The sequence below is a fragment of the Bordetella trematum genome, from assembly GCF_900078335.1.
Classification (GTDB): Bacteria; Pseudomonadota; Gammaproteobacteria; order Burkholderiales; family Burkholderiaceae_B; genus Bordetella; species Bordetella trematum.
The window spans coordinates 110,878-165,973 of the sequence record NZ_FKBR01000046.1 but is presented as its reverse complement, the minus strand read 5'-3'; the positions used below and the strand labels follow the sequence as shown (position 1 = coordinate 165,973).

Genomic DNA, 55,096 nt, shown 5'->3' with positions numbered 1-55,096 from the left:
CTCCTTGCTGGCGCGTCCCTTCCAGGTCAATGCGCTCAACAGCAGCGCCTGGACCCCTGCCACCCCGTGGCGCGAGTTCTCCTTCACCCTGACCGAACCCGCCAGGGATCCTTCATGAAATATCTGCTGCGCCTGGCCCTCGTGAGCGGCGCAGTCAGCGGCCTGGCGTTGCTGGGTCTGCTGGTCTGGTCCACGGGCAACGCCTCGCGGCTGGCCCAGTATTACGACGGCTTGCTGCTGCTCAACGGCGTGTTCGCCCTGGCAATGTTCGTCTGGGTGGTGGCGCTGACGGTCCGGCTGGCGCGCCAGTTGCGCCGGCGTCAGTTCGGCGCCCGCCTGACGGCCCGTTTCGCCTTGGCTTTTGCCCTGGTGGGGGTGGTGCCGGGCGCCCTGATCTACACCTTGTCGGTGCAATTCCTGTCGCGCTCGATCGAGTCCTGGTTCAACGTGCGGGTCGACAACGCCCTGGAGGCGGGCCTGAACCTGGGGCGGGCCGCGCTTGATTCGCAACTGGCCGACCTGGATGTGCGCGCCCGCGCCATGGCCTCCGAACTGAACAATCTGCCGGATGCCGACCTGGCCCAGGCGCTCTCGCGGCTGCGCCAGAGCAATGGCGTGCAGGAGGCGCTGGTGTTCAGCGCCAGCGGCCGGCCGCTGGCGTTCTCCACCAGCAAGTATGGCCAGTTGCTGCCGCCCACCCCGCCCATGACGGTGCTCAATCAACTGCGCCTGTCGCGCGGCTATTCCGCTGCCGAAGCCGATGAGTCCAGCGTGCCGGGCAGCGATGGCGGCCTGCGGCTGCGGGTCGTGATCGCGCTGGACACGCCGGTGCGCTTCGATCATGCGCTGGTCGGCACGGGCGAGCCGCGCTGGCTGCAGCTGGTGCAGAACGTGCCCGAGCAGATTGCCCACAATGCCAACCGGGTGCAGCAGGGCTTTCGCGACTATCAGGAGCTGGCGCTGTCGCGCCTGGGTCTGCGCAAGCTCTATGGCATCACCCTGACGCTGGCGCTGTTGCTGACGGTGCTGGCGGCCATCGCCGTGGCGCTGGCGCTATCCAAGCGTCTGGTGCGGCCCTTGCTCAGCCTGGCCTCCGGCACCCAGGCCGTGAGCGTGGGGGACTTCCGGCCGCTGCCCGAGCCGCCCGAGCGCGATGAGGTCGGCCAGCTGACCCGCTCCTTCAATGCCATGACGCGCCAGCTCGACGAGGCGCGTCAGATGGTCGAAAGCAACCGCCGCCAGCTCGAGCGCAGCAACGTCTACCTGGAAAGCGTGCTGGCCAACCTGTCTTCCGGCGTGCTGGCCTTTGACGAGAGCTTCCGTGTCACCATGTTCAATCAGGGGGCGCAATCCATCCTGCAGGTGGATCTGCGCTCGGCCATCGGCCGGCCGCTGGAAACCGTCGAAGGCATGCTGGATTTCGCCCGCATCGCGCGCGATGCCTTCTCGGCCCATGCTGCCGTAGGGTCCGAACGCCAGCACTGGCAGCAGCAATTCGAAATCACGCCGGCGCAGCCTGGCGCGCAGCCCATCACGCTGCTGGCGCGCGGCACCCATCTGCGGGTCGATGGGCGCGCCAACGGCTATCTGGTCGTCTTCGACGACATCACCGAGGTGATCTCGGCCAGCCGCACCATGGCCTGGGGCGAGGTGGCGCGCCGCCTCGCGCACGAGATCAAGAACCCGCTGACCCCCATCCAGCTGTCGGCCGAGCGCCTGGCCATGAAACTGGCCGGCCACCTGGCGCCGCCCGAGGCCCAGATGCTCGAGCGCGCCACCAACACCATCGTCAACCAGGTGGGCTCGCTCAAGCAGATGGTCGACGATTTCCGGGAATACGCGCGCACCCCGCCGGCGGTCATGCAGCCGATCGACTTCAATGCCCTGGTGGCCGATGTGCTGGCGCTCTATGGCTGGGACGCCGCCGAGGGCCAATCGCGCGGCGGCGGCATGCAGCTGGAGGTATCGCTGGGCGAGGGGTTGCCCATCATCGAGGGCGACACGACCCAGCTGCGCCAGGTCATCCACAATCTGATGTCGAACGCGCGCGACGCGGTGGCCAATCAGGGCGAGGCCGGCAGTATCCGGGTAGTGACCCAGTTGACCCACATTCCCAAGTCGGATGGGTCGGAAACCGCCGCCTTGCGTTTTACGGTGGCAGACAATGGCGCCGGATTCCCGCCGCAGGTGATGCAGCGTGCCTTTGAACCCTATGTCACCACGAAAGCACATGGCACTGGGTTAGGATTGGCGATTGTGCGCAAGATCGTGGAAGAACATGGGGGGCGCATTGATCTCGCCAACCGCAAGGAGGGCGGCGCCCGAGTGTCCATTTTGTTGACCCGCTTGGCGAGTGCGTCCGATACTATGGACGCGACCTTGCAACAAAAGCATAATGCGGCAACGCAATAGGTGAAAGGTTTATGGCCAGAATTCTGGTGGTCGACGACGAAGTTGGCATCCGCGAACTGTTGTCCGAGATTCTTTACGATGAGGGGCATACAGTCGAGTTGGCGGAGGATGCAGCCCAGGCAAGGGCGGCCCGTCTGCGCTCGCGTCCGGATCTGGTCCTGCTCGATATCTGGATGCCGGACACCGATGGCGTGAGCTTACTCAAAGAGTGGGCATCGCAAGGTCTGCTCGACATGCCGGTCATCATGATGAGTGGTCACGCCACCATCGATACCGCGGTCGAGGCCACGCGCATCGGTGCGATGGACTTCCTCGAAAAACCCATCACGCTCCAGCGTCTGCTCAAGACCATCGCCGCCGGCCTGGCGCGCGGACAGGCCCCGGCGGCTGCGCCGGCTGCCGTGGCCGCACCCATGGCGTCCACCGCCTTCGACGACGAGCGCGATGCACCGGCGACGTCCTCGCCCGTCCTGGGCAGCCCCGAGGCGCCGGCCAGCGGCAACAACCTGCTGGGCACCATCTCGCTCGATCTGCCGCTGCGCGAGGCGCGCGACGAATTCGAGCGCATCTATTTCGAATACCATCTGGTGCGCGAGAACCACAGCATGACGCGCGTCTCCGAGCGCACCGGCCTGGAACGCACCCATCTTTACCGCAAGCTCAAACAACTCGGCATTGAATCCGCGCGTAAGCGAGGCTCATGAAAATCCTGATCGTCGGCGCCGGCCGCGTTGGCACCAGCGTGGCCGAGAACCTGGTGTCCGAAGAGAACGACATCACGGTGCTGGACATCCAGACCGACCAGCTGGCCTATCTCCAGGAGCGCTTTGATCTGCGCGTCATGCAGGGCGACGCTACCCAGGTGTCGGTGCTGGAGGCCGCGGGCGCCGCCGATACCGATCTGCTGATTGCCTGTGCGGCCTCCGACTCGGTCAACATGGTGACCTGCAAGATTGCCCGGCAGGTCTTCAATGTGCCGCGCCGCATCGCCCGTATCCGCATGCCGGAGTTTGCCGACCATCCCGAGCTCATGGGAGAGGAGGGCTTCTGCATCGACGCCCTGATCAGCCCCGAGCGCAGCGTCACGACCTATCTGCACAGCCTGATTGAATTCCCCGAAGCCTTGCAGGTGGTCGAGTTTGCCGAAGGCCGCCTGAGCGTGGTCACGGTGCGGGTCGGCCATGGCAGCCCGATGGCCAATACCTCGGTGGAACAGCTGCGCGAGGCCTGGCCTGATGTGAAGGCGCGCGTGGTCGACGTGCTGCGCGGGGGGCGTCCGCTGCGCGTGGGCCAGGAAACGGTGGTGGCGCCCGGCGACGAAGTCGTGCTGGTGGTCGATACCCGTCACGCGCGGCGCGCCGTGCGTCAGCTGCGGGAGGCCGAGAAGACCGTGCATCGGGTCATGATCGCCGGTGGCGGAAACATCGGCTTGCGCCTGGCGCGCCAGCTGGCCGAGGAAAGCTACAGCGTGCGCATCATCGAGCGCAATGAAAAACGCTGCGAAGCGCTGGCTGCCGAGCTGCCCTCCAATGTCCTGGTGCTGCATGGCAGCGGCACCGACGAGTCGCTGCTGGAGCGCGAAAACATCCAGGACATGGATACCTGGCTGGCCCTGACCAGCGATGATGAAGACAACATCATGTCTTCGTTGCTGGCCAAGCGGATGGGCGCGCGCAAGGTGATCGCGCTCATCAATCGCCATGCCTACGGTGAACTGATGCAGGGCAGCCATATCGATATCGCGGTCTCGCCTGCCCAGGCCACCATGAGCGAACTGCTGCGCCATGTGCGTCGTGGCGACGTGGTGGCGGTGCATCGCCTGCGTCAGGGCGTGGCCGAGGCGGTCGAGGCGGTCGCCCATGGCGACCGCGCCACCTCGCGCGTGGTCGGCCGGCGCGTCGGCGAGATCCGCCTGCCCAAGGGCGCCAGTATCGGCGCCCTGGTGCGCGCGGATGAAATTCTGCTGCCTGACGACGATACCGTCATCGAGACCGACGATCATGTCATCGTGTTCGTGCCCACGCGCCAGCAGATGCCGCGCGTGGAAAAGCTCTTTCAGGTTTCGGCGTCTTTCTTCTAACCTCCTGCCGGCCGCGGCGTGGCGGCGGCCTCGATCATGAAGCGCTTGCTGGCAACCCTCTATGTGCTTGGCCTGACCATGGTGGTGTTCGCACTGACCATGCTGATCCCCTTGGGGGTGGCCTGGTTCGGTGAAGACAAAGGCCTGAAAGCCTTCATCGAGGGCTTCGGGATCGCCATGGGCATCGGAGCGGGGGTGTGGCTGCTGACGCACCGCTGGCGCAGCGAACTGCACGCCCGCGACGGCTTTTTGCTGGTGTCGATCGTCTGGGCGGGGCTGCCGTTGCTGGCCTCCATTCCTTTTCTGCTCTATTACCACGACATCGGCCAGCCGCTGTCGTTCACACACGCCTACTTCGAGGCCATGTCGGGCCTGACCACCACGGGTGCGACGGTGCTCACGGGGCTGGACGACCTGCCGCGCTCGATCAATCTGTGGCGGGTGACGCTCATCTGGATGGGCGGCATGGGCATCCTGGTGCTGGCTGTCGCCATTCTTCCCCTGCTGGGGGTCGGCGGCCACCAGGTGGTGCGTGCCGAGACTCCGGGCCCCATGAAAGACGAGCGCCTCACGCCGCGCATCGCCAGCACCGCCAAAGCGTTGTATGCGGTGTACTTCGGTTTTTCTATCGTCTGTTTCCTGGCCTATCGCGCGGTGGGCTTGTCCTGGTTCGACGCCTGGGCGCACATGGCGACCACCATGGGATTGGGCGGATTTTCCACTTACGACTCGGGTTTCCTGCAATTCAACTCGGTTGCGGTCGAGCTGGTCGCGATTTTCTTCATGCTGATCTCCGGGATCAGCTTCGCCACCCACTTCAATGCTCTGCGCCAGCGCAGCTTCAAACCCTACCTGACCTGTCCACAGACGATTCCCTATCTGACGGTGGTGCTGGGCGCCGGGCTGGTGATTTCGGTCTTCCTGCTGCTCAAGCACGTCTACACGGATCCGCTGCAGGCCTTGCGCTACGGGATGTTCAACACCGTGTCGGTGGCGACCACCACGGGTTTCGCCAACGCGGACTACGGCAGCTGGCCCTTGTTTGCGCCCCTGACCATGCTGCTGCTGTCGGCCTTTGCGACGTCGGCCGGATCGACCGGCGGGGGCATCAAGATGATCCGGGTCATCCTGCTCATCAAACAGGCGCGCAATGAGCTGATCACCATGCTGCACCCGCACGCGGTCAGCCCGGTGCGCATCGGCACCCGGATCGTCGATCAGCGGGTGATTTTTTCGGTGCTGGCTTTCATGCTGGTCTATGGCTTGTCGGTCGGGGTGCTCAGCAGCCTGTTGTTGCTCTCCGGCCTGGATCTGACCACCGCCTTCGGGGCGGTCATGGCCATGATCAACAATACCGGCCCGGGCCTGGGCGCGCTTGGGCCCACCGGCAACTACGGGGTGCTGAGCGACTTCCAGGTGTGGGTCTGCACCTTCGCCATGCTCATCGGACGGCTGGAGTTGTTGACCGTCCTGGTGCTGTTCACCCCCTGGTTCTGGCGCAAGTAAACCCCGAAAGTGTCCTGGGCAGACCCAGTTTCAGGGTTTTCCCATCCGGCCCGAAAACCCGCAACTGGCGCGGTTCTACGTCAATCATGACGCGCCATGCCGCATGAATCCTCGAGTGTAAGTACCCACTATCAGGCGTGTCTCTGGGGATTTTGCGGGTTGCGCGCATCGGCCTTATAAAAGTCGCCAAATTCCATTAATTTGCAATAAAACCGCGGCTATCATGCGGAAAACGGCAGCCGCATCAGGGTCTGTGCCCTGGCTTTGCGCAAGGCAGGCGGCGCCACCTTCAAGCGCCACGACAAGGAGCGGATCATGGAACAGATTGCGTTTGCGTCCTCATCCCCCAACACCTTGGGCATCGAACTGGAGCTGCAACTGATCGACCCGGCAGGCTTCGACCTGGCCGCCGCGGCCGATGAGTTGCTGGCTCAACTGGTCAACCACCCGGCAGCCGAATTCATCAAACCCGAGATCACCCGCTCGATGATCGAGCTGAATTCATCGGTACACACCCGGCCGGCCGATCTGCTGGCCGAAATGCGCGGCATGCGCGACGCCCTGTGCGAAGCGGCCGACGCCGTCGGCGTGGTGGTCGCCGGCGGCGGCACCCACCCCTTCATGCGCTGGCAGGAGCGCGACATCTTCGATGCGCCGCGTTTCCAGTATCTGGCCGAGATGTACGGCTACCTGGCGCGCCAGTTCACGGTGTTCGGCCAGCACATTCATCTGGGCGTGCCTTCGGGCGACGCGGCGATCCGGATGGTCCATGGTCTGTCTCCCTATGTGCCGCATTTCATCGCCCTGTCGGCGTCATCGCCCTATCGCGAAGGGGTCGATACCCTGTTTTCCTGCGCCCGTCTGAACGCGGTCAACAGTTTCCCGCTGGCCGGCCATCTGCCACCCGAGGTACACGACTGGTACGGCTTCGAGGCCCATCTGGGCCAGCTGTGCGAGAGCGGCCTGGCCGAGAGCATCAAGGACCTTTACTGGGATATCCGCCCCAAGCCGGAGTTCGGCACGGTCGAGATCCGGGTCTGCGACACGCCGCTGAGCGTGGAGCGGGCCTGCCAGCTGGCCGCGTTCGCCCAGACTCTGGCGGCCTGGTTGCGGGATCAGCCCACGCCGCCGGCGCGGGCCTGGCTGGCTTATCGCAGCAATCATTTCCAGGCCTGCCGCTTCGGGCTGCACGGCCGTTATGTCAGTGCCGACGGGCAGCGTCTGCGGCTGTCCGATCATCTGAAGGCCCTGTTCGCCACGCTCATGCCCCTGGCCCAGGAAATGGGCACGGCGCCCATGCTGACCGAGCTGCATGACAGCGTACTGTGCGGCGCCGGCAACGACGCCCGCTGGCTGCGGGCCCAGTTTCATCGCCATCGTGAGCTGCCTGCCGTGGTACAGGCCATGGCGCAGACTTTCCGGGGCGAGCAGGCTGCCGCGACGCCCCTGCGCCGCCGTATCCGTGCGACCTCCGAGCCCATGGCGCCCATGGCGCCCGGCGTGGGCTGGCCGCAGCGCCTGCACTGAGGCGCGGACGCGGAGCGTGGGGCCTAGAGGCTTTCCCGGCGCCCGCCGATGGCGCTGAGCGAGAGCCGGGTTTCGCCGGCGGCGCGATGGCTGGCGGCGCGCCAGGCATGACCGTAGGCGACCTCGATGGTCAGGGGGATGCGCCCATCGGCGCCGCGTTGGGCTTCAAGGGCGGCGCACAGCCGGGCGCGCCAGGCCGGCGTGGCCAGCCCGGCGCGGCGCGCGCGCGCCGGGTTGCCACCCAGGGCACGCACATCTTCCAGCAGCTTCTGCGGCGTGGCGTAGGTCAGCGTCAGCGTTTCCTGATCCATGACCGGATCGGCAAAGCCATTCTCGACCAGCAGATCGCCGAAGTCGTGCATGTCCACGAAGCCGGGCGTGGCGGTGTCGAGTCCGGCGTCCGTCAGGGCCTGCCGCAGTTCGCGCAGCGTGCCGGGCCCCAGACAGGAGAACATCGCCAGACCGCCCACGCGCAGGATGCGGCGCCATTCGGCCAGCGCAGCGTGTGGCGCGGGGTGCCAGTGCAGGGCGAGGTTGGACCACACCATGTCCAGGGACTCCGGCGCCAGGCCGGTGGCGGCCAGGTCGGCATTGATGAAGCGCGGCGCGGCCGGACCCCGGCCGGTCAGCCGTCCGACCAGGGCGGTCAGGCGCGGAGGGGCGAAACGCTGGCGGGCCTGCGCCAGCAAGGGTTCGCAATGATCCAGCCCGATGTAGGCGGCTTGCGGATCGCGTTCGCGCAGTAGCGGCAGGTTGTCGCCCGTGCCGCAGCCGGCGTCCAGGATGGTGGCGGGCTGCAGGCGGATGTAGCCCAGCCGGCCCATCATCCGCCGGGCGATCTCGCCGTAGAGGAACTGCGCTTCGGACAGGTCGCCGCGACGCGCGAACTGGCGCGCGACATGATGCGGGTTGATGGGCAGATCGGGCAGGGTCGAAGGCTGAGACATAAACGTGCAGGCGCGCACCGGGCAGGCGCGTCGATATGGTGGGATGGCAGCCTGACTGACTGCCGTGCGTCATTATGGCCTATCCCCTTGCTTTGCCCCTGCGTCGCCCCTGCCGTCAGCCGGGGCATGGATGGCGCCGTCTGGGCGCTTGTCTGCCGGCGGCCTGCCCGCTGTGCGGCGGTGCCGCGCGGGGCGCGCGGCTGTGCCGGCCCTGCTGCCGCGATGTGCTGGCTTCCATGCGCGGTGGCGCGGCGCGTTGTCGCGAGTGCCGGGCGCGGCTGCCGTCGCAGGCCGCCGGTCTGTGCGCGGCCTGCCTGCGGCGGCGCCTGCGCCTGGGCCGTTGCGTGACGGCTTTCGATTATCTGATGCCGGGTGACTGGCTCATCCAGCGCTACAAGGGCGGCCAGCTCGCGCTGGCGCATGCCCTGGGCGCGCTGATGGCACAGGCCTGGCGGCGCGAGCGGCCCATGATGGCCGCGTGGCTGGTGCCGGTGCCAGCCTCGGCGCAGGCCTTGCGCCGGCGGGGCTTCAATCCGGCCGCCGAGCTGGCCCAGGTAGCCGGCGATTGGCTGGGCTTGCCGGTGGCGCGCTGGGGCTTGCGTCGCCGTCGTGCCAGGGCGCCCCAGACCGGGCGTAGCCGACGCGCTCGCTGGCGCGGCCTGCGGGGAGTCTTCGAGGCCGATCCGGCCCTGGCCGGGCAGGCGGTGCTGGTGGTCGATGATGTGCTGACCACCGGGGCAACCGCCCAGGCGGCAGTCTGGGCGCTCAGACGGGCGGGGGCGCGTTGCGTGGGGGTGCTGGCCGCAGCCAGGACGCCGGCGCCGGGCTGGCACAATAGCGCCTGACGCCACGCGGGTTCGCCATGGCGTCTTTTTCCGGATTCATTCTCACGCGCCGCGCCCCATGTTCCACGTCATTCTCGTCTGCCCTGAAATCCCGCCCAACACCGGCAACGCCATCCGCCTGTGCGCCAATACCGGTGCGCAGCTCCACCTGGTGCGGCCGTTGGGGTTCGAGCTGGATGATGCGCGGCTGCGCCGCGCCGGCCTGGATTATCACGAATGGCAGCCCATGCAGGTGCACGATGATCTGCCCACGGCGCTCGCGGCCACCGGCGCGCCACAGGAGCGCCGCTTCGCCTTGACCACGCAGGGCGCGCGCAGCGCCGCGGGCATGCAGTACCTGCCGGGCGATGTGTTTGTGTTCGGGCGTGAGACGGCCGGCCTGTCGGATGAGCATGTGGCGCTTTTCGCGCCCGCCCAGCGCCTGCGTCTGCCTATGCGGCCGGGCCAGCGCAGCCTCAACCTGTCCAATGCCGTGGCCGTGACGGTGTTCGAGGCCTGGCGCCAGCAGGATTACGCGGGCGGCCTCTGAGCGGCCGCCCGGCGCATCAGTCCAGCGACAGTTGCAGGCGCTCGATGACGGCGTCCCAGCGGGCCTTTTCTTCGCGCATGCGCGCGGTGAGTTCCTGGGGCGTGGAGGGCGCGGGCGTGAAGTACTGCTGCGCCATCTGCTTGCGCACCTCGTCGCTGTTGATGATGCGGGCCAGCTCCTGGTTCAGGCGCTCGATGATCGGGGCGGGTGTGCCGGCCGGCGCCAGCATGGCGTTCCAGGAAATGGATTCAAACCCCGGGTAGCCCTGGGAGGCCATGGTGGGGATGCCCGGCAGGGCGGGGCTGGGTTCCAGGCTGGTCACCGCCAGCGCCTGGGCGCGGCCGTCGCGCACCTGGGGCATGGCGATGGCCGGCACCATGAAGCCGGCCTGCACGTCACCGCCAATGATGGCCGTGATGACCTGAGGAAAGCCCGGGTAGGGAATCTGGGTCAGATCGATGCCGGCGTCTTCCTTGAACATTTCCATGGCCAGGTGGGCCGAACTGCCCGGGCCGACCGAACCGTAGTTCAGCGCACCGGCACGCTTGCGCGCCAGCTCGACGAATTCCTGCACGTTCTTCACGCCCAGGCTGGGCGTTACGGTCAGCACGTTGGGGCTGGTGGCCACCAGCGTGATCGGCGCCAGGTCGGTCAGCGGGTCGTAGCCCAGCGTACGCTTGTACAGCGTCGGCGCGGTCACCAGCGGACCGTTGATCGTATAGAGCAGCGTGTAGCCGTCGGGTTTGGCCTGGGTGACCTGGCGCGTGCCGATGTTGCCGCCGGCGCCCGGCTTGTTGTCGATCACCACTGCTTGCTTCAGGGCCTGCGATAGCGGCTCGGCAATGGTGCGCGCCAGCAGGTCGGGCGAGGAGCCGGGCGGATAGGGCACCACCAGATGGATCGGGCGCTCGGGCCAGGCGGCTTGGGCGGCCAGCGGCAGCAAGGCGCTGACCAGGCCCAGGCCCAGGCCACGCTGCAGGCGTGAGAACAGGCGTGCGACAGACATGGAGGTGCTCCTAGGGAACGGAAAGAGAGAAATGAAGGCGAAAGGGGTTGGGGGGCGGCGCGCGCCAGCCTCAGGGGCCGGGCGGGACCGGCGGCCAGGCCTCGGCGCGCGCGTCGCGCGCCAGCAGGGCCGAGACGGCGGTCATCGGGGCGACGCCCTCGAACAGGACGGCGCAGACCGCCTCGGTGATGGGCATTTCCACGCCCAGCGATTGCGCGCGGCGCAACGCAGCGCGCGCACAGCGCACGCCTTCGGCGGTCACGCCGCTGGCGAGGATGTCTTCGATCTTGCGTCCGGCGCCGATCTCCAGGCCCACGCGCCGGTTGCGGGACAGCTCTCCGGTGGCCGTCAGAACCAGGTCGCCCAGGCCGGTCAGGCCGGCGAAGGTATCGGCCTGGGCGCCCAGCGCCAGGCCGAAGCGCATCATTTCGGCCAGGCCGCGCGTGATCAGGGCTGCGCGGGCGTTGGTGCCCAGCGCCAGGCCATCCGAAATGCCGCAGGCCACGGCGATGACATTCTTGAGGGCGCCGCCCACTTCGACACCGATGACGTCCTGGCTGGCGTAGACCCGTACCGCAGCGCCATGCAGGGCGGCGGTGGCGGCCTGGCGCACGCTCAGGTCTTCGCTGGCGACGGTCAGGGCCACCGGCAGCCCCTGGGCCACTTCGCGCGCGAACGAGGGGCCGGACAACACGCCGCAGCTCAGTCCGCTGCTGGACTCGCGCACGATCTCGTGCGGCAGCCGGGCGGTGTCGGATTCGAAGCCCTTGCAGGTCCAGACGATGGGGGTGGAGGTAATGCCCAGGGCCGGCAGGCGCTGCGCCAGCTGGCGCATGATGTCGTCCATGCCGGCGACCGGCACGCCCAGGATGATGAGGGCGTGCGTGGGATCGGGGCCGAGAAAGGCCAGGGCGGCGTCCAGGTCGGCGCTGTAGCGCAGCGCGGCCGGCAGACGCACGTCGGGCAGATATCGGGTGTTTTCCTGCGAGGCGGCCAGGCTTTGGGCCTGGGCCGCATCGCGGGCCCACAACAGGGTGGGGTGGCGGCGCGCGGCCGCCGCCGCCAGGGCCGTGCCCCAGCTGCCGGCGCCGAGAACGGCCACGCGCAGGGCGGGAGCAGGAGAGGGGCTGACCATGGCGGTTGCCGTATTACTGGCGGGTGGCGTTGGGCGGCAGGATGATGCCCGAGTCGCTCTGGCCTTGCTCGGCCTGCTGCTGCTGAGCCATTTCGGCCACGCGCTGCTCGTACAGGGCCTGGAAGTTGACTTCGGTCAGGTGCAGGGCCGGCAGCGAGGTGCGGGTGATGGCGTCGGCCACGTTGGCGCGCAGGTAGGGGTAGAGCATGGTCGGGCAAACGATGCCCAGGATGGGGTCCATCTGCTCGGGCGGGATGTTCGACAGTTCGAAAATGCCGGCCTGCGTGCCTTCGACCAGGTACAGCACCTTGTCGTTGATGCGCGTGGTGACCGTGACCGTCACGGTCGATTCGAACACCGTTTCAGCCAGGCGCTGACCGCCGACATTGATGGTGACTTCGACCGTCGGGCCTTCCTGCTCCAGGAGGATCTGAGGCGCATTGGGCATTTCCAGCGACAGGTCTTTGAGGTAGACGCGCTGCAGATTGAACACGGGCGCTTCGTTGCCGGCTTGCGAGTTGTTTTGATCCTGATCGGCCATGAGAAATTCCGGTTTGGGGTTGTAAGGCGGGGAAGCCGTTGGCGGGTTGCGCCGTCAGCCGTTTAAGAGGGGCAGCAGACCGCCCGAGCGGTCCAGCGCCTGGAGATCGTCGCAGCCGCCCACGTGGGTGTCGCCGATGAATATCTGCGGCACGGTGCGCCGGCCGCTGCGTTCGATCATGATGTCGCGCTGGGCGGGGTCGTGGTCGATCTGGATTTTTTCAAGGTCGGTGACGCCGCGCTGGCGCAGCAAGGCTTCAGCCCGGGCGCAATACGGGCAGTAGTCCTTGCTATACATAACAACTTTTTGCATCGTTTCCCTCGACTGAAGGCTAAATTAAGACCATTAGACCGCATCGGGAGGCGCCATGCGCCCATGCCGTGAAATCAACCTTTCTGCGTGACGGGCAGATTGGCCGCATACCAGGCGCGCATGCCGCCATCGAGCGTGAACACCTCGGCATGGCCGAGCGCCTTCAGGCGCTGGGCCATGCGCGGGGCGGCGCGGCCCTGTTCGCAGACCACGATCAGCGGCTTGTTTTTGGGCAGGGCGGCGGCTTTCTTTTCCAGCTCGTCGGCGGGTACGCTGCGCGACTGGGCGATGTGGCCCGCCTGGAACTGCTCGGCGGCGCGCACGTCCACCCAGACGGCCTGGCGCTGGTTGACCATCTGGATGGCCGCTGTGGTGTCCAGGGCCGAGCCCCCACGCCCCTTGCGCAGGGTGGGCAAGAGCAGCATCGCGCCTGAAACGAGGGCGACGCCCACGACGAGGATATTGTTTTTGTCGATCAAGAATTGCAGAAAATCCACGGGGCATCCTGAAGTGCGGCGCGGCGGCGGCCAGCCGGAAAAGGGGTCTGGACGTCCTGGGCGCCTGATGGCGACGGCCCGGCGGCATAATGCGCCGGGAAGGCTAAGCCTGGGGCAAAATCACACAATTATAAAATGAGCCCATTGTTCAACTCCAACCTGCTGAATTCCAGCCTATAACTATGTACAAACTTGTTCTGATGCGCCACGGCGAAAGCCAATGGAATCTGGAAAACCGCTTCACCGGCTGGACCGATGTCGACCTGACCGACACCGGCCGCGAACAGGCCCGCAAGGCCGGCGAACTGCTCAAGCAGGAAGGCTATGTCTTTGACCTGGCCTACACCTCGGTGCTCAAGCGCGCCATCCGCACCCTGTGGATCGCCCTGGATGCGATGGACGCCATGTACACCCCGGTGGGCGTGAACTGGCGCCTGAACGAGCGCCATTATGGCCAGCTGCAGGGCCTGAACAAGGCCGAGACCGCCGCCAAGTACGGCGACGAACAGGTGCTGGTGTGGCGTCGCGCCTACGCCATTGCGCCGGAGCCGCTCGATATCGACGACCCCCGCCACCCCCGTTTCGACAGCCGCTACGCCAAGATTCCGGCCGACCAGCTGCCGGCCACCGAGTGCCTGCAGGACACCGTGGCGCGCGTGCTGCCGTTCTGGAATGAGTCGATCGCCCCGGCCATCCGCGCCGGCCGTCGCGTGCTCATCGCCGCTCACGGCAACAGCCTGCGTGCGCTGATCAAGCACCTGGACAACATTTCCGATGACGACATCGTCAACCTGAACATCCCCACCGGCCAGCCGCTGGTCTATGAGCTGGATGAGGCGCTGCGCCCGATCCGCCATTACTATCTGGGTGATGCCGCCGAGATCGAGGCGGCCATGGCCGCCGTGGCGGCTCAGGGTAAAGCCAAAAAGGACTGATCCCATGCGGTTTGCAGCAGGCTTGCTGGGGGTGGCCATCTTGGCCGGCACGCCGCTGGCGTCTTCGGCCGCCACGGATCTGGCCAGTCGCCAGTCCGAGGCCGAACGCCAGCAGGCCGCGCTGCGCAACCGTATCGAGTCCTTGCAGAAGACGATCGACCAGCGCGAGGCTGCCCGCAAGGAGGCGGCCGATGCGCTGCAGGCTTCCGAGTCGGCAATTTCGTCGATCAACCGGCGCCTGCGGGAGCTGGCCGACAGCCACCGAGCAGCCGAGACGGATCTTGCCGCGCTGGAAAAACAGATCGTCAGCCAGTCTGCGGTGCTGACGCAGCGCCGCGGCGAACTGGCCGGCCAGTTGCAGGCCCAGTACACCAGCGGCCTGTCTCCCTGGAGCGAGCTGCTCTCCGGTGGCGATCCCCAGGAGCTGGGGCGCAATCTGGGCTATCTGGAATACGTATCGCGCGCCCGCAGCCAGGCGGTCATCGAGGTGCGCCAGGATATCGAGCGGTTGTCGGCACTGCAAAAGCGTGCCGATTCGCGCCGTGACGACCTGCAGCGCCTGACCCGCGACACCGAGCGTGAAAAAGAAGCCCTGGTCAAACAACAGCAGACGCGCGCCACCCTGCTGGTGCAACTGGAAGGGCAGATTACCGCCCAGCGGGCCGAGGCCAGCCGGCTGGGCCGCGATGATCAGCGCCTGTCGCAGCTGATCGATGACCTGAGCGTGGCCATCACCCGGCAGGCCGAGGAAGAGGCTCGCCGCCGCGCGGCCGCCGAGGCCGCGCGCCGCGCCGAGGCTGCTCGCAAGGCGGAGGCTGCCCGCCAGGCCGAACTGGCGCGTCGCGCCGAGGCGGCCCGCCAGGCCGAAGCCGCCCGCCAGGCCCAGCGCCAGGCCGCCCAGGCGCAGCGGCAGCAACAGCAGCAGGAACAACAGCAACAACAGGAACGACAGGCGCGCGAGGAAGCCGCACGCCAGCAGGCCCAGGCCGCCCGGCCCTCGGGCCCCGTGGCCATGGCGGACCCCGATGCCGCCGGCCTGCGGCCGGTGCCGGGCAGCCAGGGGAGCCTGATCGAAACGCGTGAACCAACGCCCGCCGTCCAGGTCAAACCTGTCGAGCAAGCGCCTGCCGCGTCGCGCGCCCAGGCCGCCGCCCAGGAAGAGGCCCGGCCCCTGGTGGGTGAAGGGGCGGGTTTGCGGCGCGGGCTCACGCCGCCCGTGCGGGGCCAGGTGCAGGGCCGTTTTGGTCTCGGACGCCCGGAAGGCGGGGTCTGGCGTGGCATCGTCCTACGCGCAAACGAAGGCACGCCGGTGAAGTCGGTGGCCCCGGGCACCGTCGTCTATGCCCAATGGTTGCGTGGTTTCGGCAATCTTGTCATTGTTGATCATGGGCAGCAGTACCTGACCGTCTATGCCTACAACCAGAGCGTACTCAAACAGGTCGGAGACCGGGTTGCCACCGGCGATACCATCGCGACCGTGGGTGCGACCGGCGGCCAGGTGGAATCGGGCCTATACTTTGAAATTCGCCATCGCGGCGCTCCGGTCGATCCAGCCCAGTGGCTGGCACTTTGAGCCGGGGATAAAACACAGGATGCGTGCATGAGCTCTCGCAAATTTCGCGGTTTGGGTCTGGTCGCCACGGGTGTCGTGGCCGGCATACTGTTGAGCGTCGGTGTGACCGCCGTTGCACAGCGCGGCAGTCCGCTGCCACTGGACGAACTGCGCCAGCTCAGCAATGTCTTCGCCGTGATCAAGAACAACTATGTCGAGCAGGTCGACGACAAAACCCTGATCAGCAACGCCATCGCCGGCATGGTGTCCAATCTGGATCCCCATTCGGCCTACCTGGACGCGGACGCCTATCGCGAAATGCAGACCGCCACGCAAGGCGAGTTCGGCGGCCTGGGCATCGAGGTTGGCGCCGAGGACGGCTTCATCAAGGTGATCTCGCCCATCGAGGACACGCCGGCCGCGCGTGCCGGCATCATGGCGGGCGACCTCATCATCAAGATCGACGATACCCCCACCAAGGGCATGCTGCTCAATGATGCCGTCAAGCTCATGCGCGGCAAGCCCAAATCGCCGATCACCCTCACCATCATGCGTGCCGACCGTCCGCAGCCGGTGGTCGTCAAGCTGGTGCGCGACATCATCAAGGTGCGCAGCGTGCGCAGCAAGATGCTCGATGACGGCGTGGCCTATGTGCGCATCGCCCAATTCCAGGAAAAGACCGGTCCGGATCTGGCCCGTCAGCTGCGCGAGCTCGGCGCCAAGGGCGCACCCAAGGGCCTGGTGCTGGATCTGCGCAACGACCCGGGCGGCCTGCTGACCAGCGCCATCGGTGTGGCCGGCGCCTTCCTGCCGCCCGACACGCTGGTGGTGTCCACCGATGGCCGTACGCCGGATTCCCGTCACAAGTATCTCGCCACACCGTCCGAGTATGCGCGCGGCGAAAGCAATTACCTGAGCGGCCTGCCGGGCTGGGTCAAGACCGTGCCCATGGTGGTGCTGGTCAACGTGGGCTCGGCCTCGGCCTCCGAGATCGTGGCCGGCGCGTTGCAGGATCACAAGCGCGCCAAGGTGCTGGGCAACCGCACGTTCGGCAAGGGGTCGGTGCAGGTCATTCTGCCGCTGAGCGAAAGCTCCGCGGTCAAGCTGACCACGTCGCGCTACTTCACGCCCAGCGGTCGTTCCATCCAGGCCACCGGTATCGAACCCGACTATGTCGTGGCCGATACCGCCGAGGGCGATTTGTTCCGCCTGCCGCGCGAAGCCGACCTGCAGCGCCACCTCTCCAATCAGCAAAGCCCGGATTCCGAAGTGAAGTCCGAGGCCGATCAGTCGCTTGAGGCCCCGCTGGGCAAGGTGTTCGAGTTCGGCGGCCCCGAGGACTTCCAGCTGCAGCAGGCCCTGAATCTGCTGCAGGGCAAGGCGGTCCAGAAGGGGTCGGCGCGCGCGCAGGCCAAGGCTGACATCAAGCCCAATCTGTCGGGCACCACCGAGCGCCTGAAGATCACGCCGTCCGGAGTCGAGCCCGCCGGCAAGCAATGAACGATCAGCAACTGCTGCGCTATGCCAGGCATATCCTGCTCGACGATCTCGGTATCGAAGGGCAGGAGCGTTTCCTGGCGACCAAAGTCCTGATTCTTGGGGCCGGCGGGCTGGGCTCGCCGGCTGCGCTGTACCTGGCCACGGCCGGCATCGGGCATATCACCCTGGTCGACGACGACAGCGTCGAGCTCTCCAATCTGCAGCGCCAGATCTTGCACACCACCGCCAGCCTGGGACGCCCCAAGGCCGAGTCGGGGCGAGACATGCTGGCTGCCTTCAACCCGGAAGTCGAGGTCGTGGCGCGGGTGGAGCGCCTGGCCGGGCAGGCCATGGCCGATGCCGTGGCCGAGGCCGACATCGTGCTGGATTGTTGCGACAACTTCGCCACCCGCCACGCCATCAACCGGGCCTGCGTGCAACATCGCAAACCGCTGGTGTCGGGGGCGGCCATCCGTTATGACGGGCAGGTCAGCACCTATGACTTGCGGCGCGACGATGCGCCCTGTTATCACTGCCTCTTTCCCGAGGCAGACGATGCCGAGGAGCTGCGCTGCGCCACCACGGGCGTGCTGGCGCCGCTGGTGGGCATCATCGGCGCCACTCAGGCCGCCGAGGCGCTCAAGCTGGCCAGCGGCCTGGGCGAGCCCCTGACCGGCCGGCTGTTGCAACTGGATATCCGCAGCATGCGTTGGCATAGCGTGAACGTGCCGCGCGACCCCGATTGCCCGGTCTGCCGCGACCGCTGAGCAGTTTTCTGCGATAGCGACTTTCTTGAAAGTTATCAGATAACCTGATTAGTTCAGGCTATACTGCCGGCATGCAGACGACGACCTTGACCGATCAGGTATCACGCCAGTTGGCCGATGACATCGGCCGCGGCCACTATGCCGTGGGCGAGAAACTGCCTTCGGGCCGGGCGCTGGCCGAGCGCTACGGCGTCAGTGCGGCGGTGATCCGCGAAGCTACCGAAAGGCTGCGGGCCCAGGGGCTGGTGCGTAGCCGCCAGGGGTCGGGTTGCACGGTCATCGCGCGCAGCAGCGCGCAGGGTTTCCAGGTGGCGCTGGAGGCAGGCCGCGACCACCGCGCCCTGGGCGCGGTCTATGAGCTGCGCATGGACCTGGAGGCCGGCGCAGCCGCCCTGGCCGCCGAACGCCGCGACGCCGGCGACCTGCAGGCAATGCGGGCCGCCCTGAGCGCGCTGGCGCGCCACCAGGAGGATCCCCTGCTGGGCGCCGAGCACGATGTCGGCTTTCACCTGGCGGTGGCGGCCGCGACCCACAATCCGCACTACCAGCGCCTGCTGCAGTATCTCAACCAGCAACTGCGCCAGGCGGTCGATGCCGCGCGCGCCAACACCGCCCGTCAGCCCGGTCTGGCAGACAGCGTGCTGGCCGAGCACATCGCGATCTATGACGCCATCGAGGCGGGCCGCCCGGAGGCGGCCCGCCAGGCTGCGCGCGGGCACCTGCGCAATGCTGCCGCCCGTCTGCAACTGAATTTCCCGTTCACGGACTGACCTTTCTTCGTTGTGATTCCCTATGAGCCAAACTGATTTCGCCCAACGCTTGCGCCAGGCCCTGGGCCAGGATGTGGTCCTGACCGAACCCGAAGCCATCGAACCCTGGCTGTCCGATTGGCGTGGCCTGTACACCGGCCAGGCGCAGGCGGTGGTGCGTCCGCGCAATACCGAGGAAGTGGCGCGTTGCCTGGCCATGTGCCAGGCCGAAGGCGTGCCGGTGGTGCCGCGTGGCGGCAATACCGGTCTGTGCGGCGGGGCCACGCCTGACGACTCGCCCCGCAATGTGGTGCTCAGCATGGATCGCATGCAGGCGATCCGCAGCATCGATACCGTGGCCAACGTCATGGTGGTCGAGGCCGGTTGCATCCTGGGCAACCTGCGCCGTGCCGCGCATGAGGCCGGCCGCCTGCTGCCCTTGAGTCTGGCGGCCGAGGACTCCTGCCAGATCGGAGGCAACCTCGCCACCAACGCCGGCGGCGTGAACGTGGTGCGCTACGGCATGACGCGCGAACTGGTCCTGGGCCTGGAGGCCGTGTTGCCGACAGGCGAGGTCTTTCATGGGCTGCGCACCCTGCGCAAGGACAACACCGGCTATGACCTCAAACAACTGCTCATCGGTTCGGAGGGCACGTTGGGGGTGATCACCGCAGTGGCCCTGCGCCTGATGCCGCGCACCGATGTGCGCTCGGTGGTGCTGGCGGCCGTCTCCTCGCCCGCGCAGGCCCTGTCGCTCTACGAGCTGCTGTTCCAGGCCTGCGGCGCGCGCCTGCAGGCCTATGAGTATTTTTCGGGCGATTGCCTGGATCTGGTGCTGGAGCACGCCCAGGGCGTGCAGGAGCCGTTTGCCGAGCGCTATCCGGGTTATGTCCTGATGGAGCTGGCCGATACCGAAGACGAGGCGGCGCTCAACAGCACGCTGGAGAACGTGATCGGGCGCGCGCTGGAAGCTGAACTGTGCCTGGATGCAGTGGTGTCGGCCTCGCTGGCGCAGCTGCAGGGGCTGTGGAAACTGCGTGAAGAGATCTCCGAGGCGCAGCGCGCCGATGGTCCTCACCTCAAGCACGACGTGTCGTTGCCGATCGAGCAGATTCCGGCGTTCATGGAAAGCGCCGAAGCCCGCCTGCGCGAGGCCTGCCCGGGCGTGCGGCCATACATTTTCGGCCACTTCGGGGATGGCAATCTGCATTACAACCTGTCGCGTCCGACCGGCGCGCCGCCTGCCTGGGCGGCTGAATCCGGCGCGGCCGTGACGGATCTGGTGCTGGACGAAGTGCATCGCTATGGCGGCAGCATCAGCGCCGAGCATGGCATCGGCCAGTTGAAGCGCACCCACTTCCTGCACACCAAGGATCCGCTGGAGCTGCGGCTGATGGCAGGCATCAAGCGCCTGCTGGATCCGGCGGGCATCATGAACCCGGGCAAGCTGCTGTAAGCGGCAGCCGGCAAGAGGGCGCGCCAGCCTGGCTGGCGCGCCCTCGCGTTTGCGCGCTCGGACGGCCTCAGTTCGAGGCGACCGAGGCGCGGGTCTTCCAGAGCGAGAACAGGATGCCGGCGGCGATCAGGCCGAAGGTGACCGACAAGGACAGCGTGGCCGGCACCTTGCCGAACAGGCCATGCGCAAAGATCTTGCCGCCGATGAAAACCAGCACCAGCGCCAGGGCATACTTCAGATAGTGGAAGCGGTGGATCAGCGCCGAGAGGGCGAAATACAGCGCACGCAGGCCCAGGATGGCGAAGATGTTGCTGGTATAGACGATGAAGGGGTCGGTGGTGATGGCAAAAATGGCCGGCACCGAATCCACCGCAAACAACAGATCCACGAACTCGATCAGCACCAGCGCCAGCAGCAGGGGCGTGGCATAGCGCTGCTTGCGCTGGGTCTTCGTATCGATTTCCACTACCGTGAAGGCATTGCCGCGCAGGCCATCGGTCACGCGCAGGCGGCGCCGCAGGAACTTCAGGATGGCGTTGTTCTCGATGTCGGGAGCGTCATCGACCATGCGCCACATTTTGATGCCGGTAAAAACCAGGAAGGCGCCGAACAGATACATCACCCAGCCGAATTCGCTGACCAGCGCCGTGCCCAGGCCGATCATGAGCGCGCGCAGGATGATCACCCCGAGAATGCCCCAGAACAGCACGCGGTGCTGATAGCGGCGGGGGATGGCGAAGTAAGTGAAGATCAGCGCGATGACGAAGACATTGTCCATCGACAGCGACTTCTCGATCAGAAAACCGGTGTAGTAGGCCAGGCTGCTTTCGGCGCCCATCTGCCACCAGATCCAGCCTCCGAAGGCCAGACCGGCGAGGATGTAGCCGCCCGACAGCAGCAGGCTTTCACGCACGCCGATCTCGCGCTCCTCCCGATGCAGCACGCCCAGATCGAAGGCCAGCAAGGCTACGACGACGCCGAGAAACAGCAGCCAGCTCCACACCGGCGTGCCAAGAAAATCCTGTAGGAAAAAGGGGCTCAAGGTTTCCATGCCTTATCTCTTGTCTGACGAAGGAGGCATGATCGGGCGACTCGGATGATTGACAAATCAGTGTGAAGTTGAGTTAAGGTTCGAAAAAACCGAAGTGAACCGGCATGCTCAACTATCGTCATCTCTACTATTTCTGGGCCGTGGCCAAGGAGGGCGGCTTCGCGCGCGCCGCCGAACGCCTGGACATGGCCATCCAGACCATCAGCGCCCAGGTGCGTGAGCTGGAGCGCAGCCTGGGCCATCAGTTGCTCAAGCCTGCGGGGCGGGGCGTGGCGCTTACCGATGCCGGTCAGGCGGCCTTTGCTCGGGCCGAAGAGATCTTCCAGATCGGCGAGCAACTGGGCGAGGCCGTGCGCAGCGCCGCGACCCGGCCGGTCATGCGTCTGTCCATCGGGTTGTCGGATGGCATTTCCAAGCTGGCAGTGCATGCCTTGCTGGGCCCGGTGCTCGATACGCCGGATCTGCGCCTGACCTGCCATGATGGCGAGGTCGAGGAGCTGTTGGGCGAGCTGGCGCGGCATCACCTGGATCTGGTGCTAACCGGGCAAAGTGCGCCACCCAATCCCAATCTGCGCTTGAGCAGCGAGCGGCTGGTGTCTGCGCCCGTTGATTGGTATGGGCCTGCGCGCTGGGTCCGGCGCGCCGATGTCCAGGCCTTTCCTCAGGCGCTGGCGCGCCTGCCTGTGCTGTTGCCCACCGGCCACTCGGTATTGCGTCAGAGGCTGGATCGCTGGTTCGAGGAGCAGGGCATTACGCCGCAGATCGTGGGCGAATTCGAGGACAGTGCCTTGATGGCCGTGTTCGCCGCGCGGGGCTTGGGGGTATTTCCGCTCAGCCGCATGGGCGGCGAGGACGTGCGGCTGCTCAATGGCCTGCGGCTGCTGGGGCGGGGCAATGGCGTGCACGAGGAAATTCATGCGATTTGTAACCGCCGCGGCCAGAAGCATCCCCTGGTGCAACGCATTCTGGATCAGGCCAAAGCTTCGGTTTTTTCGTAGCTTCTATCAGGGAGATTCTGATTTTTCGGGAGACCGAGGCGCACTATCCTTCCAGTTTGACTGTCGCGGAGCGCGCATGAAGAAACTCATCTGGTTGTCGTTCGTCATTCTGGCTGGTCTGTGGACGGCCGCCATCATGCTGGTGTTGCGTCTGAGCGATTGGCTCCTGGGCGTGGTTGCGCAGACGCGCCTGCCTGCCGATCTGCCGCAGGTGCCGGCCCTGCCGCCAGGCGTGCCGGTGCCGGAGTGGGCCGCCGGCTGGGCCGATTCGGCCTGGCTGGCGCCGTTGCAACAGGCGCTGATGGAGCTGGCGCGTCAGCTGAATACCCTGCTGCCCATCGCGGGCGGACTGTCGTCGGTCATCGCTATGGCGGCCTGGGTGTTCTGGGGCCTGGTGATGGTGGCGCTGCTGGCCTTGGCCATCGGATTGCACTGGCTGGCCGGGCAGCGCCAGGCGCAGGCAAACCGCCCCTGAAACGCAAAACGGCCCGCCATGGGCGGGCCGTTTGCCAAGGGGCTGGCGCCTTAGCTGCGGTGGTAGACCTCGGCCCCCTTCTTGACGAACTCGACCGCTTTCTCGGCCATGCCCTGCTTGAGCGCCTGCTGCTCGTTCAGGCCCTGGCTGGCCGCATAGTCGCGGACGTCCTGGGTGATCTTCATGCTGCAGAAGTGCGGGCCGCACATCGAGCAGAAGTGCGCCACTTTCATCGAGTCCTTGGGCAGGGTCTCGTCGTGGAACTCGCGTGCGGTGTCCGGATCCAGGCCGAGGTTGAACTGATCATCCCAGCGGAACTCGAAGCGCGCCTTGGACAGCGCGTTGTCGCGCACGGCGGCGCCCGGGTGGCCCTTGGCCAGGTCGGCGGCGTGGGCGGCGATCTTGTAGGTGATGATGCCGTCCTTGACGTCTTTCTTGTTGGGCAGGCCCAGGTGTTCCTTGGGCGTGACGTAGCACAGCATCGCCGTGCCGTACCAGCCGATGAGCGCGGCGCCGATGCCCGAGGTGATGTGGTCGTAACCGGGAGCGATGTCGGTGGTCAGCGGCCCCAGCGTGTAGAAGGGCGCTTCGTGGCAGTGCTCCAGCTGCAGATCCATGTTTTCCTTGATCATCTGCATCGGCACGTGGCCCGGGCCTTCGATCATGACCTGCACGTCATGCTTCCAGGCCACCTGGGTCAGCTCGCCCAGCGTCTTGAGCTCGGCGAACTGGGCTTCGTCATTGGCGTCATAGGCCGAGCCCGGACGCAGGCCGTCGCCCAGCGAGAAGCTGACGTCGTAGGCCTTCATGATTTCACAGATTTCCTCGAATCGTTCGTAGAGGAAGCTCTCCTTGTGGTGCGCCAAACACCACTTGGCCATGATCGAGCCGCCGCGCGAGACGATGCCGGTCATGCGGTCGGCCGTCATGGGGATGAAGGGCAGGCGCACGCCGGCATGGATGGTGAAATAGTCCACGCCCTGTTCGGCCTGCTCGATCAGGGTGTCGCGGAAGATTTCCCAGGTCAGTTCCTCGGCCTTGCCGTCGACCTTCTCCAGCGCCTGGTAAATGGGCACCGTGCCGATGGGCACCGGCGAGTTGCGGATGATCCACTCGCGGGTTTCGTGGATGTGCTTGCCGGTGGACAGGTCCATCACGGTATCGCCGCCCCAACGGATGGCCCAGGTCATTTTCTCGACTTCTTCGCCGATGCCGGAGCTGACCGCCGAGTTGCCGATGTTGGCATTGATCTTGACCAGGAAGTTGCGGCCGATGATCATCGGCTCGATTTCCGGGTGGTTGATGTTGGCCGGGATGATGGCGCGTCCGCGCGCGATCTCGTCGCGCACGAACTCAGGCGTGATGCTCTCGGGGATGGCGGCCCCGAACGATTGGCCGGGGTGCTGACGCAGCAGGCGGCGTGCCAGCTTCTCGCCTTCCGGGCCGCTGGTGCGCAGCGACTCGATGTACTGTTCGCGGCGCAGGTTTTCGCGGATCGCCACGTATTCCATCTCGGGCGTGATGATGCCGCGGCGCGCGTAGTGCATCTGCGTGACGTTGGCGCCGGCCTTGGCGCGGCGCGGCGGACGACGCAGGTCAAAGCGCATGGCCGTCAGCTTGGGATCTTCCAGGCGGCCCCGGCCGTACTCGCTGGTGGGGCCGTCCAGCAGCTCGACATCGCCGCGCTCGTCGATCCATGCGCGACGCACTTCGGGCAGGCCGCGACGGATGTCGATATGGGCTTGCGGATCGGTGTAGGGGCCGCTGGTGTCGTAGACGGTCAGGGGTGGGTTTTTTTCGCCGCCGAACATGGTCGGGGTGTCGTGCTGCTCGATTTCACGAAACGGCACTCGGATGTCGGGGCGGGAACCAGTCTGGTAGATCTTGCGGGATTTGGGCAGCGGCGCGACGGCGGCGGCATCCACTTCGGCCGTTGCGGCCAGGAACTTCGGGTTGGCATTCATGGGAAAGCTCCAAGGAAACGATTTGGAGCCGAATCGGGATCTCCCTCCACCAGGCGCACTGGCGGAAGGACGCTCCCAGCATCGGCATTATCCGTACTGGTACGAAGGGACTCTCTCAACACGCGCACCGTTTCGGCCGCGAGTACCCCTGCGTGGGGGGCAGTATAGGCCGTATTCCGTACTTACATCTCGAATCAGTCAGGTGTTGTCAATTTGATCTGGCCCTGTAAACTTTTCCTGATCGCCGGGGCAGGCTCGCGGCGCTGATGCCAATTTCATAAGGAAACCACCATGCAAGTGACGATGCGAAAACTCATGCCGGCCGCCCTGGTCGCGGTGTTGGCGTTGGCCGGATGCGCGGCACCCAAGGGGGCGGACGGCACGGCAAAGACGTCGACCGAGCCGGCGACCGCCGGCACGCCGGCGGCCACCAAGCCTTCGGTGGAGTTCTACATTGCGACCAATGAGGAAACCCCGGGCATGACCGCCGTGCGCGTGAGCGATGGCACGCTGTACATGCAGCGCATGCCGGTGCTCACCCGTGCCGACCTGTCCGAAGCTCAGGCCATGGCCGATCCGCAGGGGCAGAACTATGTCGGTCTGCGCTTTACGGAGGCGGGCGCCCGCAAGCTGGCGGAAGCCAGCTCGGCCAATATCGGCAAGCGCCTGGCGCTGGTGGTCGATAACGAACTGGTGGTCGCTCCCCTGATCGCCGAGCCGCTCAATCGCGGCGTGCTGGCTTTTGGCGTGCCGTCGGTGCAGGCTGCCACTTCGCTGGCGGCGCAGATCCGTGGCGAGCCCGCTGCGGCGCCGGCCGGCCAGCCGGCCAACTGAGGCGGGTTTCGCCCTGCCATCCCGGCCCCGCCCTGGAGGCGGGGTTTTTCATGCCCGCTCGTCAGTTCGGCGGTGGCTCCTCGGGCGGGGGCGGCATGGCAGGCCAGTCAGCGCAGGCCTGCAGATAGGCCCGCAGCACGTGCTCCAGGATGGCCCGGTCGCGTGCCGGCAATTGGGCTGCCGACAGGGCGGGCGAGGCCGGTTCCTGCAGCATGGCGGCGGCTTGCGGTTCGCGCGGCCCCTGCCCGCTTGCCAGCCACTCGACCCGCACATGCAGCACGCGCGCCAGCCTGAGCATGGCACGGCTGCTGCCGCAGCGGCCGCTCTCGTAGCTGGCGATGGCGCTCTGTGAAATGCCGGCTGCGCGCGCCAGCACGTGCTGGGTGTAACCCCGCAAAACACGGGCCTCTCTCAAACGGTCTGAAAAGGTCTTCACCCGCTGATTGAAGCCTGGGCGGGGCTTACCTTGGTACTTAAATTAAGTACATAGGTGATCGGGCATGGGCGGCCGGGCCCGGGCCATCAGGCGTCGGCCGGTGGCGTTCAGCGGCTGCGGCGCGGACGTGGGCGCTGGGCGGCGCCGGGCTCGTTGCGGCAGGTCTCGATGAAGCTGCGCACCATGGTCTCCAGCAGCCTCATGTCGCGCGCCGACAGCGCAGCGAGGTGTTGCGGCAGAATTCCCTTGAAGGGCCAGCCGGACGGCGCCTGCACTGGGGCGGGCTCCATCAGCATGGGGCCGTACTCCATCGGGCCGCGGCCCATCTCCAGCCAGTCCAGATTGACCTCCAGCGCCAGGGCGAGGCGCCGTACCGAGCGGCTGCTGTGGCGTTGTCCGGTTTCGTAACTGCCGATGGCGCTTTGGGACAGGCCACAGGCGCGCGCCAGATCCTGCTGGGTGTAACCCCGCAATACACGAGCCTGTCTCAATCGGTCTGAAAAGGTCTTCACGGCCTGATTGGATCGTGGGATTTAATTACTTTGGTGCTTAGTTTAATCACTTCTGTGGTTGGGATATCGCCACAAGAGCAGGTTCAGCATGGTGCAATTTCTGCGAGGCTTCGATGACGACGGGCAGCCGCCCCAGGCGCCGCTCACCAGAGACCGCCGGCTAACGCCGCGGCCGCCGGTCCTGGTGCTGATGACCTGCGAGGATGCGGCATTGTCGCCGGGCGACCAGGAGCATCTTGTCATGACCTTGCGCCGCGGCGGCTGGCTCGTCTATGCGGAGCAGCCAGATGGCAGCTGGGCCGAGCGGCTGGAGGAGGTGGCGCCGGATGTGCTGCTGGTGCGAAGCGGAGCCGCCCATGCCGGATTTGTTACCCACATTATCGGACTGGTCAAAGGGCGGGGGCAGGGCGTCTGCGTGGTGGCGCAGTTCGGCGCCGTAGCGCCGGGCCTGCGCATCGCGGCGCTCAAGGCCGGTGCCGATATTTGTCTCAGCCTGCCGGATGCCGCCGGGCCGTGGCTGGCGGCCGAGCTGCTGGCCGTGGTCGAGGCTTCGCGCCGATCGCGCAGCCTGGGCCTGTCGCGCGGCTGGACGCTGAACGAGGCGCGCCGCTCTCTGCTGGGGCCGCAGGGCATCAGCCTGCCGCTCACGCCGGTCGAGGGCGAATTCCTGTCGCGGCTGTTTGCATCGCCCGGTTGCTGCCTGCGACGCAGCGAGAGCGACAACGGCGAGCAGTCGCGCCGCCTGGACGTCATGGTGTCGCGGCTGCGCAGCAAGGCGCGCGAGGCCGGCGTAGACCTGCCACTGCGCGCCGTGCGGCACTGGGGATATATCTTCCTGGCCGAACTGACCGATCCGCCTTGAACGCCTACTCGGTGATCACCAGGTTGTCGCGGTGCATCAGCTCGGGGTCGGTCATGCTGCCCAGCAGGCTGGCAATCTGCGAGGAAGGGTGGCGCATGATGCGCCGCGTGTCGGAAGACGAATAGTTGATCAGGCCGCGCGCGCATTCACGGCCAGCGGCATCCAGACACGCCACCACGTCGCCGCGCTCGAAATCGCCCTGTACAGCCGTCACGCCCACCGGCAGCAGGCTCTTGCCCTCGTGCAGCAGGGCCTGGATCGCGCCGTCATCGAGCACCACGCTGCCGCGCAGGCGCAGATGATCGGCCATCCATTGCTTGCGCGCCGACCAGACAGCCATGCTGGCCTTCAGTTCGGTGCCGATGCATTCGCCCTGGGCCAGGCGGGTCAGCACATTGGCTTCGCGTCCGGAGGCGATCACGGTGTCCGCGCCGCTGTGCGCGGCACGCTTGGCCGCCAGGATCTTGGTCAACATGCCACCGGTACCGATGCCGCTGCCGGCGCCGCCGGCCATGGCTTCCAGGGCAGGGTCGCCGGCCTGGGCGTGCGAGACGAACCGCGCATCCGGGTTCTTGCGCGGATCGGAATCATAGAGCCCGCGCTGATCGGTCAGGATGATCAAGGTGTCGGCCTCGATCAGGTTGGTGACCAGGGCGCCCAGGGTGTCGTTGTCGCCCAGGCGGATCTCGTCGGTGACGACGGTATCGTTTTCGTTGACGATGGGCACCACGCCCAGCCGCAGGAGCGCAAACAGCGTCGAACGGGCGTTGAGGTAGCGGTGCCGGTCGGCCAGGTCTTCGTGGGTGAGCAGAATCTGTGCCGTGCGCAGGCCGTGCTCGGCGAATGCGGCCTCATAAGCCTGGCACAGGCCCATCTGGCCGACGGCGGCGGCCGCCTGCAGCTCATGCATCACGGAGGGGCGTTTGCGCCAGCCCAGGCGAGCCATGCCTTCGGCAATGGCGCCGCTGGAGACCAGCACGACCTGGCGGCCCTGCTTGCGCAGGGCGGCGATCTGGTCGGCCCAGTGGGCGACCGCGTTGCGGTCCAGGCCTCGGCCTTCGTTGGTGACCAGGGAGGAGCCGACTTTGGCAACCAGTCGGTTGGCCGACGCAACGGCCGAAACGGGAGTATCAGGGGCAGTCATGGTGCTGACCGGTACGAAACAGGTTCGGAAAGGGCCGCAGGCATTGGCCCGGCGGCCCGGGGCGGGGACGAGTCAGGGTTTATTCGTCACCGCCAGGCGGCGTGGCATCGCCGCGCGTGGTGTCAAAACGCGGATCCTCGTGGACGTAGCTGCCATCGGCCTTGTCCTGCTCGACCTGTTCTTTCTGCTTTTCGGCGTCGAGGTAGTCCTGCAACGCCCAGATCAGATCCTGGGTGCCGTCGCCATTGAGGCTGGAGATGCAGAAGACCGGGCCGGTCCAGCCGAACTCGGCGCAGAAGCGCTGCTTGACGTCTTCGGGGTCGGGCACCATGTCCAGCTTGTTGAGCACGAGCCAGCGCGGCTTGGCAGCCAGCTCGGGATCGTAGCGGCGCAGTTCTTCGACGATGGCGCGCGCCCCTTCGACGGCGGCCTCGACCGGGTCGGCATCGGGGTCCGGGCTGGCGACATCGACCAGATGCAGCAGCACGCGGGTGCGCGCCAGGTGACGCAGGAACAGATGGCCCAGGCCCGCGCCTTCCGAGGCGCCTTCGATGAGGCCGGGGATGTCGGCGACCACGAAGCTGCGCGACGGGGAGGTACGGACCACGCCCAGGTTGGGGTGCAGCGTGGTGAAGGGATAATCGGCGATCTTGGGGCGCGCATTCGAGATGCGGCTGATCAGAGTGGACTTGCCGGCATTGGGCAGGCCCAGCAGGCCGACATCGGCCAGCACCTTGAGTTCGAGGCGCAGGCGGCGTTGCTCGCCTTCCTTGCCCGGCGTCCACTGGCGCGGCGCGCGGTTGACGCTGGACTTGAAGTGCAGGTTGCCCAGGCCGCCCTGGCCGCCCTGGGCCAGCGTGACCTGCTCGCCATGGCGGTCGAGGTCGAACAGCACCTCATCCGTGTCGGCGTCATGCACGACGGTGCCAACCGGCACGCGCAGCGTGATGTCGGGGGCGGCGGCGCCGTACTGGTCGGAGCCGCGGCCGTTTTCGCCGTTCTTGGCGCGGTGCAGCCGCGCGTAGCGGAAATCGATCAGGGTATTGATGTTGCGGTCGGCAACGGCATAGATGCTGCCGCCGCGGCCGCCATCGCCGCCGTCCGGGCCGCCCTTGGGTATGAATTTCTCGCGGCGAAAGCTCGCCACGCCATTGCCGCCTTTGCCGGCGATCACTTCAATGGTGGCTTCGTCAACGAATTTCATGGTGCCTGTCTGGGTGATGAGTGGATAGGGCCTGCACGGGCGACCGGATGGCGCCTGGGGCGTTATCCCTTGCGGATTAGGAATATTCTGCCTGAAAACAAAAGGCCCTGCCGGGAGGACAGGGCCTTTCGCGAGGGTGATGCTGCCAATCAGTTGGCGGCTTCGACCCAGACGGTTGCCTTGTTCAGGGCACCCTTGGTGCCGAACTTGACCTTGCCGTCAGCCAGGGCAAACAGGGTGTGGTCCTTGCCCACGCCCACGTTCACGCCCGGGTGGAAACGCGTACCGCGCTGGCGCACGATGATCGAGCCAGCCAGGATGGCCTGGCCGCCGTACACCTTGACGCCAAGGCGCTTCGATTCTGAGTCGCGGCCGTTGCGAGTTGAGCCGCCGCCCTTTTTCTGTGCCATGTTTTAGCTCCTGCTAAAAAACCGGATGCATTAAGCCGTGATGGCTTCGATGCGGATCTCGGTGTAGTTCTGACGGTGGCCCTGACGCTTCTGATAGTGCTTGCGACGGCGCATCTTGAAGATCTTGACCTTATCGTGCCGGCCATGCGCAAGAACCGTCGCCTTGACCACAGCGCCGGCGACGATAGGCGTACCAACTTTCAGCTGGTCACCTTCGCCCACGGACAACACTTGGTCCAGGGTGATTTCTTGCCCAATGTCAGCAGGTATCTGTTCTACCTTGAGTTTTTCGCCAGCGGCAACGCGATACTGCTTGCCGCCGGTTTTTACGACCGCGTACATGGGGGAATTTCCTTGATGAGAAATGAATGCGGCGGGTGGAGCCGCCGGACCACTACCTGCAGGCTGCTGCCACAGGGGCAGTTGCCGGATCCGTTGGCCGCGCAAAGCGCCGCGCAATGTCGGTTGTTCACTGCCGTGCCATCCTGCCGCGATCATGGGTTGCCAGAGGGGGTTGCCCAATGGCCTTGTCCAAAATCAGGCGGGCTTGGTGCGGCAAAGCGGAATAACCGAATCAAGCATTCTAATCCGGTGCCGGGGAAAAGTCAAAAACCCCTGCCGCAGCAAGCGCTTAGCGAGCGGCGGTCCGGCGCTGGCCGCGATGGCGGCTGAGGGCTTGCCCACAACCCGTATAATCCTCCGGGAATCCACTGCCGACAGACAGTGGCCCAGCGGTAAGAGCCGCCGCGCGGCTCGTTTTACAACTCGGATACGTCTTGACTCTCCCCGCGCTCATTGCCCCCATTGCTGAAGACATGAAAGCCGTCGATGCGGTTATCCGCGAGCGGCTGAACTCGGAGGTGGTGTTGATCCGCACCATTGGCGACTACATCATCGGCGCGGGCGGCAAGCGCATGCGCCCGGCCATGGTGCTGATGGTGGCGCGCGCGCTGGGCTACCAGGGCACCGACCACCAGCTGTTGGCCGCCGTGGTCGAATTCATTCATACCGCCACGCTGCTGCATGACGACGTGGTGGACGAGTCGGATCTGCGCCGCGGCCGCGATACCGCCAATGCCGTGTTCGGCAATGCCGCCAGCGTGCTGGTGGGCGACTATCTGTATTCGCGCTCCTTCGAGATGATGGTCGAGGCCGGCTCGATGCGCATCATGCAGATTCTTTCCGAGGCCACCACCGTGATCGCCGAAGGCGAGGTGTTGCAGCTGCTCAACGTGCATGACCCGGATGTCTCCGAAGAACGCTACCTGCAGGTGGTGCGCTACAAGACGGCCAAGCTGTTCGAGGCGGCCGCGCAGGTCGGCGCGGTGCTGGCAGGCGCCACGCCCGAGCAGGAAGAGGCCGCCGCCGCCTACGGCCGCCACGTCGGCACGGCTTTCCAGCTGATCGATGACGTGCTCGATTACAGCGGCGATGCCGCCGCGCTGGGCAAGAATGTGGGCGATGACCTGCGTGAAGGCAAGCCCACGCTGCCGCTCATTCGTGTCATGGAAATGGGTACGCCCGAGCAGCGCGAACTGATCCGCAAGGCCATCGAAACCGGCGATGCGGATTTCACGGCCGTCGAGGCCGCGATCCGCGAAACCGATGCGCTGGGCCACACGCGCCGCGCGGCCGAAGCCGAGGCGAAAAAGGCTTTCGATGCCTTGAGTTGCTATCCCGCTTCCACTTTCCAAAAATCTCTGCTAGAATTTTGTTCTTTCGCGGTTCAGCGAGACCGATAAAACGGACTTGATGAGTCGCTGTGTGACCCACGGCGCGGCAACTTTAACCGGTTGGCGCAGCGGAAAACCGGGGCGTAGCTCAGCCTGGTAGAGTACTGCGTTCGGGACGCAGGAGTCGGAGGTTCGAATCCTCTCGCCCCGACCATTAATTTGGTCGAATTTTTGTTGATGTGCCCGACATCAACAGCAAAAAGCTTCAAAGCAAAGCCGAAACTGCCAACGTAGTTTCGGCTTTTTTGCGTCTGGAGGCGGCGTCCGGGCCGCTGGCGGCCCGGGTAGCGTCAGGTCATGCCGGCCATGTTGCCCAGCACGGCCTCGACTTGGCGGGCGTGGCGCAGCAGGCGGGCATCTTCTTTCTGGAAGCCGACCAGTTGCACGGCCAGGGGCAGGCCTTCGGGGCTGCGGCCTACGGGCAGCGAGATCGAGGGATTGTGCAGCAGCGACCAGGCGCGGATGAAAACCGAGCTGCCGGTGCTGGAAGCCGGGGTGGCCACGCCCAGGGTGGCTGGCATGATGATGGCGTCGATGTCGCGGGCGATGTCGTGGAATTGCCGGCGGCAGGCATCGGCGGCATCGAGCGCGGCAGCGTAGTCGGCGTCGCTGTAGGTTGCGCCCAGATCCAGATAGGCCAGCAGTTCCGGATCGCACAGGGCGGCATGGTCGCGGCGGATGGCGGCGTATTCGCGCGCCAGGTCATAGGCCATGATGACGTCCTGGATGTCGCCGATGTTTTCGTAGCCCTGGGGCATCGAGAGCAGCTGCAGGGATATGCCGGCCTGCGTCAGGCGCTGCAGGCTGTCTTCGAAGACGGCCTGCGCCGCCGGTTCGGCTGCCGGCCAGTCGCGCGGGCGCCAGATGCCCAGCCGCAGCGACCCTGGCTCCTGGGCGGAGGGCAGAAAGCGCGGGTCGCCGGCAAAGGCGTGCATGAAGAGCTGGGCATCTTCGACCGAGCGGCACAGGGGGCCGATGACGTCCAGCGGACGCGAGTAGCTGCGTATGCCGACATAGGGAATCGCATCGAGCGTGGGCTTGAAGCCGACCGCGCCGCAGAACGAGGCCGGCCGCAGGATGGAGCCTGCCGTCTGGGTGCCGATCGACAGCGGCGTCATGAAGTCGGCCACCGCCGCGCCCGAGCCCGCCGAGGAGGCGGCCGGACTGCGGCTGAGGTCGTGCGGATTGCGGCAGGGTCCCGGCAGCATGATGGCGTGGCGCGACACCGTGTTCTTGCCCAGCAGCACGAAGCCCTGTTGTCGCGCCCGAGTGACCACGGGCGCATCGGCGGCAGGCTGGCGGCGTGGGAAGATTTCGGGCTCGCCCAGTTCGGTGGGCATGTCGGCGGTGTCGATGGTGTCCTTGATGCCGATGGGGGCGCCCTCGTAGCGGCCCCGCCGTCCCCGGCGATCGATGTCGCGGGCCTGGGCCAGCGCGGCATCGCCGGCGACATGGACCCAGGCCTTTACCTGTTCATTGCGCTGGGCGATGCGTTCGAGGCAGGCCTGGGTCCAGGCTTCGGCGCTGAGGGTGCCTTGGTCCAGGGCGCGCAGGCCTTCAGCCAGGGTCAGGTGGGCGCGCTCGGACGGTGCAGGCCGTCGCGTCGTCTTGCTTGCGGTCATGCGTGATCTCCTTGCGTGTGCGGGTGTTGCCCGATGTAGAGCTCCGCCATTTCTTCGTTGGCCAGCAGGTTGGGTCCGGTGTCGGTCAGCACGATGCGCCCGGAGTCGAGGATGTAGCCCCGGTCGCTGAAGGCCAGCGCCTGGCGGGCGCGCTGCTCCACCATGAGCACGGCGATGTCCAGGGTGGGCAGGCGTTGCACCTCTTCGAATACCTGGGTGGTCAGGGCGGGAGACAGCGCCGCGGAGGGTTCGTCGAGCAGGATCATGCGCGGCGAGGGCATGAGGGCGCGGGCGAAGGCCAGTTGCTGGCGTTCGCCGCCGGACAGGTTGGCAGCCTGGGTGCGCCGCCGCCGCGCCAGCGCGGGAAACAGATCGAACATCTCGTCCATGCGCCGGCGCGCATCGCTCACGTGCTCGACGACCTGCAGGTTTTCCAGCACGGTCAGCTCGCCAAAGACGTTCTGGACCTGCGGCACATACGAGATGCCGATGCGCACGCGGTCTTCCACGGCCAGCCGCCGCAGATCGCGGCCGTCGAAGGCCAGCACGCCGGACAGGCGGGGCAGCAGGCCCATCACCGCCTTGATCAGCGTGGACTTGCCGGCGCCGTTGGTGCCCGCGATGGTGACGATTTCGCGCGGCGCGACGTACAGGTCGATGCCACTGACGATATCGACATCGCCATAGCCGCCCGCCATCTTCTCGATGGTCAGCAAGGGGGTGCAAGCAGCGGTGGCGTTCATATCACTCCTCCCATGTAGGCTTCGCGCACGGCTTCCTTGGCCAGGACGTCGCGCGGTTTGCCCTCGGCGATGACCTTGCCGCGATCCATGACATACATGCGCGGCACGATGCGTGCCAGTTCTTCGAGGTTGTGTTCGATGATGAGCACGCTCATGCCGCGCTGGTTGAGTTCGACGATGCGCTCGGAGAGCTCGCCGATGAGCACCGGATTGACCCCGGCAAAGGGCTCGTCGAGCATGATGCAGCGCGGCTCCAGCATGAGCAGGCGGCCCAGCTCGAGCAGCTTCTTCTGGCCTCCCGACAACTTGCCGGCAGGCGTGTCGGCCACCCGGGAGAGGTTCAGGAACTGCAGCAGCTCGTGGGCGCGTTCGGCCACGCGGGCCTCCTCCTGGCGCACCTGGCCGGGGGCGAAGAACACCGACAGCAGTTTCTCGCCGCGCGCATCGGGGGCCGCGGCCATCATGTTGGCCATTACCGACAGTTGCGAGAATTCGCGCGGGACCTGGAAGGTGCGCGCCAGGCCCTGGCGCACCCGGGTGTGCACTGCCATGTGCGAGATGTCGCGCCCGTCGAAGTGCACGGATCCGGCCCGCATGGGCACGTAGCCGGTGATGACGGAGAACAGCGTGCTCTTGCCGGCGCCGTTGGTGCCGATCAGGCCCAGCAGCTCGCCCTGGCGCAGCTCGACGCTGACGTCATCCAGGGCCAGCATGCCGCCGAAGCCTGCGCTGATGTTTTTGACTGTCAAAAGGCTCATGTGGACTTCCTCGCCTTGGTTCCCAATATCCCCTGAGGGCGATACAGCACGATGAGGATCAGCGCCATGCCGATGACCCAGATGCGCACGCTTGCCATCTGCACCTCGGAGATCCCGTCGACGAAATCACGCACGAAGCGCGAGCCCTCGAGAAATCCCACCATGATGACGGTGCCCAGCGCCACGCCCGGCAGGCGGTTGGCGCCGCCCACGAAGATCGCGATCCAGATGTAGAAGGTGATCAACGGCACGAACTGCTCGGGGCTCAGGAAGGTGAGGTAGTGCGCGAGAAACGCGCCCGCCAGCCCGGCCAGCCCCGCGCCCAGCATGAGCGAGCGGGTTTTGAAGCGCGCCGGGTCCTTGCCCAGGGCGCGAACCGCCACCTCGTTGTCGCGCACGGCCTCGATGACGCGCCCGAAGGGGCTTTTGACCACCCGCGTGACGATCCAGAAGACGATGCCATTGACCAGCAGCAGCGTGAACATGATGGCCAGGTCGATCTGGCCGGCCGGCAGCCACCCCTCGAACATGCGCGGGATGCCGGGCAGGCCGTGCATGCCCCGGGTGAGCCATTCCTCGCTTTGCAGCATCATGCGCACCGACTCCGAGAAGCCGAGCGTGATGATGGCCAGGTAGTCGCTGCCCAGCCGCAAGGCCACCATGCCCAGCGGCCAGGCCGCCAGCGCGGTGATCAGGGTGGCGCTCAGCATGGCCAGGGGGATGGGCAGGCCCTGGATGGACAGCAGGGCCGACGTGTAGGCGCCGATGGCGAAGAACCCGACATGCCCGAAGTTGACCAGGCCGGTGAAGCCGTAGTGCAAGGACAGGCCCACGGCCATCAGCATGTAGATCAGAACGCCGATGGCGATTGCAATCAGATAGGCTTCCATATTTCCTTACCTCGCCAGCATGGGTCGGCCAAAGAGTCCCTGGGGGCGGAACAGCAGCAGCACCAGCAACACCAGGAAAGCCATGACGATCTTGTAGGAGGGGCCGACGTAGAGCGTGGCGACCTCCTGTGAGATGCCGAAGATCAGCGAGCCCACCACCGCGCCGATGGGGTTGCCGACGCCGCCCAGCACGACCGCCGCGAACATGGGCATCAGCAGCTCGAAGCCCAGCTCGGGCATGACGACCGCCTTGATGGCCAGCAGCACGCCGCCCAGGCCGCAGAAAAAGCCGCTCAGCACCCACAGGTAGAGCATCACGCGACGGGCGCGGATGCCGCTGGCCGCGGCCAGGTCCGGGTTGTCGGCCACCGCCCGCATGCGCCGGCCCAGGGGCGTGGCGTGCAGGATCACAAAGGCGATGGCCAGCGCCCCGATGGCCGTGAGCAGGATGTAGACATCCATGGGCAGGATGCGGATGCCGTGGAAGTTCCAGGCGCGCATCAGGCGGGGCATTTCAAGGTTGTACTGGTCCTGGCCGGCGAAGAACGTGATGGTGGTGCGGACCACGAAGGCCACGCCCAGCGACGCGATCAGGCGCGCGACGTTGGAGCGTTGGGCCAGGGCGCGGAAGACCCACAGGTAGAAGAACACGGACACCAGGGCCGTCACCAGGCCGGCGCTCAGGACGGCCAGGACCAGCGAGCCGCTGATCCAGGTCTGGGTGGCGACTGCGGTGTAGGCGCCCAGGGTCATGTAGTCGCCGGTGGCGGCGTTGGGGAAACGCGAGATGCCGAACACCATGGTGATGGCGAGGATGGGCAGCGACAGCAGGGTGCCGAGCACGATGCCGTTGATGACCGCGTTGATGATCGCGATGAGTTCCATCTTTGTCCCGCCTTCAGCGTGTACCCGGCACGGTCTCTTTGAGCACCAGCTTGCCGTTTTGGATCTCCGAGACGCCGAAGTCGGGCACCGTCTCGCCGTGTTCGCCAAACTCCAGGTTGGAGGAGGCGCCGTCATAGTCAACGGCCTTGCCGGCACGCAGCAGGTCGCGGCCCTGGGCGAAGGAGGAGGCCTTCTCGCCGCCGTGCTGGGTGACCGCCTTGATCCGCGCGTTGATGGCGGCCGTGTCTGCCGTCGCGCCGGCGGCTTCGATGGCCAGCGCCAGGGCGATGACCATGTCGTAGCTCTGGGCCGCGAAGATGTCGGGCTCGTGCTTGAGCTTGGCGCGGAAACGCTCGGCGAAGCTTTTGTAGGCGTCGTTCTCGCTGGCCGCCACGTTGGAGATCGAGATGATGCCTTCGGTGACTTCCTTGCCCAGCGCCTTGACGAGGGCCTCGTTGGCCGTCCAGCCGGGCATGATGAATTTACAGTCCTGGCCGCTCTGGTACCACTCGCGCAGCAGGATGGTGGCATCGGGACGATAGGAGCCCAGTGCGATGACGTCTGGCTGGGTGGCCAGCACGCGGTTGACCTCGGTGCGGTAGGTGGTCTGGTTGGGTTCGTAGATCACCATGCTGCTGACCTTGCCGCCGTCCTGCTCCCAGGTTTCCTTGAAGTAGTTGGCCAGCCCGACGAACGTGGAGTTGTTGAAGGCCATGATGGCGGGGCGCTTGAAGCCGCGCTCGCGGGCCACCTGGGCGAAGGCCCGGCCGAACACCGCGTTGGAGGCTTGCAGCATCCAGGCCAGCCCCTTGCGGTTTTCGGTCAGCATCTCGGGCGCGCCGCAGGTGTTCATCATGATGAGCCCGGCGTTGTTGGTGATCGGAATCACCGCCAGGCCCACCGACGAGGGCCAGATGCCGACCACGGCCTGGACCTGATGCACCTCGATCAGTTTCTTGGCGGCCAGCACGGCCGCATCCGGCTTGGTCTGGTCGTCTTCGGCGTGCAGCTGGATTTTGCGACCGGCCGCGCCGCCGGCGGCGTTGACTTCGTCGACGGCGATGCGGATGGCTTCCAGCATGGCGCCGCCGTAGGGGCCGCCAACGCCGGTAATCGAGTTCAGGGCGCCCAGCCGGAAGGGTTCTCCCGGCGTGGCGGCGCGCAGGCTCCAGGGCGCCATGCTCGCTCCGGCCAGCACCAGGCCGGTGGAAACGAAGCGGCGGCGGGAGCTGCTCATGGGTTGCTGCAGTTTCATATTCGTTCCTTCTACGCCTTTGGCGTGATGATCAACTTCGAATATGCCGGCTGTCTGTCCGGCCCCTTGGACTTCATTTTTTGTTGTGCCGGCAGCATAGGCGCAACCGGTAGGTGGAGAAAGACGGTCTGCTACTGCACCACGCCCTGTTCGCGCCATTGCGCGATCTGCTCCGGCGAGACGCCGAAGCGGGCGAGGACTTCATCGGTGTGCTCGCCGTGCAATGGGGCTGGGCGGCGCAGCTGGCCCGGAGTGCGGGAGAACTTGGAGGGGATGCCCACGGTCTTCATGCGACCCAGCCTGGGGTGATCGAGCTCCTGGATCATGCCGCGCGCGGCGTAGTGCGGATCCTGCATGGCCTGGCCGAAGTCGTTGATCGGCCCGCAGGGCACCTGGGCCTGCTCGCAACGGGCGATCCAGGTGGCGGCGTCGGCCTGGGCGAACTCGGCTTCCAGCAGCGGCTCCAGTTCGGCGATGTTCGCCAGCCGGTCGCTGTTGGTGAGAAAGCGGGGGTCGGTGATCAGTTCGGGGCGCTTGAGCACGTCGGCGCAGAGTTTTTCCCAGGTGCGCTGATTGGCCGCGCCGATGATGATGTAGCCATCGCCGGTGTTGAAAGCCTGGTAGGGGGCGGAGACGCGGTGGCGGCTGCCGGTGGCCTGGGGGATCGTGCCTTCGGCGAAATAGGCGGCGGCTTCCCAGATGAACCAGGGCAGCCCGCACTCGGCCAGCGAGATGTCGATGTGCTGGCCCTCGCCAGTGCGCTGCTGGTGCAGGCAGGCAGCCAGGATGGAGTAGGCAGCAGTCAGGCCGGCGCCCACGTCGTAGATGGCAATGCCCGACTTGAGCGGACGACCCTCGGGTTCGCCGGTCATGCTCATGATGCCGCTCATGCCTTGCGCCACCAGGTCGAATCCGCCCTTGCCCGCGTAGGGGCCGGTCTGCCCATAGCCCGAGATCGAGCAGTACACCAGGCGCGGGTTGATGGTGCTCAGGGTCTCGTAGTCCAGGCCCAGCGAGTGGGTGACGCCGACGCGATAGTTCTCGATCAGCACGTCGGCCCAGCGCACCATTTCCAGCACGGTGTCGCGCAGTTCCGGTCGCTTGAGATTCAGGGAGATGCCCAGCTTGTTGCGGTTGATCTGGGCAAAGCAGCTGGACTCGCCGTTGACATAGGGCCCCATTTCGCGCGAGTCGTCGCCGGCGCCGGGTTTTTCCACCTTGATGACCTCGGCGCCAAGGTCGGCCAGCACCATGGTGCAGTAGGGACCGGCCATGATCTGGGACAGGTCCAGGATCTTGATGCCCTGCAACGGCATCGCGGTAGTGCTTTGCTTCATATCCCCTCCGTTTAGCGCCCGGCGAACACCGGCCGTTCCTTTTTCAGGAAGGCGCGTTGGCCGTTGCGGTAATCCTCGGTTTCGAAACAGGCGTAGGCCTGTGCCAGCTCGGGTTCGGTCAGCGCGCCGCCGGCCTGGAGCCGGCGCACGAACTGTTTGTGCCAGCGGTTGACCAGGGGCGCGCCGGTGGCGATGCGGCGCGCGGTTTCGTAGGCCTGGATGGCGACGACGTCGTCATCCACCACGCGTGTGATCAGGCCCTTGCCGAGCGCCTCGTCGGCGCCGAAGACATGGCCCTCGAGCAGGATCTCCAGCGTGCGCGTGGCACCCAGCAGCTCCAGCAGGTCGGCCAGTTCGCGGTAGTCCAGCGTCAGGCCGATGCGGTTGATGGGCACGCCGAAGCGCGCGCTGCGCCCGGCGATGCGGACATCGCACATGGCGGCGATCTCCAGGCCGCCGCCGACGCAGGCGCCTTCTATGCAGGCCACGGTGGGGTGGGGCGTGAGTTTGAGGCGGTCGGTCATGGCGAGCGTGAACTCGGCATACTCGCGCGCCTGTCCGGCGCCGTTGCGGTTTTCGTCGAAGCCGCCGATGTCGCTGCCGGCGCAGAACGCGCCGCCGGCGCCGCGCATCACGATGCAGCGCACGCTGTCGTCGGCGTTGAGCCGATCGAAGATGTCGCCGAACTCGCGGTACATCTCCAGCGTGAACGCATTGCGCTTGTCAGGGCGATCCATGAGAACCGTGACGATGCCGCGCTCGTCGCGCTCCAGGCGGATGGTCATGGCATGGCCTCCAGGTTGAGCGTGGTGCCGTCGAGCACCCGGTGGCCGTCCAGCCACAGCTGTGCGTCGGTGACGATGGTGTCGTAGTGGGCGGCGGCCTTGACGGTGCCGCCGATGTAGGCGCTGGTGCCCAGCGCAAGCTGGATGGCCCCGTAGACGCTTTCGTCGGAGAGCATGGTGCCGTCGAGCTGGCAGCAGGGGTTCATGCCCACGCCCAGTTCGCCGAGGTTGTAGACCAGCGGATCGTCGAAGCTGGCCATCAGCTCGCGGAATTTGCGCGCCTCGGCGCCGCCCTCGATCGAGACGGCCATGCCGCGTTCATAGATGATGCGCACCGGCTCGTCGCGGATGAGCGAGACGCCCGGAATGCTCGCGTTGACCACGATCACGCCTTCGGCGGTGCCTTCTACCGGCGCCAGGCTGGATTCGAGGCAGTAGCCGGCCGAGATGTCTTCGGTATTGGCAAAGCCATGCAGCGCGCGGCCACGGCGTCCGGCAATGCTCATGGTGATGTCGGTGCCGGCGGCGCTGGTGACGCGGGCCGTGTCGGCGCGCGTGAGCGCATCGGCCAGGCCTTGCACCTGGGGGCGCAGGGCCTGGAAGTCGGCGTTCCAGCCGTTGGCCAGGAAGAAGTCGGGCAGGTTGGATTCGGGCAGCACGATCACGCCGACGCCGGCGCGCGTGGCCTTCTGGCGGGCCTCGGTGTGAGCGGCGTTGGCGCGCGTCAGTGCGATGACCAGATCGGCGCTGCACATGGCTTCGGCCACGATGTCCGAGAAGGGGCGGCCGTGCTGGCGGCTGCCGGGCACCTGCAGCAGATGCGGGATGGCCCCGCATTCGTCGATGGCGATGGCCAGCGGCTGCACATTGTGCCCGGTGTAGTAGTCGTACAGAACCAGCACGTTCATGCCGGGGCGGGTGTTGCCCAACAGGCCGACGACCTTGCGGGCATTTTCCAGCTTGAGCAGGGTGTTCATGCGCGCACCTCGGCGAGGATGGCACGCTCAAGGATGTCCAGGCCGCGCTCCAGTTGTTCGGCGCTCATGTTCAAGGGGCCCAGGAAGCGCAGCACGTTGCCGTGGAAACCGGCCTTGACCAGGATCAGGCCGTTTTCGTAGGCGCGTTGCACGATGCGCGCGGTGGCCGCGCCATCGGGTTGCAGGGTGTCGGGGTCGGTCACGATCTCCACGGCGCGCATGGCGCCCAGACCGCGCGCATCACCCACGATGGGGATGTCGCGCTGCCAGGCCTCGAAGCGTTCGGCCAGCCGCTGGCCCAGGGCCTGGGCGCGGCCCACGTAGTCATCGCGCTCCATGACGCCGATGGCCGCCAACGCCGCCGCGCAGGCCAGCGGGTTGCCGGCGTAGGTGCCGCCCAGGCCGCCCACTTCGGGGGCATCCATCAGGTCGGCGCGTCCGACCACGGCGGCAATGGGCATGCCGCCGCCCATCGATTTGGCCAGGGTGTAGAGGTCGGCGGCCACGCCGCTGTGCTCGGTGGCGAACCAGCGCCCGGTGCGGCAGAAGCCCGACTGGATTTCGTCGGCGATCAGGACGATGCCATGACGGGTGCAGAACTCGCGCAGCTGACGCATGAAGGGGGCCGGCACGGGGTGAAAGCCGCCTTCGCCCTGCAGAGGTTCGATGATGACGGCAGCCACCTGATTGGCGCCGATCTCGGTTTCGACCATGCGGACGAAGCGCGCATAGGCCTGACTTACGACGGTGTTCTCGTCGGCGCCGCTGCGGTAGACCACCGGGAAGGGGGCGCGATAGACCTCGCTGGCCAGCGGGCCGAAGCCGGTCTTGTAGGCGGGAGCCTTGGCGGTCAGGGCCAGGGCCATGTTGGTGCGGCCATGGAAGGCGCCTTCGAAAGCCACGATGGCCTGGCGGCCGGTGGCCCGGCGCGCGATCTTGACTGCGTTCTCAACGGCCTCCGAGCCGGTGCTCTGCAGCATGACTTTCTTGGGCCAGTCGCCCGGCACGCGCTGCACCAGCGCGCGGGCGAGGTCGATGTAGCCCGGGTACATCACGATGTTGAAGCAGGTGTGCAGAAAGGCGTCAGCCTGCTGCTTGACGGCCTCGACCACATCGGGATGCGCATGGCCGACGTTCAGGGTCCCGATGCCGCCGGCGAAGTCGAGAAAGGCGTTGCCATCCAGATCCTCGACCTCGGCCCCCCTGGCCCGGCGGGCAAAGATGGGAGGGCCGTTGGCGACGCCCCGGGCGACGAACTGGTCGCGTTGCTGTTGATACTGCTGGCACAGAGATCCCGGCAGGGAGGCGGGCATGGTGGAAGGCAAGGCACTCTCCTTGGAAAAAGTCAGGGCGATGCAATGCGGCGTATCTTGCGCCTTCGAAATTGATTGTGTCAACCATGGAGTCCAAAATAATATCCATGATTGTGTACAATCGTGGACGCGATTTGCTGATATCATCAATCGTCCCTTTGTCGACCCCTAGACCTGCCCATCCACATGGCTGCCTCCCCCAAGAAAACCAAGCCGCAACCGGCCCCGGCCAAAGAACGCAAGCCCATGGCCTCGACCCAGGCGGTGGTGCTTGATGTGCGTACCCGCATTGCTTCGCAGGCTTTGCTGCCGGGCTCGCGCCTGCCCGAGGAAGAGCTCGCGCAGAGCTACGACATCCCGCGCGCCAAGGCGCGCGAGGTGCTGGCCACGCTTGAGGATCGGGGTCTGATTGCGCGTGTGCCCAACAAGGGCGCGGTGGTGGTGCCGGTCGATATGGAAACCACCTATCGGCTCTACCAGGTGCGTGAAGCCCTGGACGGCCTGTCGGTGCGACTGGCGATGGAAAACGCCGGGCCCGAGGATTACGCCGAGCTCAAGGCGCTGCTTGGCGCGCAGTTCGAGGAAAGCCTGCGCGAAGGCGATATCGAGGCGCATGTCGACACCATCGCGCGTTTTCGCAACCGCGTGAACGAACTGGCCGGCAATCCTGTCCTGAGCGATCTGATCGAGCGCATCTATGAGCGTACCCAGGTCACGATGCGGCGTGTGGCGCTCTTGCCGGGCCGTGCCGAAATGGGCATCAAGCAGTATCGCGGCCTGCTCGATGCCATGATGCGCAATGACCAGGATGAGGCCGAGCGCTGCGTGCGCGAGCTCAACCAGAGCGCGCGCGAATACATTCGACGCTACAAGGACTATCTGTAGGCCGGGGCCGGCCTCAGATGGCCGGCAGGGTGTCTATGAAGTGCTGCTGCAGGGCAAGCACGACGGGCGCCAGCGGGCGGCCGCGGCGCGTGAGCAGGTGGATGCGGCTGTTGTTCAGCAGCGGATTGGCCAGCGGCAGGGTGACCAGGTGGGTTGCCTGCTCACCCTTGAGCGGCACGGAACGCGGCGTCAGGATATAGCCCAGGCCCAGGGTGGCAAACTCCCATAGCACCTTGAACGAGTTGGTCTCCAGCATGGGCTTGAGGCTGACCTGCTCATCCAGTTCGGCGGCCTGCACGTGCTTGCGAACGCCGAAGGCGCCGCCCATGGCCGCGCCGGCATGGGCCTGCAGATTGGCCAGCTTGAGGGCGCCACGATGGCGTGCGAGCGGGTGTGCCTTGTGGACATGCGCGCGGATCGGCGCCAGACGCGAGTAGTGCGAATGCAGGCGTTCGTCGTTGGGCGGCTGAAACACCAGGCCCAGGTGGGCCACGTCTTCCAGCAGATAGCGCACGGTGTCTTCGGTGCCGGCCACACGCAGGTTGTAGGTCACGCCGGGGTGCGCAAGCAGGAAGCCCTTCAGCACGGGCTCGAAGACGATGTCGACGAAGCCTTCGCCAAAGGCCAGTTCGACATGCCCGACCTGGGCCGATTTGAGGCTGTTGACCTCGGCCAGGAAGGTGGCGTGCAGATCCTGCTGGCGACGTGCGAACAGCGCCAGCAGGCGGCCGGCGTCGGTCACCACGACGCCGCGCCCGCGTCGCTCCAGCAGGCTCAGGCCGAGATCGGCCTCAAGCCGCGCGATGCTGCGGCTGACCACGGAGGGGTCCAGTTCCAGGGCGTCGGCCGCTGCGCGCACCGAGCCCGTTTCGAGTATCTGGATCAGGCATTGCGCCCGCTTGCGGTCGAGCAGGTCTTTCATCCGTGTCGCGTCCTGGAAGACGAAGCTGATCGTTGCAGTTTATACAACGATCTGCCGATAAAAGTGCTATGGATGCCAGCAGACAGGCTACCCATAATGGCTCGCATGAATACCTCCGCTTCCTTGCCCCGCTGCGCTGCCGGCTTGTTGCCGGCCCTTGAAACCCTGGCCCCCGAATTCGTCGCCATCCGCCGGCAGATCCACGCTCATCCTGAATTGGCTTTCGAGGAGGTCCGCAGCAGTGAGCTGGTGGCCCGATGCCTGGCCGGCTGGGGCTACGAGGTGCATCGGGGTCTGGCCGGCACCGGCGTGGTAGGGCGCTTGCGCAAGGGCGGCGGCGCGCGGGCGCTGGGCATCCGCGCCGACATGGATGCGCTGCCCATCCAGGAGAAGACCGGCCTGCCATACGCCAGCACGGTGCCCGGCAAGATGCACGCCTGTGGCCATGACGGACATACGGCCATCCTGTTGTGCGCGGCCCGCTACCTGGCGCAGAGCGTTGCGTTCTCGGGCACGCTGAACCTGATTTTTCAGCCTGCCGAAGAGAACGAGGGTGGCGCGCTGCGCATGCTGGAGGAAGGCCTGTTCGAGCTTTTTCCCTGCGATGAGGTTTACGCCCTGCACAACACGCCCGGTCTGCCGGTGGGCCAGCTGGGGGTGATCAGCGGGCCGGCGATGGCCTCCTTCGACCGGGCCACGATTACGCTGCGCGGCCGTTCGGCCCACGGGGCCATGCCGCATCATGGCATCGACGTGATGCAGGCCGCGGCCAGCATCGTGCTCGGCCTGCAATCGATCGTCAGCCGCGAGATCGATGCCCTCAAGGCGGCCGTGATCACCGTGGGGGCCATCGAGGCCGGCGCGGCCTACAACATCGTGCCAGAGACCGCGCACATCAAGGTCGGGGTGCGCACGCTGGATCCGGCCGTGCGCGAGCAGGTGCAGGCCCGCTTGCAGGCCTTTGTCCAGGCGCAGGCCGGCAGCTACCAGCTGCAGGCCGAGGTGCACTACGAGCGCAAGTATCCCGTGCTGGTGAACCATGCGGCGCAGACCGAGCGTGCCCGGGAGGTGGCCGTGGCGCTGCTGGGCGAGGACAACGTCGTGACGCGCACGCCCGTGATGGGCAGCGAGGATTTCGCCTATCTGCTGGAGCGCTGCCCGGGAAGTTATGTGCGCCTGGGCAACGGCGTGGGCGAAGACGGCGGCTGCATGGTCCACAACCCGCTCTACGACTTCAATGACAAGGCGTTGCCCATCGGGGCGGCTTTCTGGGTCAGCCTGGCACAAAGCTACCTCGTTTGATAAAAAAACCGGAGACAACCATGAGCCTGCTTTCCCGTCGCCATGTTCTGCTTGCCGCCGCTGCGGCGGCCGCCACGCCCGGGCTGGGCTGGCGTGCCGTTCAGGCCGCGAGCCCCTATCCCGATCGTCCCCTGGCGCTGGTGGTGCCCTACCCCGCCGGCGGGGCGAGCGACAATTCGGCCCGCATCTTCGCCGAGTCGATCGGCAAGAGCCTGAAGCATCAGGTGGTGGTCGAGAATCATGGCGGCGGGACCGGCATCATCGGCGCCAACAAAGTCCTGTCGGCGCCGGCCGACGGCTACACCTTCATGCACGGGTCGCTCAACGAGGTGTTTCTCACGCCCCTGCTCAATCCGGCCGCGCGCTACCGGCCCGGGGATTTCACGCTGGTGGCCCCGGTGACCGATTCCAACATCGTGCTGCTGGTGCGACGCGATCTGCCGACCAAGACCTTCGACGGCTTTCTGGAGCTGGCGCAGCAAGGCAAGGGCCAGCCCATGAGCTACGCCACCGTGGGCATCGATTCGATGTATCACCTCATGGGCGAAGCGCTGGGCAAGCGCATCGGCGCCTCCTTTCTGCACGTTCCCTACAAGGGGGCGGCGCCCGCCCTGCAGGGTGTGGCCGGCGGCGAGGTCGATTTCGCGATCCTGCCATACCAGACGGCCTTTTCGTCCCTGGCCGACCAGGGGCGGCTGCGGCTGCTCACCAGCTTCTCCACGGCGCTGCCGCCAGCCATGAAGGGCGTGCCGCTGATCTCGGCGTCGCGCCACGTGCCGGACTTCCAGTACAGCATCAACGGGGGCTACTTCGTGCGTCGCGGCTCGCCGCCCGAGCGTGTGGCGGTGCTGCGCGAGGCGATCGGCGAGGCGCTGGCCAAGCCGCAGATCCGCGAACGCCTGGAAGCCGAGGGCCGCACCGTGGTGCAGCCCGTCAGCGATCCGGCGGTGGTGCAGCAGTATTTCGACGGCTATGCGCAGCGGGTCAATGCCCTGATCAAGGGCGTGGGGCGCAGTCCGCTGGGTTAAGGCGCGCGCAGGGCCTCAGCCCAGCGCGCCTTCGATCAGCCGCAAGTCCTGGTCGGCCTGCATGCGCATCAGGCGCAGCAGTTCGCGTGCGTTCTGCGACAGCGAGCGGTCGGGGCGGAAGACGAGCAGCGAGCGGAAGGCGATGTCGATGTCCAGCCGCTTGATGACCAGGCCGCGCGCCAGGTAGTCCACGGCCGTCATGGGGTGGATGAGGCCGATGCCCATGCCGCGCAGCACCAGTTCGCAGACAGAGAAGGCATAGGGCGTCTCGAAGCCCGCGCGCAGGGTCAGGCCGCGCTCGCCGAGCGCGGTTTCCAGGCGGCGCCGGCTGGCGTCTTCGGGGTTCAGGGCGATGAAGTGCTGTTCGACCAGTTCTTCGATGGCCAGCACCTTGCGGTGTGCCAGCGGATGCGTGGCCGTCATGGCGATGACGCCGGGCACCTCCAGGAACAGCGAGTGTTCCAGCCCCATGACGGCGATCTCGTCGGCCATCAGGCCCAGGTCAAGCTGGCCGGCCACCACCTGCTGCATGACTTCGCGCGAACTCAGGATCTGGAAAGACATCTGCACCCGTCGCTCGGTCGGGTTGAAGGCGGCGATCGCGCGCGGCATGAAGCCCACGCCCAGCGCGGGCAGCGAGCCGATGGCCATGCGGCCCACGCCGAAGGATTTCAGGCTGCGGATGCGGTGTTCGATCTGCTCGAAGCCGGCAAAGCAGCGATCGACCTCGACCAGCAGCGCGTCGGCCTCCTGGGTGGGCAGCAGGCGGTTGCGCACGCGGTCAAAGAGGCGCAGGCCGGATTGGGTCTCCAGGCGCCGGATGGCCTGGCTGACTGCCGGCTGGGAGATATCCAGCACCACGGCAGCCTTGCTGGTGGTGCCCGCACGCATCACGGCGCGGAAGATCTGGATATCGCGCATGTCCATAGCTATAACACCAGCTTCTAGTTTGAGTCATTCTGATTGTTGAAATCATAGTCCACGCGGCCCAGACTGCGCCATCTCGGTTGTACTACTGGAAACGGATCTTCCACGATGGCTCATTCCCCTGATGTTTCTCCCGCGCCCGGACGCGCCTACGCCAGCCTGTCACCCGCCGTGTGGCGGGGCTCGACGGTGGTGTTCGATTCGATCGCCGACTTCGCCGCGCGCAAGCACCGCCAGCCCGATGGCTACAGCTATGGCGTGACGGGCACGCCGACGGCCCGCCTGCTGGAAGACCGCATTGCCGAGCTGGAGAACGGCCAGCATTGCGTCATCACGCCGTCGGGGGCCGCCGCGCTGACGATGGTGGTGCTGGCCTATGTGCGGGCGGGCGATCATGTGCTGCTGTCGGCGGCGAGCTACGGGTCGCTGGCGGCGCTGGCCGACAAATGGCTGGTCAACCTGGGGGTGGAGGTCGAGTACTACCCGCCGCAGGCCGGCGCGGACATCGAGGCACTGATCCGGCCCAACACGCGCCTGATCTGCCTGGAGTCGCCGGGCAGCCTGACCATGGAGATGTGCGATGTCCCGGCCATTGCGGCCGTGGCGCGCCGCCATGGCGTGTTGACCATGATGGACAACACCTGGGCCAGCCCGCTGGGTTTCCGGCCGCTGGATCATGGGGTGGATTTCAGCATCGAGGCGGCGACCAAGTTCTTCAGCGGCCACTCGGATGTGCTGATGGGCAGCGTGGCCACGACCGATGCGGCGCACTATGCCGTGCTGCGCGAAGCGCAGAGCACGCTGGGGCTGCAGGTCAGCCCGGACGATTGCTTTCTGGTGCTGCGCGGGCTGGAGACCTTCCCCCTGCGTCTGCAGGCGCAGGGCGAAAGCACCTATCGCATCGCCAGCTGGCTGGCCCGGCAACCCCTGGTCGAGCGGGTCTGGTATCCGCCATTGGCCAGCGACCCCGGTCATGCCCTGTGGCAGCGCGACTACCGCAGCAAGGGTTGCCTGTTCTCCCTGCAACTGGTGCAGGCCGATGAGGCCGCTTTCCATGCCTTTTTCGATGCGCTGACGCAGTTCTCCATCGGGGCCAGCTGGGGCGGGGTGCACAGCCTGGCCGCCTTCTATCCGGCCGAGTTGCAGCGGACGCGTTTGTGTCCCGCCACCGACCGGCCCTTGATCCGCCTGGCCATCGGCCTGGAGGATGGCGATCTGTTGCAGGCCGACCTGCAGGCCGCGCTGGCGGCCTTCGGGCAACGTCGCGGCTGATCGCTTTTCCGCAGTACCCATGGCCGCCGCAGGCGGCCGTGCACAACGACATAGCAAGAGGAAAACACCATGACAATGCAGCTCCTGAAGCGCGCCGCCGGGCTGACCGTGGCGCTGGCCCTGGGCGCGGCCCTGCCTGTCGCGCAGGCCGATACCCTGGACACCATCATCAAAGAAAAGAAGGTCACCATCGGCGTGCACAATCGCCAGCCCTGGGGCTTTCGGGCCGAGGATGGCCAGGCGGCCGGTTTCCATCCGGATCTCATCCGTGCGGCCTTCGCGCGCCTGGGGGTCAACCAGGTGGACTTCGTGATCACCGAGTTCGGGGCGTTGATCCCGGGCCTGGGCGCCGAGCGCTTCGACATGGTGGCTTCGGGCATCGCCATCACGCCCGAGCGCTGCAAGGTGGTGATTTTCAGCGAGCCGGATCTGGCGGTGGGCGACAGCCTGATCGTCAAGAAGGGCAATCCGCTGAACCTCCACAGCTATGCCGATATCAAGGCCAATCCGAAGGTCCGGCTGACCGGCGGGCGCGGCACGCTCAACTCCAAGAACGCCCTGGATGCGGGCGTGGCCCCGGCGCAGCTGACCTATCTGGGCGATGCCCAGGCCATGCTGTCGGCCATTCTGGCCAATCGCGTGGATGCGGCCACGCTGTCGGCGGCCAGCGTGGCCGGCCTGCTGCAGGATCCCAAGCTGCAGGGCGTGGAGCGCGCCACTCCGTTCACGGGCTTGGTGCGCAATGGCGTGCCGTCGATGATGTACACCGCTATCGCCTTTCGTGCCGATGACACGCGCCTGCGCGACGCCTACAACCAGGAGCTCAAGGCGCTCAAGGCCGAAGGCGTCGTCGATGCCTTGCGCAACAAGTACGGTTTCACCGACGAAGACAAGGTCGACGACGTCGTGACGACGGCCAAGGTCTGCGCCGGCGAGTTCTGAAGACCGGCCGGGCCATGGAAAGCTTCACTATCCTTGCCGGCATCCTGGAGGGCCTGGAGGTCACGGCGCTCGTGACCTTCTACGGCATGCTCTGGGCCGTGCCTTTCGCCCTGGTGATGGGCGTGCTGCAGCATTTCACCCATGGCGCGGCGCGCCTGGCGGTGACCAGCGTGATCGAATTCTGGCGCAGTTCGCCGGTGCTGATCCTGCTGTTCGTGCTGTATTACGCGCTGCCCAGCTTCGGTATACGCCTGTCCAGCATCACGGTGGGCGGCATGGCCCTGGGCCTGAACATCGGCGGCTATGGCAGCCAGGCGGTGCGCGCGGCGCTGCAGTCGCTCAACCAGGGCCAGGTCGAGGCCGGGCGGGCGCTGGGCCTGCATCGCCTGCAGATCCTGTGGTTCATCGAACTGCCCCAGGTGGTCTCGGCCATGATGCCGACCTTCGTCAACCAGTTCATTCAGCTGGTCAAGGGCACGGCCATCGTGTCGCTGATCACGCTGACCGACATGACGTTTCGCGCCAAGCAGATCGCCGACACGCAATACAACCCGGTCGGGGTGTACTCGGCATTGATGCTGGCCTATCTCATCGTGTGTTATCCGGCCACGTTGCTGGGGCGCTACCTGGAGCGCCGCGTGCGCATCGAACATCGAGGCAGCCGTGAAATTTGATATCGACTTCGCGATCTCCGTGGTGCCGCTGATCCTGCAGGGGCTGGGGATGACGATCTGGATCGCCGTGGCGGCATCGCTGTGCGCGGCGGTGCTGGGCTTCGTGCTGGAGATCCTGCGGCGCAGCAACCGCTGGCTCGGCTACGTGATGCGCTTTCTGATCGACGTGATCCGTTCCACGCCGGTGCTGGTGCAGCTGTACTTCATCTATTTCGTGCTGCCGTTCTATGGCGTCACGCTGCCGGCGGTGGCCGCCGGCATCCTTGGCTTGTCGATCTATTACAGCGGCTACCTGGCCGAGGTGTTCAAGGGCGGCATCGACAGCATCGACAGCGGGCAGTTCGAGGCCGGGCGCGCGCTGGGCCTGACGCGGCGCGATGTGATCGTGTCGGTGATCCTGCCGCAGATGCTGCGCAATGTGGCGGCCCCCATGGGCAACTACTTCGTGTCGGCGCTCAAGGCCACGCCCTATCTGGCGGTGATCGCCGTGCCGGAGATGCTGGGCATTGCGCTGGAGGTGGGCGCCAATTCGTTCCGTTATGCCGAACCCATGGTCGCGGTGGGAATCATCTTCCTGATCCTGGCGTTGGGCGTCAATTATCTGGTGCGGCTGATGGAGCGCCGCCTGCAGCTGGCGCATCAGCGTTGAGCGCAAGAGGGAAAAGAAACATGCAATCCAATAGCACGACGCCGGCGGTGCAGATCGCCGGCCTGCAGAAATGGTATGGCTCCTTCCAGGTGCTGCACGACGTGGACCTGACCGTCCAGCCCAGCGAGCGCGTGGTGATCTGCGGGCCGTCGGGCTCGGGCAAGTCGACCCTGATCCGCTGCATCAACCAGCTTGAAACCCATGACCAGGGCACCATCGAGGTCAATGGGCAGCGTGTGGGCAAGGGCACCCCGGGCATGCACCTGCTGCGGCGCGACATCGGCATGGTGTTCCAGCACTTCAATCTGTTTCCCCACTTGACGGTGCTGCAGAACTGCACGCTGGCGCTGCGCAAGGCGCGCGGTCTGTCGCAGGACAAGGCCCGTGAGATCGCGCGCCACTACCTGGGCAGGGTGCGCATTCCGGAGCAGCAGGACAAGTATCCCGGCCAGCTGTCGGGGGGCCAGCAGCAGCGCGTGGCGATCGCGCGTGCGCTCTGCATGAACCCCAAGGTCATGCTGTTTGACGAGCCGACCTCGGCGCTGGACCCGGAAATGATCAAGGAAGTGCTCGACGTGATGACGGACGTCGCAAGCGAAGGCATGACCATGATCTGCGTGACGCACGAAATGAACTTCGCGCGCACGGTGGCCGACCGGGTGGTGTTCATGGATGCCGGGCGCGTCGTCGAGCAGGCCGATCCGCAGACCTTCTTCAGCGCGCCGCGCCACCCGCGCGCCCAGCAATTCCTCAGCCAGCTTCTCTGAGACACGCAAGGACCGCAACATGACAGAGACCAGCCGCATCTGGACCCACATCGACTTCGACCGCGACGGCAAGCAGTCCGGTCAGCTGCACGTGCCGCATTCCATTGATCTGTCGGCCTATGGCATGGTGCAGATCCCCATCGTGTGTCTGCGCAATGGCGAGGGCCCCACGGCCCTGCTGACCGCCGGCAACCATGGCGACGAGTATGAAGGCCAGATCGCCTTGCGGCGCCTGGCGCGCGAGCTGGATCCGGCCATGCTGCGCGGGCGCGTGATCATCGTGCCGGCCCTGAATTATCCGGCGGTCCAGGCCGGGCGGCGGGTCTCGCCGATCGACGAGGGCAATCTCAACCGCCTGTTCCCCGGACGCGCCAATGGCAGCGTCACCGAGATGATTGCGCACTATGTGCACAGCGTGCTGTTCCCGCTGGCCGATCTGGTCATCGACCTGCATTCGGGCGGGCGCTCGCTGGACTACTCGCACACCGCATTGGCCCAGCGCGTGAGCGACCCGGCCCAGGACGGCGCGTTGCGCGAGCTGCTGACCGTGTTCGGCGCGCCCAACAGCGTACTGACCAACGGTTCAGGCGGGGGTGGCGCCACCACGCTGTACGCGGCGGCTTCGCAACGTGGCATTCCGGCGCTCACGACCGAACTGGGGGGCGGCGCGACCCTGGACCCGCAAGGCCTGAGCACGGCGGAGCAGGGCGTGCGCCGCGTCCTGCGCCATTACGGGATCGCACCGCAACTGGACTGCGAAGCCGCGCCGGCGACCCGGCTGTTGCGTTCGCTGGGGCCGCGCCATGCGATCTATGCGCCCTGCGCCGGCTTGCAAGAGCCTTTGGCCAAGGCTGGCGAGACGGTGCGCGCGGGGCAGCCCGCCGTGCGCCTGTATGCGCTGGAGGATCCCTTGGCCGAGCCCCTGACGCTGCACTTCAGCAGCGACGGGGTGGTTTCCTGCCGGCGCTTTCCGACGCTGTGCGCACGCGGCGACGGGCTGTTCCACCTGGCCGAACCCTTGCTTTGAGACGTGGCCGCCAAGGCCTAAGATAGCGCTTTCCCATTGCGTGCCTGCCATGCTGTCATGGCAGGCCGCTGTCATGGAGCACTCGCGCATGTCCCAGCCTCTTCGCCCCGGCACGGTCATCATCACCGGCGGGTCGCGCGGCATCGGCGCCGAGACCGTCGTGCTGTGCGCGCAGGCCGGCTACGATGTGCTGTTCACCTATGTCGCCAACCATGAGCGCGCCGCGCAGCTGGTGCAGCGCTGTGCGGACCTGCCCGGCCGGGTGCAGGCCATGCAGGCCGATGCGCGCGACACGGCGCGTGCCGGCGAGGTGCTGCAGCGCGCCCTGCAGCTGGGCCGGCTGGCGGGCCTGGTCAACAATGTCGGCATCACCAGCCGGATCGGCTCCTTCCTGGACCTGGACATGGCCGTCGCGCGCGATGTGATGGAGGTCAATGTCATCGGCCTGATGGCGCTGTGCCAGATCTGTGTGCGCCACTGGGTCGAGGGCGGGCAGCGCGGCAGCATCGTCAATCTGTCATCCCTGGCGGCCGCCTCCGGCGCGCCCCACGAATACATTCATTACGCCGGCTCCAAAGGCGCGGTCGAGGCTTTCACCCTGGGCCTGGCGCGCGAATTCGCTGCACGCGGCATACGTGCCAACGTGGTGTCGCCCGGCACCACCGAAACCGAGATCCACGCCAGTTCGGGCGAGCCGGGGCGCGCGCAGCGCGTGGCCGCCCGCCTGCCCATGCAACGGGTGGCGCAGGCGCAGGAGGTGGCGCAAGCCGTGTTGTGGCTGCTATCGCAGCAGGCCTCCTATGTGTCGGGGACGGTGCTCAAGGTCACCGGCGCCGCATGAATGTTCGAAACCTAGGGTAAATACGGAGGTTTTAGAATCAACTAACCCGTGTTTCCCCTAGTAAAAACGGTACTTGATGCGTAAACCGCATCACATGGTAATTATTTCTCGCTTTACGCTGGCGCCGCTGCGGGTCAAGAATGCGGAACAGGATCGGCGTTGCGGCGTCGGGCCCTCAGGGCCGCCAGCCTGCGCGTCCCGCAAGTGCGCCCAGGCGCCGGGGTCGCCACCGACCGAGACACAACCGCAACCGGCATAGACCGGTGCAACGGTAAAAACAATCGAACAGGAGACACATCACATGCACGGAACGCCTCCGGGACGCAGCTTGCGCGCAGCGCGCTGAGCCAGCGATCCGCGCCTCGCCGGCCGTCAGACGGCCGTGCCGGGGCAGCAATCGGCACCGCAGAAACACAGCACCTCCGCAGTCGCTTCACCATACAGCGCAACGCGCCAGGCGCGGCGCTGTCAGCAGTTGATCAATCTGCCTTAAGGAATCGTATACATGCTGTCAGTCTTGAAGAAAACCGTAGTGTTGGGCGCGGCGATGGTCGTCGCATTCGGGTCGAACGTGGCGCAGGCGCGCGACGAAACCATCAAGATGGTGGTCCCCTACAGCGCTGGCGGCGTGGGTGACTCGCTGGCCCGCCGGCTGGCCGATGTGATGCGCAGCCAGTCCGGCAAGGTCGTCATCGTCGAGAACATTGGCGGCGCGGGCGGCACCATCGGCGCGGCCAACGTGGCGCGCGCCAAACCGGATGGCCAGACCATGATGCTGGCCTCGACCAGCGCATTGACCATCGGCCCCAATCTGAACCCCGTCAATTACGATCCCAAGCGCGATTTCACCGCGGTGCGCAGTGCGGCCATTTCGCCGGTTGCCATCGTGGCGACCAAGATCGCGCCCTTCAATGACCTGAAGGGCGCGCTGGAGTACGCCCGCAAGAACCCGGATTCGGTGCGCTTCGGTACGCCGGGTCAGGGCTCGGCCGGTCACCTGGCGATGGAAGACTTCCAGGCCCGCACCGGGGTGAAACTCACGCACATTCCCTACCGCGGCGACGGCCCGGCGATGCAGGACGCCCTGGGTGGCGTGTTCGAGCTGCTGGTGCTCAATACGCCCAGCCTGCTGCCGCAGGTGCGCGCCGGCAATTTCAAGCCGCTGGCCGTGATGGAGCCCAAGCGTCTGGAAGTCTGGCCCGATGTGCCGACGCTGGGCGAGCTGGGCATCGACGGCATGGACTACCGTTCCGATTTCGGCGTGTTCGCGCCGGCCAATATGGATGACAAGACCCGTCAGGCCGTCCAGAAGATGGTCGACGATGCGGTCGACAGCGCCGAGTTCGGTCAGTTGCTGGAAAGCTATTTCCTGCTGCCGGGCACCCAAAGCGGCGAAT

Annotated in this window: 56 protein-coding genes and 1 tRNA gene (2 of these 57 running past the window's edge); 31 read left to right on the top strand and 26 right to left on the bottom strand. The window is 66.4% G+C overall.

Annotation, left to right across the window (positions count from 1 at the left end; genetic code table 11):
- The 6 genes from A7V84_RS17810 to A7V84_RS17785 all read left to right on the top strand — a co-directional run.
- A protein-coding gene (locus A7V84_RS17810; RefSeq protein WP_025513989.1) for a DUF4390 domain-containing protein crosses the window boundary here: on the top strand, positions 1–118 show its final stretch. Its footprint begins 467 nt before the window's first position; the window shows 118 of its 585 coding nt (coding positions 468–585); the start codon falls outside the window, past its left edge; it ends in the stop codon at positions 116–118.
- The gene (locus A7V84_RS17805; protein ID WP_063491732.1) at positions 115–2,412 is read left to right on the top strand and encodes a sensor histidine kinase; all 2,298 of its coding nucleotides are present in this window, start codon (positions 115–117) and stop codon (positions 2,410–2,412) included. Before A7V84_RS17810 ends, A7V84_RS17805 begins: the two co-directional genes overlap by 4 nt.
- 11 nt (positions 2,413–2,423) lie before the next feature.
- Positions 2,424–3,116: a response regulator gene (locus tag A7V84_RS17800; protein WP_025513986.1), complete on the top strand. Its 693-nt coding sequence runs from the start codon at positions 2,424–2,426 to the stop codon at positions 3,114–3,116.
- Positions 3,113–4,492 carry a Trk system potassium transporter TrkA gene (gene trkA / locus A7V84_RS17795; protein ID WP_025513984.1) on the top strand — a complete coding sequence of 460 codons (1,380 nt, stop codon included), beginning with the start codon at positions 3,113–3,115 and terminating at the stop codon, positions 4,490–4,492. The genes A7V84_RS17800 and trkA overlap by 4 nt, the downstream gene beginning before the upstream one ends.
- A 36-nt stretch (positions 4,493–4,528) precedes the next feature.
- The gene (locus A7V84_RS17790) at positions 4,529–5,998 is read left to right on the top strand and encodes a TrkH family potassium uptake protein (protein WP_025513982.1); all 1,470 of its coding nucleotides are present in this window, start codon (positions 4,529–4,531) and stop codon (positions 5,996–5,998) included.
- A 315-nt stretch (positions 5,999–6,313) separates the two neighbouring features.
- Positions 6,314–7,525: a YbdK family carboxylate-amine ligase gene (locus tag A7V84_RS17785; RefSeq protein ID WP_025513980.1), complete on the top strand. Its 1,212-nt coding sequence runs from the start codon at positions 6,314–6,316 to the stop codon at positions 7,523–7,525.
- 23 nt (positions 7,526–7,548) lie between these two features.
- Here the strand turns inward: A7V84_RS17785 and A7V84_RS17780 are convergent, their stop codons facing one another.
- Positions 7,549–8,472 carry a methyltransferase domain-containing protein gene (locus A7V84_RS17780; RefSeq protein WP_025513978.1) on the bottom strand — a complete coding sequence of 308 codons (924 nt, stop codon included), beginning with the start codon at positions 8,470–8,472 and terminating at the stop codon, positions 7,549–7,551.
- A gap of 74 nt (positions 8,473–8,546) precedes the next feature.
- Here A7V84_RS17780 and A7V84_RS17775 point away from each other — a divergent pair, with 74 nt between their 5' ends.
- Together A7V84_RS17775 and A7V84_RS17770 are read left to right on the top strand one after the other, a co-directional pair.
- On the top strand, positions 8,547–9,317 hold the full coding sequence (locus tag A7V84_RS17775) for a ComF family protein (protein WP_231940167.1): 771 nt from the start codon (positions 8,547–8,549) through the stop codon (positions 9,315–9,317).
- Between the two features lie 58 nt (positions 9,318–9,375).
- Positions 9,376–9,846 carry a tRNA (cytidine(34)-2'-O)-methyltransferase gene (locus tag A7V84_RS17770; RefSeq protein ID WP_025513976.1) on the top strand — a complete coding sequence of 157 codons (471 nt, stop codon included), beginning with the start codon at positions 9,376–9,378 and terminating at the stop codon, positions 9,844–9,846.
- A gap of 16 nt (positions 9,847–9,862) precedes the next feature.
- Here the strand turns inward: A7V84_RS17770 and A7V84_RS17765 are convergent, their stop codons facing one another.
- The 5 genes from A7V84_RS17765 to A7V84_RS17745 form a co-directional block, all read right to left on the bottom strand.
- The gene (locus A7V84_RS17765; protein ID WP_063491733.1) at positions 9,863–10,852 is read right to left on the bottom strand and encodes a Bug family tripartite tricarboxylate transporter substrate binding protein; all 990 of its coding nucleotides are present in this window, start codon (positions 10,850–10,852) and stop codon (positions 9,863–9,865) included.
- A gap of 70 nt (positions 10,853–10,922) precedes the next feature.
- Positions 10,923–11,987, bottom strand: coding sequence for an NAD(P)H-dependent glycerol-3-phosphate dehydrogenase (locus A7V84_RS17760; protein WP_025513971.1), 1,065 nt, complete (start codon positions 11,985–11,987; stop codon positions 10,923–10,925).
- 13 nt (positions 11,988–12,000) lie between these two features.
- Positions 12,001–12,528: a protein-export chaperone SecB gene (gene secB / locus A7V84_RS17755; protein ID WP_025513969.1), complete on the bottom strand. Its 528-nt coding sequence runs from the start codon at positions 12,526–12,528 to the stop codon at positions 12,001–12,003.
- A 54-nt stretch (positions 12,529–12,582) separates the two neighbouring features.
- Entirely contained in the window at positions 12,583–12,840 is a 258-nt protein-coding gene (gene grxC / locus A7V84_RS17750) for a glutaredoxin 3 (RefSeq protein WP_025513967.1), read from the bottom strand.
- A 74-nt stretch (positions 12,841–12,914) separates the two neighbouring features.
- Positions 12,915–13,337, bottom strand: coding sequence for a rhodanese-like domain-containing protein (locus A7V84_RS17745; protein ID WP_025513965.1), 423 nt, complete (start codon positions 13,335–13,337; stop codon positions 12,915–12,917).
- A 182-nt stretch (positions 13,338–13,519) separates the two neighbouring features.
- Between A7V84_RS17745 and gpmA the strand changes: the two genes are divergently transcribed.
- The 6 genes from gpmA to A7V84_RS17715 all read left to right on the top strand — a co-directional run bounded on the left by gpmA (position 13,520) and on the right by A7V84_RS17715 (position 20,275).
- Positions 13,520–14,272, top strand: a complete 753-nt coding sequence (gpmA, locus tag A7V84_RS17740) for a 2,3-diphosphoglycerate-dependent phosphoglycerate mutase (protein ID WP_025513963.1) — start codon at positions 13,520–13,522, stop codon at positions 14,270–14,272.
- A gap of 4 nt (positions 14,273–14,276) precedes the next feature.
- Positions 14,277–15,845, top strand: a complete 1,569-nt coding sequence (locus A7V84_RS17735) for a murein hydrolase activator EnvC family protein (RefSeq protein ID WP_025513961.1) — start codon at positions 14,277–14,279, stop codon at positions 15,843–15,845.
- Between the two features lie 27 nt (positions 15,846–15,872).
- Positions 15,873–17,324 (top strand): S41 family peptidase, encoded by a 1,452-nt coding sequence (locus A7V84_RS17730; RefSeq protein ID WP_025513959.1) that lies wholly within the window; start codon positions 15,873–15,875, stop codon positions 17,322–17,324.
- Positions 17,321–18,070 (top strand): HesA/MoeB/ThiF family protein, encoded by a 750-nt coding sequence (locus A7V84_RS17725; RefSeq protein ID WP_025513957.1) that lies wholly within the window; start codon positions 17,321–17,323, stop codon positions 18,068–18,070. The genes A7V84_RS17730 and A7V84_RS17725 overlap by 4 nt, the downstream gene beginning before the upstream one ends.
- A gap of 71 nt (positions 18,071–18,141) precedes the next feature.
- Positions 18,142–18,840, top strand: a complete 699-nt coding sequence (locus tag A7V84_RS17720) for a FadR/GntR family transcriptional regulator (protein ID WP_025513955.1) — start codon at positions 18,142–18,144, stop codon at positions 18,838–18,840.
- Positions 18,841–18,862: 22 nt separating this feature from the next.
- Entirely contained in the window at positions 18,863–20,275 is a 1,413-nt protein-coding gene (locus A7V84_RS17715) for an FAD-binding oxidoreductase (RefSeq protein WP_063491734.1), read from the top strand.
- 67 nt (positions 20,276–20,342) lie between these two features.
- Here the strand turns inward: A7V84_RS17715 and A7V84_RS17710 are convergent, their stop codons facing one another.
- Positions 20,343–21,326 (bottom strand): TerC family protein, encoded by a 984-nt coding sequence (locus tag A7V84_RS17710; RefSeq protein WP_025513951.1) that lies wholly within the window; start codon positions 21,324–21,326, stop codon positions 20,343–20,345.
- Positions 21,327–21,430: 104 nt separating this feature from the next.
- Here A7V84_RS17710 and A7V84_RS17705 point away from each other — a divergent pair, with 104 nt between their 5' ends.
- Together A7V84_RS17705 and A7V84_RS17700 are read left to right on the top strand one after the other, a co-directional pair.
- On the top strand, positions 21,431–22,324 hold the full coding sequence (locus A7V84_RS17705) for a LysR substrate-binding domain-containing protein (RefSeq protein ID WP_025513948.1): 894 nt from the start codon (positions 21,431–21,433) through the stop codon (positions 22,322–22,324).
- A 76-nt stretch (positions 22,325–22,400) separates the two neighbouring features.
- On the top strand, positions 22,401–22,799 hold the full coding sequence (locus A7V84_RS17700) for a hypothetical protein (protein ID WP_063491735.1): 399 nt from the start codon (positions 22,401–22,403) through the stop codon (positions 22,797–22,799).
- A 50-nt stretch (positions 22,800–22,849) separates the two neighbouring features.
- Here the strand turns inward: A7V84_RS17700 and thiC are convergent, their stop codons facing one another.
- Entirely contained in the window at positions 22,850–24,763 is a 1,914-nt protein-coding gene (thiC, locus tag A7V84_RS17695; protein ID WP_025513943.1) for a phosphomethylpyrimidine synthase ThiC, read from the bottom strand.
- Positions 24,764–25,054: 291 nt separating this feature from the next.
- On the opposite strand from thiC, the gene A7V84_RS17690 reads away from it, so the two are divergent.
- On the top strand, positions 25,055–25,597 hold the full coding sequence (locus A7V84_RS17690) for a SecDF P1 head subdomain-containing protein (protein WP_025513940.1): 543 nt from the start codon (positions 25,055–25,057) through the stop codon (positions 25,595–25,597).
- A gap of 61 nt (positions 25,598–25,658) precedes the next feature.
- Here A7V84_RS17690 and A7V84_RS17685 read toward each other — a convergent pair whose 3' ends face one another.
- Positions 25,659–26,033: a helix-turn-helix domain-containing protein gene (locus tag A7V84_RS17685; RefSeq protein ID WP_025513938.1), complete on the bottom strand. Its 375-nt coding sequence runs from the start codon at positions 26,031–26,033 to the stop codon at positions 25,659–25,661.
- A gap of 107 nt (positions 26,034–26,140) precedes the next feature.
- Positions 26,141–26,545 (bottom strand): helix-turn-helix domain-containing protein, encoded by a 405-nt coding sequence (locus A7V84_RS17680; RefSeq protein WP_082832952.1) that lies wholly within the window; start codon positions 26,543–26,545, stop codon positions 26,141–26,143.
- 88 nt (positions 26,546–26,633) lie between these two features.
- On the opposite strand from A7V84_RS17680, the gene A7V84_RS17675 reads away from it, so the two are divergent.
- The gene (locus A7V84_RS17675) at positions 26,634–27,407 is read left to right on the top strand and encodes a response regulator transcription factor (RefSeq protein WP_025513934.1); all 774 of its coding nucleotides are present in this window, start codon (positions 26,634–26,636) and stop codon (positions 27,405–27,407) included.
- 4 nt (positions 27,408–27,411) lie between these two features.
- On the opposite strand, the gene proB is transcribed toward A7V84_RS17675, so the two are convergent.
- The 4 genes from proB to rplU form a co-directional block, all read right to left on the bottom strand.
- Positions 27,412–28,551 (bottom strand): glutamate 5-kinase, encoded by a 1,140-nt coding sequence (proB, locus tag A7V84_RS17670; protein ID WP_025513932.1) that lies wholly within the window; start codon positions 28,549–28,551, stop codon positions 27,412–27,414.
- Positions 28,552–28,630: 79 nt separating this feature from the next.
- Positions 28,631–29,755, bottom strand: coding sequence for a GTPase ObgE (obgE, locus tag A7V84_RS17665; RefSeq protein ID WP_025513930.1), 1,125 nt, complete (start codon positions 29,753–29,755; stop codon positions 28,631–28,633).
- Positions 29,756–29,904: 149 nt separating this feature from the next.
- On the bottom strand, positions 29,905–30,165 hold the full coding sequence (gene rpmA, locus A7V84_RS17660) for a 50S ribosomal protein L27 (RefSeq protein ID WP_025513928.1): 261 nt from the start codon (positions 30,163–30,165) through the stop codon (positions 29,905–29,907).
- A gap of 30 nt (positions 30,166–30,195) precedes the next feature.
- Positions 30,196–30,507: a 50S ribosomal protein L21 gene (gene rplU, locus A7V84_RS17655; RefSeq protein ID WP_025513926.1), complete on the bottom strand. Its 312-nt coding sequence runs from the start codon at positions 30,505–30,507 to the stop codon at positions 30,196–30,198.
- Between the two features lie 434 nt (positions 30,508–30,941).
- Between rplU and ispB the strand changes: the two genes are divergently transcribed.
- Both ispB and A7V84_RS17645 read left to right on the top strand, forming a co-directional pair.
- Entirely contained in the window at positions 30,942–31,907 is a 966-nt protein-coding gene (gene ispB / locus A7V84_RS17650) for an octaprenyl diphosphate synthase (protein WP_025513924.1), read from the top strand.
- Positions 31,908–31,975: 68 nt separating this feature from the next.
- Positions 31,976–32,052 (top strand) — tRNA-Pro (locus tag A7V84_RS17645).
- Between the two features lie 136 nt (positions 32,053–32,188).
- On the opposite strand, the gene A7V84_RS17640 is transcribed toward A7V84_RS17645, so the two are convergent.
- The 10 genes from A7V84_RS17640 to gabT all read right to left on the bottom strand — a co-directional run bounded on the left by A7V84_RS17640 (position 32,189) and on the right by gabT (position 42,475).
- Positions 32,189–33,520, bottom strand: a complete 1,332-nt coding sequence (locus A7V84_RS17640) for an amidase (protein ID WP_063491736.1) — start codon at positions 33,518–33,520, stop codon at positions 32,189–32,191.
- Positions 33,517–34,263, bottom strand: a complete 747-nt coding sequence (locus A7V84_RS17635) for an ABC transporter ATP-binding protein (protein WP_025513920.1) — start codon at positions 34,261–34,263, stop codon at positions 33,517–33,519. The genes A7V84_RS17640 and A7V84_RS17635 overlap by 4 nt, the downstream gene beginning before the upstream one ends.
- Positions 34,260–35,021 (bottom strand): ABC transporter ATP-binding protein, encoded by a 762-nt coding sequence (locus A7V84_RS17630; RefSeq protein WP_063491737.1) that lies wholly within the window; start codon positions 35,019–35,021, stop codon positions 34,260–34,262. Before A7V84_RS17630 ends, A7V84_RS17635 begins: the two co-directional genes overlap by 4 nt.
- Entirely contained in the window at positions 35,018–35,911 is an 894-nt protein-coding gene (locus A7V84_RS17625; protein WP_063491738.1) for a branched-chain amino acid ABC transporter permease, read from the bottom strand. The genes A7V84_RS17630 and A7V84_RS17625 overlap by 4 nt, the downstream gene beginning before the upstream one ends.
- A 6-nt stretch (positions 35,912–35,917) precedes the next feature.
- Complete coding sequence (locus tag A7V84_RS17620) at positions 35,918–36,796, bottom strand: branched-chain amino acid ABC transporter permease (RefSeq protein ID WP_025513914.1); 879 nt, start codon at positions 36,794–36,796, stop codon at positions 35,918–35,920.
- A gap of 13 nt (positions 36,797–36,809) precedes the next feature.
- A complete protein-coding gene (locus A7V84_RS17615) occupies positions 36,810–38,045 on the bottom strand; it encodes an ABC transporter substrate-binding protein (RefSeq protein WP_412778670.1) in 1,236 nt (411 codons plus the stop codon).
- A 137-nt stretch (positions 38,046–38,182) separates the two neighbouring features.
- Positions 38,183–39,388 carry a CaiB/BaiF CoA transferase family protein gene (locus A7V84_RS17610; protein ID WP_063491739.1) on the bottom strand — a complete coding sequence of 402 codons (1,206 nt, stop codon included), beginning with the start codon at positions 39,386–39,388 and terminating at the stop codon, positions 38,183–38,185.
- Between the two features lie 11 nt (positions 39,389–39,399).
- A complete protein-coding gene (locus tag A7V84_RS17605) occupies positions 39,400–40,173 on the bottom strand; it encodes an enoyl-CoA hydratase/isomerase family protein (protein WP_025513907.1) in 774 nt (257 codons plus the stop codon).
- Complete coding sequence (locus A7V84_RS17600; protein ID WP_025513905.1) at positions 40,170–41,150, bottom strand: aminopeptidase; 981 nt, start codon at positions 41,148–41,150, stop codon at positions 40,170–40,172. The genes A7V84_RS17605 and A7V84_RS17600 overlap by 4 nt, the downstream gene beginning before the upstream one ends.
- Entirely contained in the window at positions 41,147–42,475 is a 1,329-nt protein-coding gene (gene gabT, locus A7V84_RS17595; protein ID WP_231940168.1) for a 4-aminobutyrate--2-oxoglutarate transaminase, read from the bottom strand. The genes A7V84_RS17600 and gabT overlap by 4 nt, the downstream gene beginning before the upstream one ends.
- 174 nt (positions 42,476–42,649) lie before the next feature.
- Here gabT and A7V84_RS17590 point away from each other — a divergent pair, with 174 nt between their 5' ends.
- Entirely contained in the window at positions 42,650–43,348 is a 699-nt protein-coding gene (locus A7V84_RS17590) for a GntR family transcriptional regulator (RefSeq protein WP_025513901.1), read from the top strand.
- Between the two features lie 13 nt (positions 43,349–43,361).
- Here the strand turns inward: A7V84_RS17590 and A7V84_RS17585 are convergent, their stop codons facing one another.
- Positions 43,362–44,270 carry a LysR family transcriptional regulator gene (locus A7V84_RS17585; RefSeq protein ID WP_063491741.1) on the bottom strand — a complete coding sequence of 303 codons (909 nt, stop codon included), beginning with the start codon at positions 44,268–44,270 and terminating at the stop codon, positions 43,362–43,364.
- A 105-nt stretch (positions 44,271–44,375) separates the two neighbouring features.
- Here A7V84_RS17585 and A7V84_RS17580 point away from each other — a divergent pair, with 105 nt between their 5' ends.
- Together A7V84_RS17580 and A7V84_RS17575 are read left to right on the top strand one after the other, a co-directional pair.
- Positions 44,376–45,572 (top strand): M20 aminoacylase family protein, encoded by a 1,197-nt coding sequence (locus tag A7V84_RS17580; RefSeq protein ID WP_025513897.1) that lies wholly within the window; start codon positions 44,376–44,378, stop codon positions 45,570–45,572.
- Between the two features lie 20 nt (positions 45,573–45,592).
- Positions 45,593–46,600 carry a tripartite tricarboxylate transporter substrate binding protein gene (locus tag A7V84_RS17575; protein ID WP_063491742.1) on the top strand — a complete coding sequence of 336 codons (1,008 nt, stop codon included), beginning with the start codon at positions 45,593–45,595 and terminating at the stop codon, positions 46,598–46,600.
- A 15-nt stretch (positions 46,601–46,615) separates the two neighbouring features.
- Here the strand turns inward: A7V84_RS17575 and A7V84_RS17570 are convergent, their stop codons facing one another.
- On the bottom strand, positions 46,616–47,527 hold the full coding sequence (locus A7V84_RS17570) for a LysR substrate-binding domain-containing protein (protein ID WP_025513877.1): 912 nt from the start codon (positions 47,525–47,527) through the stop codon (positions 46,616–46,618).
- Between the two features lie 108 nt (positions 47,528–47,635).
- Between A7V84_RS17570 and metC the strand changes: the two genes are divergently transcribed.
- From metC to A7V84_RS17530, 8 genes are all read left to right on the top strand, one after another.
- Positions 47,636–48,799, top strand: coding sequence for a cystathionine beta-lyase (gene metC / locus A7V84_RS17565; RefSeq protein ID WP_025513875.1), 1,164 nt, complete (start codon positions 47,636–47,638; stop codon positions 48,797–48,799).
- Positions 48,800–48,868: 69 nt separating this feature from the next.
- Positions 48,869–49,741, top strand: a complete 873-nt coding sequence (gene ehuB, locus A7V84_RS17560; protein WP_025513873.1) for an ectoine/hydroxyectoine ABC transporter substrate-binding protein EhuB — start codon at positions 48,869–48,871, stop codon at positions 49,739–49,741.
- A 14-nt stretch (positions 49,742–49,755) separates the two neighbouring features.
- Positions 49,756–50,415: an amino acid ABC transporter permease gene (locus A7V84_RS17555; protein WP_025513871.1), complete on the top strand. Its 660-nt coding sequence runs from the start codon at positions 49,756–49,758 to the stop codon at positions 50,413–50,415.
- Positions 50,405–51,064, top strand: coding sequence for an ectoine/hydroxyectoine ABC transporter permease subunit EhuD (gene ehuD, locus A7V84_RS17550; RefSeq protein WP_025513869.1), 660 nt, complete (start codon positions 50,405–50,407; stop codon positions 51,062–51,064). The genes A7V84_RS17555 and ehuD overlap by 11 nt, the downstream gene beginning before the upstream one ends.
- A gap of 20 nt (positions 51,065–51,084) precedes the next feature.
- Complete coding sequence (locus tag A7V84_RS17545) at positions 51,085–51,831, top strand: amino acid ABC transporter ATP-binding protein (RefSeq protein ID WP_025513868.1); 747 nt, start codon at positions 51,085–51,087, stop codon at positions 51,829–51,831.
- 19 nt (positions 51,832–51,850) lie between these two features.
- Positions 51,851–52,858 carry a succinylglutamate desuccinylase/aspartoacylase family protein gene (locus tag A7V84_RS17540; RefSeq protein WP_025513865.1) on the top strand — a complete coding sequence of 336 codons (1,008 nt, stop codon included), beginning with the start codon at positions 51,851–51,853 and terminating at the stop codon, positions 52,856–52,858.
- Between the two features lie 88 nt (positions 52,859–52,946).
- On the top strand, positions 52,947–53,699 hold the full coding sequence (locus A7V84_RS17535) for an SDR family oxidoreductase (protein WP_025513863.1): 753 nt from the start codon (positions 52,947–52,949) through the stop codon (positions 53,697–53,699).
- Between the two features lie 505 nt (positions 53,700–54,204).
- Positions 54,205–55,096, top strand: the 5' portion of a protein-coding gene (locus A7V84_RS17530) for a Bug family tripartite tricarboxylate transporter substrate binding protein (RefSeq protein WP_033535116.1). The gene runs 74 nt beyond the window's last position; 892 of the gene's 966 nt are visible here — the first part of the coding sequence; its start codon is at positions 54,205–54,207; the stop codon falls past the right edge of the window.

Excerpts from the sequence above, each read along its gene's own strand:
- A7V84_RS17805 (WP_063491732.1), top strand. The coding sequence starts at position 115 with ATGAAATATCTGCTGCGCCTGGCCCTCGTGAGCGGCGCAGTCAGCGGC.
- A7V84_RS17800 (WP_025513986.1), top strand. The coding sequence starts at position 2,424 with ATGGCCAGAATTCTGGTGGTCGACGACGAAGTTGGCATCCGCGAACTG.
- trkA (WP_025513984.1), top strand. The coding sequence starts at position 3,113 with ATGAAAATCCTGATCGTCGGCGCCGGCCGCGTTGGCACCAGCGTGGCC.
- A7V84_RS17790 (WP_025513982.1), top strand. The coding sequence starts at position 4,529 with ATGAAGCGCTTGCTGGCAACCCTCTATGTGCTTGGCCTGACCATGGTG.
- A7V84_RS17785 (WP_025513980.1), top strand. The coding sequence starts at position 6,314 with ATGGAACAGATTGCGTTTGCGTCCTCATCCCCCAACACCTTGGGCATC.
- A7V84_RS17780 (WP_025513978.1), bottom strand. The coding sequence starts at position 8,472 with ATGTCTCAGCCTTCGACCCTGCCCGATCTGCCCATCAACCCGCATCAT.
- A7V84_RS17775 (WP_231940167.1), top strand. The coding sequence starts at position 8,547 with ATGGCCTATCCCCTTGCTTTGCCCCTGCGTCGCCCCTGCCGTCAGCCG.
- A7V84_RS17770 (WP_025513976.1), top strand. The coding sequence starts at position 9,376 with ATGTTCCACGTCATTCTCGTCTGCCCTGAAATCCCGCCCAACACCGGC.
- A7V84_RS17765 (WP_063491733.1), bottom strand. The coding sequence starts at position 10,852 with ATGTCTGTCGCACGCCTGTTCTCACGCCTGCAGCGTGGCCTGGGCCTG.
- A7V84_RS17760 (WP_025513971.1), bottom strand. The coding sequence starts at position 11,987 with ATGGTCAGCCCCTCTCCTGCTCCCGCCCTGCGCGTGGCCGTTCTCGGC.
- secB (WP_025513969.1), bottom strand. The coding sequence starts at position 12,528 with ATGGCCGATCAGGATCAAAACAACTCGCAAGCCGGCAACGAAGCGCCC.
- grxC (WP_025513967.1), bottom strand. The coding sequence starts at position 12,840 with ATGCAAAAAGTTGTTATGTATAGCAAGGACTACTGCCCGTATTGCGCC.
- gpmA (WP_025513963.1), top strand. The coding sequence starts at position 13,520 with ATGTACAAACTTGTTCTGATGCGCCACGGCGAAAGCCAATGGAATCTG.
- A7V84_RS17735 (WP_025513961.1), top strand. The coding sequence starts at position 14,277 with ATGCGGTTTGCAGCAGGCTTGCTGGGGGTGGCCATCTTGGCCGGCACG.
- A7V84_RS17730 (WP_025513959.1), top strand. The coding sequence starts at position 15,873 with ATGAGCTCTCGCAAATTTCGCGGTTTGGGTCTGGTCGCCACGGGTGTC.
- A7V84_RS17725 (WP_025513957.1), top strand. The coding sequence starts at position 17,321 with ATGAACGATCAGCAACTGCTGCGCTATGCCAGGCATATCCTGCTCGAC.
- A7V84_RS17720 (WP_025513955.1), top strand. The coding sequence starts at position 18,142 with ATGCAGACGACGACCTTGACCGATCAGGTATCACGCCAGTTGGCCGAT.
- A7V84_RS17715 (WP_063491734.1), top strand. The coding sequence starts at position 18,863 with ATGAGCCAAACTGATTTCGCCCAACGCTTGCGCCAGGCCCTGGGCCAG.
- A7V84_RS17710 (WP_025513951.1), bottom strand. The coding sequence starts at position 21,326 with ATGGAAACCTTGAGCCCCTTTTTCCTACAGGATTTTCTTGGCACGCCG.
- A7V84_RS17705 (WP_025513948.1), top strand. The coding sequence starts at position 21,431 with ATGCTCAACTATCGTCATCTCTACTATTTCTGGGCCGTGGCCAAGGAG.
- A7V84_RS17700 (WP_063491735.1), top strand. The coding sequence starts at position 22,401 with ATGAAGAAACTCATCTGGTTGTCGTTCGTCATTCTGGCTGGTCTGTGG.
- thiC (WP_025513943.1), bottom strand. The coding sequence starts at position 24,763 with ATGAATGCCAACCCGAAGTTCCTGGCCGCAACGGCCGAAGTGGATGCC.
- A7V84_RS17690 (WP_025513940.1), top strand. The coding sequence starts at position 25,055 with ATGCAAGTGACGATGCGAAAACTCATGCCGGCCGCCCTGGTCGCGGTG.
- A7V84_RS17675 (WP_025513934.1), top strand. The coding sequence starts at position 26,634 with ATGGTGCAATTTCTGCGAGGCTTCGATGACGACGGGCAGCCGCCCCAG.
- proB (WP_025513932.1), bottom strand. The coding sequence starts at position 28,551 with ATGACTGCCCCTGATACTCCCGTTTCGGCCGTTGCGTCGGCCAACCGA.
- obgE (WP_025513930.1), bottom strand. The coding sequence starts at position 29,755 with ATGAAATTCGTTGACGAAGCCACCATTGAAGTGATCGCCGGCAAAGGC.
- rpmA (WP_025513928.1), bottom strand. The coding sequence starts at position 30,165 with ATGGCACAGAAAAAGGGCGGCGGCTCAACTCGCAACGGCCGCGACTCA.
- rplU (WP_025513926.1), bottom strand. The coding sequence starts at position 30,507 with ATGTACGCGGTCGTAAAAACCGGCGGCAAGCAGTATCGCGTTGCCGCT.
- A7V84_RS17640 (WP_063491736.1), bottom strand. The coding sequence starts at position 33,520 with ATGACCGCAAGCAAGACGACGCGACGGCCTGCACCGTCCGAGCGCGCC.
- A7V84_RS17635 (WP_025513920.1), bottom strand. The coding sequence starts at position 34,263 with ATGAACGCCACCGCTGCTTGCACCCCCTTGCTGACCATCGAGAAGATG.
- A7V84_RS17630 (WP_063491737.1), bottom strand. The coding sequence starts at position 35,021 with ATGAGCCTTTTGACAGTCAAAAACATCAGCGCAGGCTTCGGCGGCATG.
- A7V84_RS17625 (WP_063491738.1), bottom strand. The coding sequence starts at position 35,911 with ATGGAAGCCTATCTGATTGCAATCGCCATCGGCGTTCTGATCTACATG.
- A7V84_RS17620 (WP_025513914.1), bottom strand. The coding sequence starts at position 36,796 with ATGGAACTCATCGCGATCATCAACGCGGTCATCAACGGCATCGTGCTC.
- A7V84_RS17610 (WP_063491739.1), bottom strand. The coding sequence starts at position 39,388 with ATGAAGCAAAGCACTACCGCGATGCCGTTGCAGGGCATCAAGATCCTG.
- A7V84_RS17605 (WP_025513907.1), bottom strand. The coding sequence starts at position 40,173 with ATGACCATCCGCCTGGAGCGCGACGAGCGCGGCATCGTCACGGTTCTC.
- A7V84_RS17600 (WP_025513905.1), bottom strand. The coding sequence starts at position 41,150 with ATGAACACCCTGCTCAAGCTGGAAAATGCCCGCAAGGTCGTCGGCCTG.
- A7V84_RS17590 (WP_025513901.1), top strand. The coding sequence starts at position 42,650 with ATGGCTGCCTCCCCCAAGAAAACCAAGCCGCAACCGGCCCCGGCCAAA.
- A7V84_RS17585 (WP_063491741.1), bottom strand. The coding sequence starts at position 44,270 with ATGAAAGACCTGCTCGACCGCAAGCGGGCGCAATGCCTGATCCAGATA.
- A7V84_RS17580 (WP_025513897.1), top strand. The coding sequence starts at position 44,376 with ATGAATACCTCCGCTTCCTTGCCCCGCTGCGCTGCCGGCTTGTTGCCG.
- A7V84_RS17575 (WP_063491742.1), top strand. The coding sequence starts at position 45,593 with ATGAGCCTGCTTTCCCGTCGCCATGTTCTGCTTGCCGCCGCTGCGGCG.
- A7V84_RS17570 (WP_025513877.1), bottom strand. The coding sequence starts at position 47,527 with ATGGACATGCGCGATATCCAGATCTTCCGCGCCGTGATGCGTGCGGGC.
- metC (WP_025513875.1), top strand. The coding sequence starts at position 47,636 with ATGGCTCATTCCCCTGATGTTTCTCCCGCGCCCGGACGCGCCTACGCC.
- ehuB (WP_025513873.1), top strand. The coding sequence starts at position 48,869 with ATGACAATGCAGCTCCTGAAGCGCGCCGCCGGGCTGACCGTGGCGCTG.
- A7V84_RS17555 (WP_025513871.1), top strand. The coding sequence starts at position 49,756 with ATGGAAAGCTTCACTATCCTTGCCGGCATCCTGGAGGGCCTGGAGGTC.
- A7V84_RS17545 (WP_025513868.1), top strand. The coding sequence starts at position 51,085 with ATGCAATCCAATAGCACGACGCCGGCGGTGCAGATCGCCGGCCTGCAG.
- A7V84_RS17540 (WP_025513865.1), top strand. The coding sequence starts at position 51,851 with ATGACAGAGACCAGCCGCATCTGGACCCACATCGACTTCGACCGCGAC.
- A7V84_RS17535 (WP_025513863.1), top strand. The coding sequence starts at position 52,947 with ATGTCCCAGCCTCTTCGCCCCGGCACGGTCATCATCACCGGCGGGTCG.